Genomic DNA, 57,671 nt, shown 5'->3' on the forward strand with positions numbered 1-57,671 from the left:
AGAGAAGAAGTTAAAAGCAACAAAGAAAAACAAAGCTAAATAAATTAAATTACAAAAAAAGGGAACTGATTTAACTGTAGACCCCCGTTCCCTTTTTTAAATTTTTCCGGAGTACCATAATGTTAAAATATGGATTTTAATGCATTTAGTGTAAACTATGCAACGCTAGTGGGTACCGCTAGTATCTTACAAGCTTTGTTCGGTCATCGCTATCCATTAATGGAAGGGCATGGCGGTGTATGGTGGGGGCTTGTGTTAAGTCTTTGTGCTTCTGCTCCAGCTGTCGGGATTAGTTATGCGCAGCTCGGTGGAAGTCTTGCATTAGGAATGGTAGCGGCTGGAATCGTAACGATTCTGTTAGGCGCAATTGGTTTTTCAGATGTCTTAAAACGGATTTTCAATAAAGTAGTGTTAACGGTCTATTTGTTTTTATTATCGATACAGCTCATAATGATTTTCTTTAAAGGGATGCTCGGTATCGGTGTGGATGGCACGATAAATGAACCCGTTGCATTGTTATCCATTTGCATTGTGCTGCTTGTGCTTGTCTTAACTGTAAAAGTAAGAGGGAAAATCGGTAACTTTGCTATTCTCATCGGTATGATCGGTGGTTGGATTGCCCATAGTCTTTTATTCCCGGCAACGGCACAAGTATCTGGAACGGGGACTGCGTTATTTACCTATTTGCCATGGGGCTCATTCCGATTTGATATTGGTATTTTGCTAACTGCTTTTTTTGCTGGGCTGATTAATATGGCGAATTCGTTAGTCTCGATTACGACTGTGGAGAAAGTATTTAAGACGACGACCGATAAAAAAAGATTCAGTTGGTCCTTTATGTTAACAGGTGTGCATACGATTGTAGCCGGATTGTTCGGGTTAATCCCATACGGACCGTATACATCTTCCATCGGGTTTTTGGAAAGTACGAAAATCTATCAGCGTGCGCCGTTTATACTTGGAGGTTTGCTGTTCATCGTGCTTGGAGTTGTCCCTATACTTGGTTCGTTTTTCTCGACAATGCCGATGAGTGTAGGCGATGCGGTTTTGTTTGTCGCATACTTACAACTGTTTGGAACTGCAATTAAGAATTTGGGGAATTTACCAGTTGGTCGCATGTCGCTTTATCGTTTAACGATTCCTTTGCTCGTCGGAATTAGTGTAATGAATATCCCGGCGGAGACGTTCAGTGTGTTTCCGGTATTATTTCAACCGATTGTGAGCAATGGTTTATTAGTCGGTGTGTTGTTAGCAGTTTGTATGGAATTGTTCGCAAGGAGAAGTTCGGTTTCTGTTTCATAAAAACGGTTGAGTTCCGCATACTAGGAACTCAACCGTTTTTACTTGGATTGTATGGAAGTTGACTGTTTTACTTGTAATTCGACTTCAAATGTTTGCGTGTACGTTTCAATCGGATCGCCATTAATGAGTTTGACTAACGTATCAACGGCTGTTTTGCCAATTTCGTAAATGGGCTGGGCAACTGTTGAAATTTCAGGTGACATCATTTCCATTTGGATGCCGTCAAACCCGATGACTTTAACGTCAGTAGGGACAGAAAGGTTTGCTTCTTGCAGGGCTTTAATTGCGCCTGCCGCCATTAGGTCATTGCTTGCAAAAACACCGTCGAGATCGGGGTGTTTCTGGATAAGTTCCTGCATTGCCCGGTAGCCACCTTTGACGGTGAAATCACTATATGCAATAAGGCTCGGTGTGAATGAATCGAGTTGCTTCGCAATGACTTCGTATCCGTTCGTCCGTTCGCGGGAAGATGTAATATGAATCGGCCCGCAAATGTGCGCGATTTTCCGACAGCCTTGGTTTTGTAAATGTTCGGTTGCAAGTTTACCACCGTTAAAATTGTTGGACATGAGCGAGACGATTGAACTGCCCGATAAGTGATTGTCCATAAGGATGACTGGGATTTTGCGTTTTTGTAAGTGTTCAAGTTGTTCGGGTTTAATCGTGTAAGACGAAATGATGATGCCGTCGACTTGCTTGTGAATTAATGTTTCAATATATTTTTGTTCTTTTTCTGGATTGTTGTCTGTGTTGCATAAGATGAGTGTGTAATCATAAGCGTTTGCTGCATCCTCGGTCGCTCTTGCGACTTCGGGAAAAAATGGATTTAAAATGTCTGGTACCATAAGTGCGATTGTCGCGGTTTTCATGCCCGCTAAGCTTCTTGCAATGTTATTTGGTTTGTAATTCAGTTTGTCAATGACTTCTGCGATTGCATCTGCCGCTTGTTGACTGACGTAGCCATTTTTATTCAGATAGCGTGAAACGGTAGCAACAGAAACGCCTGCTAGCTTGCTGACATCTTTGATTGTAGGCAAAATGAACTCACTCTCCTATGTTATCGCTTACATAAACATAGCAATAAAGTGAAGACAAATCAATACAGTTTGAATTTTTAAGTGTTAAAAATAGACATTGACAGTGAATATGATTTTTGGTAAATTACATGTAACCGATTACACATATCGTGGAAAATGTCACTTGTGAATAAAGGAGAAGAGGATGAATATACTCACTGGCCTATTAGGTTGTCTTGTTATATTGTTTATTGCTTTTTTGTTATCTGAGAACAAAAAGAAGATTAATTATCGTATTGTAGGGATTGGTGTTGCACTTCAAATCCTTTTTGGCTATCTTGTACTGAAGTCGACGATTGGGCGTATGGTACTTGAGAAGATTTCTGAAGGGGTTCGAAATGTCATTCATTATGGAAATGAAGGGTTAGCGTTTGTTTTCGGAAGTTTGGCAGACCCGTCACAACCGACTGGTTTTATCTTCGGAATTCGGGTAGCGGCGATGGCGATTTTTGTCACTGCGCTTATTTCAGTGTTGTACCATTTTGGCATTATGCAGTTTTTTGTCCGTGTAATTGGTGGAGGGCTTGCAAAACTTTTAGGGACAAGCAAGCCGGAGTCTTTGACAGCAGCTTCCAATATTTTCTTGGGAATTCAAGAAGCGCCTGTCCTTATTAAACCTTATATAAAAACGTTAACAAGATCAGAACTATTTGCCGTAATGGTCGGTGGTCTAGCCTCGGTCGCGGGTGGAACCTTAATGGCCTATGCCGCGTTAGGTATACCGATAAACTTCCTGTTGTCAGCGAGTTTCATGGCAGCTCCTGCGGGATTGGTTTTTGCGAAAATCCTGATTCCTGAAACGGAAACACCTGTTTTGAATGCGTCTTCCATTTCTGTTGATCCTAGTGAAGTAGCAGATGAAGAAGAGAAGTCAGGTCTGATTGATGCCATCACACGTGGTGCGATGGAAGGGATGAAAATGGCTGGGCTAATTATCGCGATGTTGATTGCTTTCATTGCTGTATTAGCGTTAGCAAATGGTATTTTAGGCGGAATTGGTGGTTGGTTTGGCTTCCCTGACCTTTCACTCGAACAAATTTTTGGATATTTGTTTGCACCATTGGCATTCATCATGGGGGTTCCGTGGTCTGAAGCGATGACTGCAGGTAACTTGTTAGGGCAAAAGGTGATTTTGAATGAGATGGTTGCCTTTACGTCATTCCAGCCGATGATTGATATGCTATCGGATAAAACTGTTGCGATTATGACCTTCGCTTTGTGTGGTTTTGCAAACATCGGTTCACTTGGAATTCTAATCGGAAGTATGACAGCTTTTGCGGAAAACCAACGTACAACTGTCACAAAATTAGGGATGAAAGCGGTACTTGCAGGAACCCTTGCGAACTTGATGAGCGGAACAATCGCTGGTATGTTTATGTAATCACTAATTACGAATAATCAAAAAGAGGTGACAACACGCGAAATAGTGCGTGAACTCACCTCTTTTTTTATCTTATATAGATAGTTGAATTGTGGTAATATAGGGAATTATGCGCGTGCCTGTCCCCCGGACAATTTGCAATTGTTCGGGGGACAGGCACCAAAACGATTCTGAATTGTGTCGGGGACTGGCACCTTAAAGGGGGAAGGAAGATGGAAAAGAGGCTGACGTTTTGGATGGCGTTGTTGCCGGTAATTGTGTTGATTGCTGCGGGTGCTGGTTCCATTTTTGTGTGGAAAGTGGGCATGCATGTACCGTTGCTTGCAGGCATGGTGATGGCTGCTGTCGTGGCTTTGATGGCAGGTTGGAAATGGAATGCTGTACAGCAGATGATGGTGAATGGTGTAGCAAGGGCGTTGCCGGCAGTGTTTATTTTACTCGTGATCGGGATTATCATTGGTACGTGGATTGCGGGTGGTGTCATTCCGACGATGATTTATTACGGGTTGAAATTCATTCATCCGGATTTCTTTGTGCCGGCTGTAGCCATTGTAACTGGGCTCGTGTCCATAACGTTAGGTAGTTCATTCACATCAATTGCAACTGTTGGTTTGGCGTTTATGGTAATTGGTGAAGGTCTTGGGTTTCCACCAGGACTCGTTGCAGGTGCGATTATTTCTGGTGCGTTTTTTGGTGATAAACTATCACCGTTGTCGGATACGACGAACATCGCACCGGCAGTAGCGGAGACCGATTTATTTAGTCACGTGAAACATATGCTGTGGGATACGTTACCTGCATTTTTTATTGCACTTGTTTTGTATGCGGTAATCGGACACACTTCAGTTATTCAAGGGGCAGATCAGTCGTCAATTATCGCGTTAATGGATGGACTCCAATCGATCTTCATCATCCATCCGCTGTTGTTGCTCATGCCGGTGCTGACGATTGTGCTAATTATTAAGCGGACACCCGCGTTACCTGCACTGTTAGGCGTCGCTATCATAGGTGCCGTGTTAGCGATAGTTGTCCAAGGTGAAACGGTGACGTCCGTCATGCAGTTCATGACAAGTGGATACCAAGTTGAATCAGGTGTCGAGGCAGTTGATAAGCTATTAAATAAAGGCGGTATGGTGTCGATGTATGGCACAATTGTTTTATTAGTATTGGCTACCGGATTAGGTGGCATTATGGAAGAAACAGGCGCGTTTCAAGTACTAACCCGAAGAATGCTTGAACGCGTGAAATCGACTGGTTCCTTAATTATGTTGACGATTGTTTCGACATTTGCTGTCGCATTTTCTACAGGGGCGCAGTTTTTGGCGATCATTTTACCAGCCCGCACGTTTGTACATAAATATAAAGAGCTTCAAATTGATACGAAAAATTTATCCCGCTGCGTGGAAGCGGCTGGTACAGTAGGCATTAATCTTGTACCATGGGGTGTCCCGGCAGTCTTTGCGGCAAGTGTTCTGGAAGTCGATCCGATGGCATTCATTCCTTACACATTCCTCGCATTCCTCGTCCCGCTCATGAATGTGTTATATGGGTATACCGGTTGGACAATTGTGAAGAAAAGCGATAGGAGGCTCGTAAAATGAAACAAGCAGTGTTAACGATACTTGGGACAGCTCAAGATGCAGGGATCCCTCAACCGAATTGTACGTGCGCACAGTGTAAAGAGGCGTTAACGAATCCTGCTAAAAGAAGATATGCCGCTTCAGTTGCGGTCGTCATTCCTGAAGAGAAAACGTGGTACTTAATAGACGCTTCGCTGGATTTTAAAGAACAGTTCGCTGCTGTTCAAATGCAATATGGGCTGGCAGGCGTGTTAATGGACAGTATCTTTTTGACACATGCTCACATCGGCCATTATCCGGGGTTATTGTTTTTAGGCCGTGAAGCAATTGGCGCGCAAGGCGTTTCTACATATGTAGGTCCGAAGTTGAAACAGATGCTTGAAACGGAAGCACCGTGGCGGCAACTTGTGGACCTAGGGAATATTAACGTGAAGGCATTACAAGCAGGCAAAGCGGTACAAATCAGTGAAGACGTTGCCATAAGACCTGTCGAAGTGCCTCACCGCAATGAATTTTCAGAGACTTACGGATTCTGGATTGAAGGACGTAATCGAAAAATCTTATACATTCCAGACATCGATTCATGGACAGCGTGGGAAGTCAATATATACGATGCTGCAAAGAAAGCAGACGTCTGCATCTTGGACGCTACGTTCCATTCCATTGCAGAAATTGAGAACATGGGCAGGGATTATAGAGAAATCCCTCATCCCGTCATGACCGAAACAATGGACCGCTTGCAAGACTTGGTCAATGAAACCGACATCTACTTCACCCATTTCAACCATACGAATCCTGCAATCGACCCATGCCATCCCTTTACGCAACAAGTAAAGGAACGTGGCTTCCGCATAGCCGAAGAAGGCATGCAAATAGACCTATAAAACCGGTGCCAGTCCCCAAAACAATTCAGAATTGTTTAGGGGACAGGCACCTTCTTTATGCGTCGAATTATGTGTTTTCTACACTTTTTTTGAGAGTTATTGTAGAAAATAATTCTAAGTACTTATTCTGGTGTATACTAGAATAAATTTTCACGAAAGTATAGGTAGTTGGATTGATGGTGGAGAGAATCTAGCAAATGGGGGGAGCTTTGTATGTTGAAATGGATCGGAAAATTGATGTGCAAGTTATCGGGCTACCATCGAATGGACTATTATTCTAATAGATGTAAGCGTTGTGGGTATGTGAGAGAAGGAAGGAAAAATACTTCGAAATAAAGAAGTTGCCTGTAAGTTGGTACAGCATAATGATAAGAAAAGCTGTCGAGGAGTTGTGGGGAGTGAATTTCTCAACAGCTTTTTTACGTTTAGGATGGTAAATGATTCTTTACGTATGCTTGCATTTGAGACACACACGCAAGGCTTTTTTCGTACAAGAATCGCTGCTAACCACACATAGTTAAACGAGTCAAAGATTGTCTCGAGCAATTCCGATCGATGTCCCCAGATCCATTTCGTCTTCAAGGACCTCTCTACAAAAGCCAAGATAGTCTTCCATTTTCGTTAAATGCATATAAGGCAACGCGAGTCGAATGATTTCGTTATCGAAGAATGGAAAATCAGAAGACGTAGCGGTCGCATACTGTGTGAAAGAGCTGTATGGATAGTTCTCCATCTGATCGACTAACGGAAACTTCGTATCAATTGGATTTCGATGAATGTAACGACTAATCCGTAATAGACTCCTTGCATTTGTAATTTTCTCTGCATAATAACGCCCCTCGTATAAAAAGCCAGTGTAGTCATATTTACCTCGGTAGTAATCGCCATATTTTTTGTTGAGCCGTCCCATCACTTTTCCAAGATGGACAACTGGCGAACGAATAAGTAGATGGTAATGGTTGTTCATAATACAATACGCAGCAAGAGAAAACGGATGTCGTTCGTATGTATAATGAAGCGACTGCAACAACATCCGATAGTCAGACGGATGATGAAAAATCTCTTGCCGGTTGTTGCCTCGCATGACGACGTGGTAATACAAATGTGGTGACCAAACACGGCGTTGTCTAGCCATACGAAGCAACCACCTGTCCATCCATCCTTTGCTGAAACTCTCTCCTCCAACGATCCATAACGATAATCACTCCTATTGTTTTCACTTACCATAGTCAACAATAAAAGTTTCGTCAATTGTCACAAATCTGCGATAATGAGAATTTGAACAGTACCACTTTATTCGGTTGGAATTCGTCAGGATCACCTAAAAAGCCCATCAACTCAATCTTCTTCCTACTATTTTCTCCAAACAAAAACCTTTTCCCCCATCTCTACGGGCTATCTACAATCAAAAAATGACACAAAAAACCGCTCAAAATAATATTTTGCAACATTTGTGATGGGAGACAGTCCCCAACACAATTCGCAATTTTTCGGGGGACAGGCACCCGAACAATTCTCAACATTCATTTATCGAATACGATGAAGTCGTAGGGGGAGATGCGTTTGTTTTTTTTGTTTGTGTAGTCGAACATGTCGGCCAGGCCTTGGACGGGTAGTGTACTTACCTTTTTGCCCGTTTGTACGTCATACGTGTCGATGGTGTGTTCACTAGTTGCTTTGTCATAACGGAAGAAATGTAATTTATCATCTTGAAAATACGTTTGTTCACTCATTTTCAAGCTCCCTGTACTCGCTCCTTCCAACGAAAATGCCAAGCCCGTTTCACCGGTATCTACGTGGATGCTATGCACTTCACCTACACCGTCTACATAGTAGAATGTATCGCCTATGACAGCCGCAGCATTTCGTAAATTATAAGGGACTCGGATTCGATAATCTTCCGCATCTTTGTATGTAAGAAACGGAAACATCTTCACAGTTTTCGCTTGCCCGTCAATTCGATACAATTCGCTCGTTAACTTTTGCGTATCGCTAATTAACATGAAATACGCACCATCGGCTTTAACAATTGGCGAAAGTCCTAATCGGTCACCCACTTTTCCAAGTGGCACGACTTCCTCTATTTGTACGCTATCTTGAAGCGGCATCGTAAACAATGAAATGTACTCTTCTTCTCCAGCGACCATCATCAGCTCATCCTCCGTTATGCCAGACATGTGTAAATAATACGGTATCTCGATTGTTTTAAATCCATCTTTATTCCCGACTCGAATATTGGACGAATAGCCCCCCTCCTCATTAAACCCTGAATTATACACGCTGTAATACATGCCATTACGAAATCCAGTCACTTCACCGGTATGCTCTTCACCTTCTATAGCAAACGTTTTTGTCCCTTTCTGATCCACAACGTGAACATGGCTACGGTCCTCCAGAAAAAACGATTCATCATTTCCGTGGATGGTGCCTAATTCCAAGCCATCCATTTCAAACACGTCCGTTTGTCCCTCTTTGTTAATAAAAACCGCAAAACTTAACCCGTCTCGGTTCATATCTTGATCAGCAGTTGTAGAAAAGTATAGTGCCGCAACAGAATTCGTAATGACGGATGGAAGTTGTTCCGTCGTGAGTAAGTTCTCGTTTTTAGTACTAAAAACGTAAACGGAGGATACGGTTAATAGAACAAGTACAAGTATTCCTGAAATAAACCATCTCTTTTTCATCTCCAACACGCTCCTTATGAACAAAACTAAGCAAACGAGTTTACTGTTTGCTTAGTTCCATTCTTATGAATTAAGACAACCCCTAATCTGTTGCGCTCACTAATATGCCTAACGACGGATATGCAAAATTAGGGTTACAACCACTACCGTTAGATCTTCCGTTTGAATACTGTCTGCTTGGCATCACGGACATCCCGTGGATAGACGCCAAATCCTTTATCCACATCCAAGTCCAGATTCCCTTTTAATAAATACGCAGACCAGATCAATTTAGAACAGTTTTTAGCACCATAATGGCCTGTATTTCGGTTGTTCGCGAAATTCAAAGAATACTTCTCGCCGATTTCTCCGTATGCCCAATTCGCTGCATTTCTTTTTACAGTACTCGTTGCAGAAACGGATTTTACAACAGCACCTTTGTCAACTTTTCGGACATTCGCTGAAATGCTGCGCACGCCTGAAGGATAAATGGATTCAACGATTGTATTGCTCGTGTAGTAAAGCCCTACATGTCCATGGTTGACATAAGCGGTTGCGGAAGGTGTGTAGTAAAAATCCCCTTGTGCACTCGGTCCGACGATATATAACGCTGACCCGCCACCGCCTTGGATGGCCGCTTCATCTGTAGCGTCATACTCCTCTGCCAATTGCTTTGCCTCTTCTTCCGCCAACTGGTTTTGATACTCCATTTCAGCGAGCATTTTTTCATAAATTTCATCTTCATTCATGCCGGTCGTCATCGAAAGGTCTGCGACTTCTTTTTGCAGCTCTTCCATAGATACGCCTGGTTGCAACGTCAAGATTTGATCGACATGCTTTGAGACAGATGATGCTTGGACGGGGAACTGTAAATTCAGTAAGAGAATACCAGCTGCTACTGTTGCGACTACTTTTTTCACGTCACTCGCTCCTAGGGAAGACAACTGGCCAGTTTGTCTTCAAATTGTATGTTGTCCAACATAATGCAACTATACCATTTATAAACTAATAATTGAAATTTTGAGAAAATATAAAAGGGGGAAGATTACAGAGGGAAAAGGTACATCATTTATAAAAAAGTTTTGTAACAACACAATACTTTCACTTGAAATGATTGAATTAGACACTTCGCGACATACACAAAACTACTAAAAATAATACAATTTTAGAGGATGATACGATTCCATCTTTCTCTATCAATTCATTTGTTAACACTCAATAATTGGTCGCAATAGTAGGAATTCGAATGGTGTGCTTCAGAAACGGTGCAAAGGTCGAGGGAAAACAAGCAGGAACAAACACTACGCGGAGCAACAAAACACCCTCCACGATTACGAAAAAAGGAACTAAGATACTAATAAGGTGAAAATAGCACAGGACTCCCTTATTATCTTAGTTCCGTCAATAGAACGGTATTACTCGCCGAATAATTCAACTTCATGCACGAATTTTATCGCCAACTCACATCTATAAGCATCATCGTACAACTATTCATCTGTTTTTTTGTTGCATGCGTCTGCATCATGTAAACCTTTCTGGGCGTCATGTCTTCTGCCATGCAAACGCCACGTTGCATAAATGAGCATCGCCGACCAAATAAGTGTTGAACAGTCTCGTTCACTGTCCACCCCTTGGAAGTGCTTGTCGGCTACAACCGAATTCGTGTCGTTAGATGCTGCGTTTGCAATTTGGTTTGTTTGATCTTGTTCTAATTGTATCTCAGAGTGAACGACTGCATACGGGGAGACAATCTTTTCAACTGCACCTACAATCTGACTAAGTGCTTCCAATTCATCAACAATTGACGTGAAGATTGCGACATCGCCCATGCTTGTCAATAGCATAAATTCTACTAGACTTTTCGGCAATTGCTCCATACATACTAACGGCTGAAAGCTTGATTGATGATTAAGTTGATCTGATACGGAAGCGTGGACAGGGAACCGGAAACCAATCACGAGAATGCCGACTACAATCGTTGTGACAATTCTTCTCACGGTACTCGCTCCTTAGGAAAGCAACTGGCCAGTTTGCCTTCGTAATGTATGTTGTCCAACATACATTCATTGTAGCATGTATATTTTTAAAATTAAAATTTTGGTAATATACCTCATATTTTTTTAGAACACTAATGCTGTAATGGATTGCATACTACTTTTCATTGTTCAACTTCAAAAGTTACGTGCTGAATAGGTAAATAGTTCGGCGGAAATGATTAAAAAAGAAAGAATATTAATGATAAAGTAGAGGATTGGACATACGTGGACGGGCTGGAAGAATCATTTGTTTCATGGCAAAACAGGGTAGTAAGAATGAAAATTCGGAATTTAAAAATATTGTGTTGTGTTTCCGAAATGTATTTCATACAATTAGAGTAAAGAAGTGGACAGGGGGTGTCAATGTGCATCTTGGTACGCGTCTTAAGAAGTTGAGAGAAGCGAAAGGATTATCGCAAAAAGAGATTAGTCACGGCATCGTTTCAACTTCGCATTATAGCAATATTGAAAGTGGACGTTTTGATCCTTCAAACGAAGTTCTTCAATTGCTAGCGAATAAACTAGAAGTACCTACTTCTTATTTTCACAAAATCTATGAAGATCATCCTGACTTACAAGTGTTGCTAATTCAATATGAAAAGTCGCTGAATACAAATGAAAAGGAAGTCCAACAATTTTTAACGAAACATGTAAACAAATTCACCTACATTTCATCTTTTAAACAAGAAATTCTATTCAATCTGTTAAAGTACTTGGAACTTGTGCGCTTTGCACAAATCACACTTGCTCAATCCCACTATACTTCCGAAATAAAAATCATTCCTACAGACTATATCAATCAAGCAAGTAATTCCATTTTGGAAAAATACACATTTGTAACAGGAATCTATCAGTATTTTAACCGAGAGTACAAGAAGAGCATCCGTTATTTTCTGGATTCCTTGCATTTGACAAAAGACGAAGTCCTGTCTGCCAAGTTAAATTACAATATTTCCTTGGCCTTTTATCATAGTTACGATTACGGAACAGCATTGGTCTATGCTAAACAAGCTCTCACTTTGTATATGCATTTCCATGACTGGGAAAAATGCGGTCATTGTTACAATTTAATTGCTGCACTTTATATGGAACAGCATAAAATGGAGGACGCAAAACACTATATTGAGAAAGGCAGCAGCATTATTACGGATAAAAAGTCCAAACTGTATGCGGACGTTTGTCACAATCAAGCGTACTTCTTTTATCTAGAGAAAGAATATATGCAAGCCTTAAGAGAAATTAACAAGTCATTAGAAATTTTACAACAACATCAAAGTGAAAATGCCTTTAACGCCATGAAGCTGAAAGTGGAAATTGTACTGCAACTAAAGGATTTTAAAACGTTACACACCTTCTTACCTAAATTGAAAGAGACGGTATCGTCCGAAATTGAGCAAGACCAACTTACGTACTTAGAAGCAACCATCTATTATTTCATGGGAGAATATGAAGAATACGAACAAAAGATGCGCTCTTGCACGGCTGGTTTTCGTATGAACAAAGATTGGAAAAGCTTAAAAACCGCTGCACACCATTTTTCCAACTATTTCGCAGAACAGAAGAAATATAAAAATGCATACACCTACCAAGAACTTTGTATCCTTTCCTACAGTAACATGACGTTCGAATTGAAAGGAGGTGAAGAAAAATGAAGAAAAAACTAACGATGTTTATCCTATCCCTCAGCATCCTAGCATGCACACCTCTAGTGACATCCGCACATGGCTATACAGTTACAGGCATCTCTGGTCCAGAAGTCGGTCATCCAATCGTAGTCGACTAACCTCCTAGGAAGACTTTCACGCACTTACTTTGAAATTTTCTTATACCGTCTAGCTGTATATGCTCATAAAGGCTGTGACGGAAGTAAGACGATGCTAGTGAGCACTTACAAAACAGAAAAAACATCCGAGCGTAGTCAAAAATAAAAAGGATGCTATCAAAAAATGGCATCCTTTTTATGTATTCAAATCTAATTCCAGGAATTATCGCCAGATAGAAGTCAAGTTTTGCTTAGACATCCTATTTACGACGGGCGAGTTGAATGCTGCTCGTTTTTCAGAACTAGATCTTTAATGCCTAAAAACAACCTATGCATAGAGTTGACCGTTTTATAAGTCTTTCATTATACCTGTAGAGATTACCCAAATACGGTTTCTTCAAATTCTTTTGCCTGTAGTGTTCCACTTTCAATTTCTTCGACAAAATGACAAGCTGCTTCGTGACCATCTGCCATGGCAGCATATGTACCAAGAACAGGAGTTTCCTTTTTGCAAATGTCTTGTGCGAACGGGCAACGTGTGTGGAAACGACAGCCTGCTGGTGGATCAATTGGAGAAGGAACATCGCCTGTTAACACGATGTGCTTTTTCTCACGTGTTGGATCAGGTACAGGTATTGCAGATAGCAATGCCTTCGTATACGGATGTTTTGCATTTTCAAATATCGAATGCTTATCTCCGATTTCTACAATTTTTCCAAGATACATAACGATAACCCGATCTGAAATATGTCGGACTACACCCAAATCGTGCGAGATAAATAAATACGTTAACTGATATTGTTCCTGCAGTTCTTCTAATAGATTTAATACTTGTGCTTGTATGGAAACGTCTAGTGCGGAAACGGCTTCATCACAAATGATTAATTTTGGATTAACGGATAAAGCGCGCGCAATACCGATCCGTTGTCGTTGACCGCCAGAAAATTCGTGTGGGTATCGATCCGCTTGATATTCATTTAATCCGACTGTTTCTAGCAACTCGATGATTCGTTTCCGTCGTTGCTTAGCAGGTAAGATTTTTTGAATCGTCATCGCTTCATCTAATACATCTGCCACTGTTTGCCGCGGGTTAATGGACGCATAAGGATCTTGAAAGATAATTTGTAAGTCTTTCCGATGCTTTCGCATTTCCCGTTTGGAGAGAGTGGTTAATTCCTCACCGTTAAAAACAACCGATCCATCTGTCGGTTCTTCAAGGCGCAGAATTGAACGACCTGTCGTTGACTTTCCGCATCCGGATTCACCTACAATGCTGACCGTTTCGCCTTCGTAAATCGTAAAGCTAATATCGTCAACCGCTTTTACGTGATTAATCGTGCGACCCATTAACCCACCTTTAATGGGAAAGTATTGTTTGAGTCCTTCCACTTTCAGCATTTCTTTTTTCGCCATAAATCGTCACCTCCGATTCGCCATCCCACTGATCCGTGTAAATCCAACAACGGATATCATTCCCCTTTTCATCTGGTAGAAGGTCTGGCATTTTCGTTCTGCATAAATCCGTTGCTGCCGGACATCTCGGAGCAAATCTGCATCCAACGGGCATCTCTTTTGGATTCGGCACATTCCCTAAAATAGGTTCCAGTTTTTCAAGTTCTTTATCGTGCCTTGGAAGAGAATTCATCAGCCCGATTGTGTACGGGTGTTTAGGATATTGGAATAAAGATAGAATGTCTGCGTATTCCACTACTTGTCCTGCATACATGACGGCAACATAATCACAAGTTTCTGCGACGACACCGAGATCATGTGTAATCATAATGACAGACATGCCAAACTTTTTTTGTAGTCCGCGAATAAGACCAAGAATTTGTGCTTGTATCGTTACGTCTAGAGCGGTTGTCGGTTCGTCTGCAATTAATATTTCTGGATTACAAGCAAGTGCAATCGCAATCATGACACGTTGCCGCATACCACCCGATAATTCATGTGGATATTGCTTTACACGCTTATCAGGAGACGGAATACCAACGAGCTTCAACAATTCGATAGATCGGCTCATTGCTTCCTTTTTGCCTAATTGTTGGTGCTTCACAAGCGATTCGCTAATTTGTTGTCCGACTGTAAAAACAGGGTTCAATGAAGTCATGGGTTCTTGGAAAATCATTGAGATTGCATTGCCCCGTATCGATCGCATTTCTTTATCACTATAGGAGAGAAGGTTTTCTCCTTTGAAATTCACTTCTCCGCCAACGATTTTTCCATTCGCTGCGAGTAATTTTAAAATTGAAAGCGCTGTTATACTTTTGCCTGAGCCAGATTCACCTACGATTCCAAGTGTTTTTCCCTTAGGTAAACCGAAGCTGACACCGTCAACCGCCTTCACTTCACCGTCATCGGTATAAAAGGAAGTACGCAGGTTCTCCACTTTCAATAAATCCGTTTCCATTGTGCCACACCTCTTTTCAGCCATTTATCAGTTTACATCCATCCGTTTATTCAATAAGCGGTAGGAAATATCTACGAGCAAATTGACGAAAACGAACAAGAAGGAGATGATCAAAACCGTTCCTTGTACGATCGGAAAGTCACGTGTTCGGATTGCGTCGATTGTCAACCGTCCCATACCGTTAATCGCAAAAATGGTTTCTGTCAGAACCGCACCACCTAGGAATCCTCCGAACTCAAGACCAACGACAGTCACGACAGGAATTAATGCATTTTTTAACGCGTGACGATAGACAACTACCCGTTCACCCAGTCCTTTAGCTCGGGCTGTACGTATATAATCTTGTCCGATGACTTCAAGCATGGAAGAACGTGTCATACGAGCAATAATTGCTGCTCCACCTGTTCCTAATGTAACAACAGGTAAAATGACTTGTTTCCAGCTATCGCCCCAACCCGATGCTCTCATTTTTAAGAATTCTGGTAACCAATCTGGGCCGATTGCAAACCACTGGATGAGCATAAGCCCTAACCAAAAGTTTGGCATTGAAAGTCCAAAAAGAGCAACGATCATAATCGTCACATCTGACCATGAATAATGTTTGACGGCAGATATGATACCGGCGATAAGCCCTAAGAAGACTGCTAAAAGCGTTGAATAAAAGGACAGTTCAACCGTTATCCAAAACCTCGCTTTAATCTCATCCATAACTGGACGTCCACTTCGTATCGAGTTCCCTAAGTCTCCTTGGACAATATTTTTCACATATTTAAAATATTGCACTGGCGCAGGGTCATTTAAGCCTAACTTTTCTCGAATCTGTTCAACAGTTTGAGGGGAAGCGGCTTCACCAGCAATAATTTGTGCAGGATCCCCTGGAATTAAATACATTAATGAAAACACAAGAATTGATACGCCTATAAGGACAGGAATTGTCTGGAGCAGGCGTCTAACGATAAACTTTGTCATAATTTTGCCTCCTCCATCATTTCTTCATTTTCGGGTCTAACGCATCCCGTAAACCATCTCCGAAGACATTAAATGCCAATACGAACAGAACAATCATAATTCCTGGAAACAATACAAGATGTGGTGCTTGGTGCATGTAGGCCCGGCCTTCACTGAGCATAGCACCCCATTCAGGTGTAGGGGGTTGTGCACCTAGTCCAAGGAATGACAGTCCACTAGCCGTCAAGACGGCAGTTGCAATACGTAATGTTGCTTGGACAATAATCGGTGATAAAACGTTCGGTAAGATGTGTTTAAAAATGATACGTGCGTCGGATGCGCCAAGCGCTTTTACAGCATCTATGTACTCCAACTTTCTAACTGATAGCGTAGAACCTCGTACAATCCTAGCAAAAGCAGGTACTGAAAAAATACCGACTGCAATAATAACGTTTTGAATACTTCCACCTAGCACAGAAACAATGGCAAGTGCAAGAAGGATTCCAGGAAACGCGAGGATGACATCCATTACACGCATAATGAATGTATCCATCTTCCCGCCGTAATATCCTGATATAATCCCAAGAAATACGCCGATAACTCCACCAAGTGCTACGGAGAAAAATCCGACTTTCATCGTGATAGACATTCCATGAATAATTCTTGTGAAAATGTCACGACCGTAATTGTCTGTACCGAACCAATGCTCAGCGGAGGGGGGAGCTAATTTATTTGTAATTTGGGTAGCGTTCGGATCCAACCAAGTAAAATAAGGGCCAACTATCCCTGTAAGGATAAATACAATAATGAGCAAACCGCCAACGACTGCCGCTTTATTTTTTATAAGCCGTTTAAGTAGCCCTTTGTACGCTTCCACCTTCGGATTTGTTGCCCTTTTCCCAACGTCCGCAATCGGATTTTGTACGACCATAGTAAACACCTTCCTCTAAGTAGTTAGTAGTTTTGTAAAAAAGACAATATTTCCGTAGTTTAGTGGATTTACAGTAGCATAACATGAATGAGACAATTTAGGAACTTTATTTTTTATCAATTTAGATTTAAAGTGTTATTCCGTGTTTTTTGTTAAATCACTTCCTATATTATTGTGTTGAGAAACGAGGTAATTTTTGTTTGCTAATTCTAATTTGTCAGTAATGAATTATTCAGAAATGTATTGTTTCTTTTAAACTTGTATGCTATATTTCATTTGACTATTGCGGCTTTACAATCACGGCATGCAACTAGTGAAAAAAATGACGTCGGGGGGATAAACAATGAAAAGAAATGGTAATTTGAAATGGCTGTTCATGCTTGTACTTGCCTTTTCGATGCTACTTGCTGCTTGTGCTGGTGGCGGGGGAGATTCTTCAGGAAGTGACACAAATAGTGATCTCGACAGTGACAAAGGTGAGGGCGTTGAAGGTGGCGACTTAGTGCTAGCTGTATTATCGGATGCGTCATCTTTAGATCCTGCTGGCTCAAACGATGTTCCGTCTTCGGTTGTTCAAGCAAATATTTATGAAACATTGGTAAAGCGAGACGATGAAAACAAAGTCATTCCCGGTCTTGCAGAAAGCTGGGAACCAATCGACGATACGACTTATGAATTTAAATTACGGGAAGGTGTAAAATTCCATGATGGTGAGCCATTTAACGCTGAAGCTGTTAAAGCCAACTTGGATCGTATCCGTGATGCGAAAGTAGGTTCACCACGGTTCTTCCTATATGAAATGATTACAGATGTTGTTGTGCAAGATGAATATACTGTGCAAATCAAGACGGAATATCCGTTTGCACCTTTGTTAGCGCACCTTTCTCATAACGGTGGTGGAATGGTCAGTCCGAAGTCCATTGCAGCTGATTATGATGCGATGAACAGTGGGAAAGATGCTGGCTCAGTCATTTCAACAGCACCAGTGGGGACAGGTTATTTCAAGTTTGATAGTTGGCAACCTGGCGATAACATTAAGCTCGTTAAAAACGATGACTACTGGGGAGACAAAGTACATGTAGACTCCGTAACGTTCAAAGTCATTCCTGAGAGTCCTGTACGAAACGCTGACTTGGAAACAGGACATGTTCATATTGCAGATCCTATTCAGCCAAATGAAGTAGTTGGCATTAATAACAGTGACTTTGCAAAGGTAAACCAAAAAGCTTCTTCCAGTCTTGCTTACCTCGGATTTAATACGGAAAAAGAACCGTTTAATGATCCGAAAGTACGTCAAGCAATATCAATGCTTGTCAATAAAGAAGACATTAGTGAAGGGGTATATGACGGTTTTGGTGTATTAGCTAAAGGACCTTTAGCTCCTGGAATCTTTGGTTATAACGAAGATGCAAAGCCGGTTGACTACAATGTGGAAGAAGCGAAAAAACTTCTTGAGGAAGCGGGCTACGCGGATGGATTCAAATCATCCATCTGGACGAATGATAATCCACAGCGTCAACAAATCGCAGTTCTTATTCAAGAAGAGTTGAAAAAGGTAAATATCGAAGTGGATATAAATGTTATGGAATTTGGCGCATACCTTGAAAAGACGGCAAATGGTGAACATGATATGTTCATTCTCGGATGGTCGAACCCTACTGGAGATGCGGATTATGGAATGTATGCATTGTTCCACTCCGCTCAAAAGGGTAGCCCAGGTAACCGTTCTTTCTATGAAAACAAAGAAGTTGATAAACTTCTAGATGAAGGTCGCCGTGAATCCAATCCGGAAAAACGAATTGAAATTTACAATAAAGTACAAGAACACTTAATTGAAGATGCTCCAATGGTATACTTAATTCACACGGAATACTTGACGGGTGTCAGCAACAAAATTAAAGGATTCTCTATCGATACATCTGGTATTTATCAGTTACAAGATGTACAGTTTGTAGAATAAAAAGTAAACCGCAAAAACCAAGGTTCATCATACTTGGTTTCTTGCGGTTTTTCTTTGTCTTCCTTTTCGTTTATCCTTCAAGCAGTCCCTCTCGTTCGTTTCACACCAATCACCATTAGAGTGACCGCGCTCGTTACGTTCAATAGGACAGCGATGATTAACAATATCCATTGAATTGTCTTAGGTACCGGGAGTGTGATGGAAAGGACAAGTGCAATTGAACCGATGACGAGCATAGAGATGATCATTGGCATTTTCATTACGTTAACACGCTACTTTCTCACTGTTAGTTCAAGCAACTTACTTTTGTTTTGAATAGTTTTTGGGTGGCACAAGGTTAAAAATATCATGGTCTTCAAACGCATCCACTAAGCGGTCGAGCCATTCAAAGTAATCACGCATATATTCGAGTTTCTCAATATCGATGGCGAGCGTTTCTTTTAATTGTTCATCAAGACCTTCTTCTGCTTGTAATTTTTCCAATTCGCTTAACGATTTTCGGACTGCGACTAAATGGAGGGAGATCGAGCGTCTCCATTTTATTGAAAAAAGATCAATAAAGCTTTGATACCAATCGTCTTTTACTTGATATAAGTCTTTTCGCACTCCACGTTTCCACGCACGTTCCACTAACTTCAAGTCTGCCAACGCTCTAACAGAAGTGCTCATACTCGTTTTACTCATTCCTAATTCTTCCGTCATATCATCCAGCGTCAGAGGTTCGTTATGAAAATACATCATACCGAACTGTCTACCGGCAGAAGGTGTGAGGCCATATAAATGTATATTTTGTGCGATCGTTTCAATAATCCGCTCGCGTGCTTTTTCAACTGTCTCTTTACCTTCCATAATACAACTCCTTCTCAATCCTTCACGAGAAATTCCTGTCACTTTCCTAAGCGTATTATAACTACTTCCAAATTGCAATGGAAAGCATAAGTTTGTACAGTTTTTACTGTACGAACAATTAATTTAGAAAAAACGGTTGAAAATGCATAAAGGTTATGCATATACTTATACATATTGATTCACAGAGATTAGGGAGTGTGCGCATGAATGACCAGTTGAAGAAAATTGAAGTAAGGCATACAACGAAAATCTTCGGGAAACATAGTAAGCGCGCTGCGCAGTTGTTGAACGAAGGCAAGACGAAAAAAGAAATTCTCCAGATGACGGGGGCTACGGTTGGTGTCAACAACGCAAATTTTGATGTGCTTGATGGTGAGATTTTCGTCATTATGGGGCTATCAGGAAGCGGTAAGTCCACGTTAGTTCGGCTGTTAAACCGGTTAATTGACCCGACAATGGGCGAGATACGAATCGATGGGCAAAATATTGTCGGTATGAACAAAGAGCAATTGCGTGAGGTGAGAAGAAAAAAGATTGGAATGGTTTTTCAAAACTTCGCGCTCTTTCCGCATAAGACCATTCAGGAAAACACGGAATACGGACTCGAAATCCAAGGTATAGCAAAAGCAGACCGCGCAACGAAAGCGCGTGAATCTCTCCAGCTTGTAGGACTTGCAGGGTATGAAGATCAATTCCCGAGCCAACTAAGTGGTGGTATGCAACAACGTGTCGGCTTGGCGCGAGCACTTGCCAACGATCCGGATGTGTTACTGATGGATGAAGCATTCAGTGCATTGGATCCTCTCATTCGAAAAGATATGCAAGATGAGCTTCTTCAGTTGCATCATGATATGGGGAAAACGATTATCTTCATTACCCATGATTTGGATGAAGCATTGCGAATAGGCGATCGAATCGCATTGATGAAAGACGGGGATATTGTTCAAATTGGAACACCGGAAGAAATTCTCATGAATCCTTCCAATCAGTACGTGGAACGGTTTGTTGAGGATGTCGATCTGTCCAAAGTATTGACAGCTGGACACATTATGAAGAAAGCGGATTCAGTACAACTAGATCGTGGGCCAAGAGTGGCATTACGTCTAATGGAACGGCTCAGCATTTCTTCTATCTATGTAGTCGATAAAGGCAATCGGTTGCTTGGTGCTGTAACGGCACAAGATGCTGTACAAGCATCGGACACAGGAAAATCATTAGATGACGTTTTGGTCAAAGATGTGCCTGTCACTTCACGCGACACAATTTTAACGGAATTGTTCGATACGGTATCAACCGCATCTATTCCGGTTGCTGTTGTAAATGAAACGAACCAGTTGGAAGGCATTATTATTCGTGGTGCACTGATCGGCGCTTTGGCAGGCGACGGCCAGTTTATTAATAGTGAATTGGATACGCAAGAGACAGAAGTAAAAGAAATCGAGGTGACTGTACATGAATGAATTAATTCCTCGATTGCCATTTGCTGATTGGATTGATACGGGAATTGATTGGCTTGTATCGAATTTTGGAACAGTGTTTGACGGTATTTCCGAATTCCTTAAGGGGATTGTAGATGGTGCTGTAGATGTAATGGCATTCGTTCCTTCTATTGTAATGGCTGTTCTATTTGCTTTACTTGCTTGGTTCATATCAACCCGGCGGATTGCTATTTTTACGTTAGTTGGTTTGCTATTTATTGACTACCTAGGCTATTGGTATTCCATGTTGCAAATGCTATCACTTGTCATTACATCCGTCATCATTTCACTCGTCATCGGGATTCCGCTTGGCATATTGGGCTCTCAGAAAGCGACGGTGAAAAAAATCATCAATCCAGTATTGGACTTGATGCAAACAATGCCGGCATTCGTCTACCTATTGCCAGCCATCTTTTTCTTTAATATCGGTGTCGTACCAGGTGTTGTTGCATCGGTTATTTTCTCGATGCCTCCGACAATCCGTTTAACGATGCTTGGTATTGAACAAGTGCCGAAAGATTTGATTGAAGCGACGGAAGCATTCGGGTCTACTTCATGGCAGCGATTGTTGAAAGTTCAAATTCCATTGGCGAAGCCGACGATTATGGCAGGAGTCAACCAAAGCATTATGTTATCCCTGTCGATGGTCGTGATTGCGTCCATGGTCGGTGCACCAGGTCTCGGTGAAGAAGTGTATCGAGCAGTTACACAGTTGAAGACAGGTGTCGGTTTCGAAACCGGTTTGTCAATTGTTATTGTAGCGATTATTCTTGATCGAATTACGCAACATGCAGGAAAGAAAAAACAAGGGGGAATATCATCATGAAATTGAAAAAGAAATTATTTGGGCTAGGAACTGCAGCGCTACTCGCAGTTGGTTTAGCGGCATGTGGAAATGATGAAGGAGATTCTACATCAAGTGGCGATGCAGATACAAAATCCGTCGGTGAAGCTGTCGACTACAAAATTACCGGAATTGACCCGGGTGCAGGCATTATGGAAGCGACAGACAAAGCAATTACAGAATATGAATTAGATAAGTGGGATGTAACAACTGGCTCAAGTGCAGCGATGACAGCAGCTTTGAAAAAAGCGTATGACAAAGAAGAGCCCATCATCGTGACAGGCTGGACACCCCACTGGAAATTTGCAAAATTTGACCTTAAATACTTGGAAGATCCTAAAGGTGTGTACGGTGGAGAAGAGCAAATCCAAACAATTGGTAGACTAGGTCTTGCAGAGGATCTACCTGAAGCTTATGAAGTGCTGTCCAATTTCCATTGGACGGAAGCGGACATGGGAGAAGTGATGGTCGCTATCCAAGAAGGTGAAAAAGAAGAAGTCGCTGCGCAAAACTGGGTAGATGCTAATGCTGATAAAGTGGCAGAGTGGACAGATGGTGTTGCTCAAGTTGACGGCGAAAAAATCAAGCTTGCTTATGTAGCATGGGATAGTGAAATTGCGAGCCATAACGTTGCAAAAATTGTCCTTGAAAGCGTAGGATACGATGTTACGTTAACGCAAGTTGAAGCTGGTCCGCTTTGGACTGCTGTTGCAGATGGTAGTGCAGATGCTTCACTAGCTGCTTGGTTACCAGTAACACACAAAACGTATGCTGACAAATTCGATGGACAGTTTGAAGTGTTAGGCACGAACATGGAAGGCGTTAAAATCGGTCTCGTTGTCCCACAATATATGGACATCGATTCCATTGAAGACTTGAAGTAATGGATAAATAGAAAAGAAGTCGGCCGTCATGATGACGAGTCGGCTTCTTTTCCTATGGTGAAAAGTTGGCGAATGGTGTTTGAAAAACGGATACGAAGTTGGGAGATCAGCATTGACAAAACAAAGGTTTCAACATGCTTGGGGGAAAGGGTCATAACGGCGTGCTCAGACTTACATGTTTAAGGCAGGGCAGGAGGTGAAATAGAAGGAGGAAGTGGAATTGATAAAGGGAGTTGAGTCATTTGAGAAACTATGCACGAGTTGTCCCGACTGTGATTCTAGCATTAGGGCTTGCTGCATGTGGGGATGAAAAACCAAAAGTGGATGAAAATGCTGAGACCGGCTTGACTGAAACGGAACCGATGGAAGGTGAATATAGCACTTCCGTTGAGTTGATCGGGAATGAAGGAGAGTCTGTTGGTGCAGTAGAATTAATTCAAAAAGAAGATGGTGTGATGGTAAAGCTACAGGCAGAAGGATTGCCTCCAGGTCCCCATGGCATTCATTTTCACGAAAAAGGTACGTGTGAAACGCCAGATTTTGAATCTGCAGGCGGACATTTTAACCCAACAGATGCTAGCCATGGATTAGAGCATGACGAGGGTCCACACGCAGGCGATTTGCCAAATATCGAAGTAAATGAGGATGGCACAATTGACACGGAATTTCTTGCGAAGAATGTTACGTTAACATTAGGTGATGATAATTCATTGCTCCAAGAAGGCGGAACAGCGCTTGTCATCCATGCAGGCGAGGATGACGGGAAAAGTCAGCCGTCAGGTGATTCTGGAGAGAGAATTGTTTGTGGTGAAATCAAGTAAACGAAAAACGTTTTTTGCTCGTGTGGTACAGAGCGAAAGGCGTTTTTTTAATGCGTGTAGGAATAATGGAGCGTAGTGATGAATGGAAGAATACTCGTGCTGGTTTCTATCATCAAGGACAATTTGAGGATATAGGTATTAATTCATAAGGATTATTTTAAAAAAATTAATGACGAATGTGGGTAGAAGGTCTATGCTAAGAATGGATTAGTTAGCAGTAAGAATAGGTCGAGAATTCTACATCTTGTCGAGTCTAGTGAAAAATTGAGAGTGAAGGAGAATATTTTATGAAATTACTAATGAAGAGTGCTCTTGTATGCGGTGTGGCTGCTACAATTCTGTTCGGTGCAAAAGTCGAAGCAGCGGAAAAGTCGAAAGTGGAAGCCGAAATAATTAATGAGGATGAACAGAAGTTTGGAGATGAAAACGCAGTTGAACCAGGGATGGCACCCGATCATTTGTTGTATTTCTTAGATCGGTTTACGGAAAAAGTGCAGTTAGCGTTCACCCGTGACGACGAAAAAGAAGCGAATTTATTGATGGATTTTGCAAAAGAACGATTGGCAGAGTCTGACAAGATGGCGGATGCAGAGAAAGATCAGTACATAACGGACTTGATAGATGCTTATGTGGCATATTTAGAGGCAGCAGAAGAACATGTCGCGCTTGTTGTCATGGATGATGCGAAAGATCAAGTGAGTAAAGAGCAATTGACGGATACTTTGGAAAAAGTGATTACGATGGAGACGTCATCTAAAGTAGATGACGTAATCGATGAAGCAAAGAAACAAGAACTTGTTGAGAAAAAACAAGATGCGTACCTCTTAGCAAATAGTTTACGTAATCTCGATCAGGAACAAGTAAAAATGTTGCGTGAACAAGGATTCGGTTTCGGTGAAATCGTCAAAGTGGTGGTCTTTGCGAAAGAAGGGAATAAGACAGAAGCCGAAATTGTGGCGATGTTAAAAGAAGAGAACAAAGGATTTGGTGAAATTGCAAATGAGCTACAGATCAACCACGCCGATCTCTTAAAGAACATTATGCGGAAGAAAGAAAAGTTCGTTGAGAAAGCGATTGAAGAGGCAGAAGAGAGTGGAAATGTTGAAGCGGTAAATGAACTTGCTAAATCGTTGGAGCGTATTCAGAAAGAGCAAATTGCGCTGTCGATGGCAAAAGAGTTTGGCGATGTTGAACAACGAGTAAATAAAAAACTGCAACGAATTAAAGAAAAAGTAGCTGCCGGCCAAATGAGCCAAGAAGTAGCTGACCGTAAAATAAAGCAAATTCAACAACAAGCAGAAAAGAAAATGGATAAGTTCCACAAAGAAGCAAAAGAGGACGCAGATGAAATTGCGGAAGCGTTAGAAGAGAGCAAGGAAGAAGCGCTGGAAGAACAGCAAGAGCAAGCTAAAAAGGCTGAAAAAGCAGAAAAGAAAGCGCAAGAGAAACTAGAAAAAGAACAAACTAAACAGCAAGAAAAAGAAAAGAAATTGCAGCAAAAGGAAGAAGAACAAGCTGAAAAAGTAGCTGAGAAAGCAAAAGAAGAGCAAGAAAAGGCCGCAGAGAAGGCGAAGAAAGAGCAGGAAAAGGCTGCGGAGAAAGCAAAAGAAGAGCAGGAAAAAGCAGCAGAGAAAGCGAAAAAAGAACAGGAGAAGGCTGCGGAGAAAGCAAAAGAAGAGCAGGAAAAAGCAGCAGAGAAAGCGAAAAAAGAACAGGAGAAGGCTGCGGAGAAGGCGAAGAAAGAACAGGAAAAGGCCGCTGAGAAAGAGCAGCGAAATGACGAGGAAGACGAAGGTGAGGATGACTAACAGTTCGCTGTAAAGGCGAAATGCATTCTTACGAACACTCAGCTGCGCTGCCGCAGAGTGATTTCAGAAGATCGTAATAGATTACTTGATCGTATAAAAAGATAAACCGCTTGACGCCATCTTATCATGGCTTCAAGCGGTTTATTTTTTTGATGAGAGGTAGAGGCTTGTCCAACGTTACTGGCCTAATTGCATGTAAATAAATTGTTGGGAAAGGGTCAATGATAAATCTGATCAAAATAGCAATTACAAGGAAACATATAAGGAAAGGTTTTCTGTAGATGCATCTTTAGTTCGTATAAAACGGCGCGCTGGTGTTCAATAAATTGTATCGGGCGGGAATAATGAGCAGAATACCTTCTCCCAAAATTAATGAAGGGATGGCCTTCAATATCGGATTCAATAGCAGGGGGATTGTCGTTAAAGAGACGAACATAATTGAAGTTAAAGTTGTAGTATTGTGATGCGACGGGTTAGCGTTGTGATACGAAGAGTTTATGTTGCGATGCGAAGCATTTACGTTGTGATGCGGACCGAGCATTGCGATGCGAGGGGTTAGCGTTGTGATACGAGGAGTTTACGTTGTGATACGAAGAGTTTATGTTGCGATACGAAGCATTAACGTTGTGATACGGACCGAGCGTTGTGATGCGAAGGGTTAGCGTTGTGATACGAGGGGTTTACGTTGCGATGCGAAGCATTTACGTTGTGATGCGGACCGAGCATTGCGATACGAAGGGTTAACGTTGTGATACGAGGAGTTTACGTTGCGATACGAAGCATTAACGTTGTGATGCGGACCGAGCATTGCGATACGAAGGGTTAACGTTGTGATACGAGGAGTTTACGTTGCGATACGAAGCATTAACGTTGTGATGCGGACCGAGCATTGCGATGCGAGGGGTTAGCGTTGTGATACGAAGAGTTTACATTGCGATACGAAGCATTAACGTTGTGATACGCCGGGTTATGTTGCAATCATCCCCCGAAACCTTTCTATTACAAGTCATCTTTATCTATCAATTCAATATGCAAAAATAATATTGACAAGTAAAATTCATTATTATATTCTGAATAAAGTGTACTGTATACAGTCGACAACAAGTGAGGTGTTTGGCAATTGTCGAATTTCATCGTGAAAAAAACGACGTTGAAGGAACAGGTGTATGAATATCTGAAAAATGCGATTACAACAGGAGAGATAGGGCCAGGGGATCGCTTAATTGAGGAAAAAGTTTCTGAGACGTTGCAAGTGAGCCGCAGTCCCATCCGCGAAGCGGTTCGGATGTTGGAGAAGGATGGATTGCTGAATGTTCATGGTTCAGGCGGCGTGACGGTTGTGAATCCGACAGTTGAGGATTATCGGAACTTATATGAAACGCGAGTAGAAATGGAGTCTTTGGCAGCGTATTATGCAGCGCAGAGGCGGACAGATAAAGAGTTAGCAGAAATGCAGGAATTTATTGTAGAAATGCAAAAAAATGTGACGGATAACCACAATGTCAAAGGAATGCTTCAAGTCAATTTTAGCTTTCATGAAGCAATTGTAAGAGCCAGCCAAAACCCGTTTTTGATTTCAATGACCTTACAATTGCGTGGGGTGAATAGTTTCTATCGAAAGGCAATCCTGGAAGGCAATCCGTCTCATATGCGAGAAGCATTGCAAGATCATCTAGATATATTTCAGGCGATTGATCGACAGCAACAGGACGAGGCACGTGAATCGATGCGACGTCATATTGAGCGTGACTTTCAATCATTCATGAAAGTGGCATCAAAGTAGGAGGGAAAGCATTGGGAAATAAGAAAAAACCGTTAGCGGGTGTGAAAATATTAGAACTGGGGAACTTGGTGGCAGCGCCTTTTGCAGGAAAACTTTTCTCGGAATTTGGCGCTGAAGTAATTAAAGTTGAAGAACCGAAAAATGGAGACCCGCTGCGTAATTGGCGTGTTATGCACGAAGATACTTCAGTTTGGTGGTATGTGCAAAGTCGCAACAAGAAGTCAATTACAATTAATTTGCGGGAGCAGGAAGGACAGGAAATTGTTAAGAAATTAATCGGTGAAGTCGATGTCGTTCTTGAGAATTTTAAGCCAGGTACGTTGGAGAGATGGGGGCTTGGTTATGAAGAAATGAAAAAGGTGAATGCCTCTATCATTTTGACGAGAATTTCTGGATATGGCCAAACAGGGCCGTATAAAGAAAAACCAGGTTTCGGAAGTGTTGCTGAGGCGATAGGAGGACTTCGTTATTTGACCGGTTATCCGGATCGTCCACCTGTCCGGGTCGGCATTGCAATTGGAGATATGATCGCTGGACTTTACGCTGTCATCGGAACGTTACTAGCAATACGCGCGCGTGATATCGATGCGAGTAAAGAAGGACAAGTTGTCGATGTGGCTCTCTATGAAGCTGTTTTTAGTTTGCTAGAGGGGATCTTGCCTGAATATGATTTGACGGGACAAGTGAGGGAGCGGACGGGTAGTACTTTGCCTGGTATTGCACCTTCAAATACGTACAAATGTGCAGATGGAAAACATATTGTTATCGGCGGTAATGGCGATCGCATTTTCCAACGATTGATGCGTGCGATTGGAAGGGAAGATTTAGCGAAGAATCCTCTTTATGCGACCAATCAAGGCAGGGCAGATCATGTAGCGTTCATTGACGAGGCGATTGAGCATTGGACGATGCAACATTCTTTGAAAGAAGCACAACAAATACTAGATGAAGCTTCAGTTCCAGTAGGCCCTATTTATGGCATTCATGATATTGTCGCAGATGAACATTACCAAGCACGTGACATGTTAAAAGAGGTCTTGTTGCCAGATGGTGAAAAATTGCTTGTACCAGGAATCGTTCCGAAACTATTAGGAACGCCTGGCTCAATTGAATGGAACGGGCCAGAACTTGGTGCCCATAACAAAGAGGTATATGCGGATTTACTTGGTTTGACGGAGGAAGAATTTAAGGAGTTGAAAGAGAAGGGGGTAGTTTGAATGCCGGATGTGACGATCATTGACGTCAGTCCTCGTGATGGCTTACAAAACGATCCAAAACCTGTGTCTACAGAAGAAAAGCAACAATTGGTACGGATGTTAGTGGATGCGGGTGTTGAAAAAGTGGAAGTGACCTCATTTGTTCACCCGAAAAAGGTGCCACAGATGGCGGATGCAAAGGAATTAGTACATTCGTTAGCTCACATGGAAGACTTGGAACCTATTGTGCTTATTCCAAATTTAAAAGGATATGAACGCACGAAGGAACTGAGAGTCAGTGAAATAAACTGGGTAAGTGCAGCTACCGAAACATTCAACGCGAAAAATATTGGCATGTCGATTGATGAAAATATGGAGCAATTTCTAAAGGTGTTGGGAGAGGCAAAACAAGATGGGATAAAAACCTGCTTTTCCGTAGCAGTTAGCTTCGGCTGTCCATATGAAGGAGAAGTCGATGAGGAGCAAGTGTTACGTATCGTTCGACGGGTCAAGGAGGCAGGGGTTGACCGAATCGGAATTGCTGACACGATTGGCATTGCAACTCCCGACCAGGTTGAAAGGTTGATGAGCAAAGTGTTGGAGATTGCCGGAACAACACCTGTGACGATTCATTTGCATGATACGAGAGGACTTGGCTTGGCGAATGCTTATATGGCGTACCGTGCAGGTGTCCGGATTTTTGAAACATCTGCCAGTGGAATAGGAGGTTGTCCATTTGCTCCAGGGGCAGCTGGTAACTTGGCTACAGAGGACTTAGTATATCTGTTTGAAAGGATGAACATTTCGACAGGAATCGATTTTGAGAAACTGTTGGATGCTGCGGATTACGCTGCAATTTTATCATCTAAAAATCCACTCGGAAGAATCCGTCATGTGGAAAGAAAAAAGGAAAAGGGGAATTAGGATGAAAAAATGGATGCTCGGTTTATTGTTAACAGTCGTAAGTATCTTTGCATTGTCCGCTTGCGGCGATGAAGGGGATAAGAAAGCAGATGCCAATACGTCTGGAAGTGAAGACGGTTACGAAAGCACGACAATTCGTTTGGCATACAATTTACCACAAGATCACCACATTGCAGTTGGAATTGAAAACTTTGCAAAAGAAGTTGTCGAAAGATCTGATGGAAAAGTAAATGTACAAGTTTACCCAGCTGGACAGTTATTGAGCGATAAGGACATGAACCAATCAATTTTATCCGGTGGAGTCGAAATGGGTGTGAATTCATCTACATTATGGTCGTCAACTGTGCCTGCAATGGGTGTGTTCGATGTTCCATACATGTTTAATGATTATTCGGCTGTTGGTGAAGCGGTAAACGGTGAATTCGGTGACAAACTGCGTGGCGCAATGGAAGAAAAAGGTGCTAAGGTGCTCATGTTTGCCGATTATGGTTATGTTCAATTTGCAAACAACAAGCGTAAGTTGACGAAACCCGAAGACTTCAAAGGGTTAAAGATTCGTAGTATTGGTGATTTACCATCTGAATTAATTCAAGCATATGGTGCTTCCCCTGTATTTATGGGTGGCGGGGAAGTATATATGGCTTTACAACGAAACACAGTTGACGGTGCAACGTCCGGTACAACGGCGATGCTTCAACGTAAATATGATGAAGTTACAAAATATTTAACTGTTAATAACTATGCGTATCTTGAGTTCCTTTTAGCTGTAAATAAAGATTACTGGGATAAACTTCCTGAAAAGACACAAGATTTATTGACGGAAGTTGCTGCTGAAACGGAAACATGGATCCGTGAACAGGCAGAAAAAGAAGATACGGAATCTGCAAAAGCATTAGAAGAAAAAGGTATGGATGTATACTATGTTCCTGAAGAAGAACTCGACGTTTGGAAAGAGGCTGCTGCTCCTGTCCGTGATGTGTTCATTGAAAATGCTGGCGATTTAGGCAAAGAGTTGTTGGATTTGATTGATAAGAAATAATTAGAGACAGGGGGGACCGCACATGAAAAAGGTCTATCAGTTTATGGATCTACTCATACGATGGGGTGCTTATGTGGCAGGGATACTCATTTTACTAACGACTGTCATGACGTTTTACGAAGTGGTTTCTAGGTCGTTTTTTGATGCACCTACTACATGGGCAACCGAGTTATCCATCTATGCAATCATCGGTAGCTGCTTTCTAGGCAGTGCCTATGCGGTTCGGACCTATTCGCATATTACGGTTGATATTTTAATTAATAATGTGAATGACAAGATGAAAACGATATTTGCCTATTTAACGAATACGCTAGGCTTAGTATTCAGTGTCATATTTACAATTTATGGCTATTTGCATGTTGTAAAGACTTTTAATTTGCAAGTGACATCTGCATCATTGTTGAGGATTCCGATGTATATTCCAGAATCTCTCTTAGTGATCGGTGGGGTGCTGCTTTGTATCGCCTTTGTTTTACAAATTATCGATGGTGGAGTCCATAAAGGAGGGGAGCACCTATGAATTTATTTTTCACCGGTGGGTTAGGGGTTCTTCTCTTAATTGGCTTGCCAGTCGCTTTTACGTTAAGTTTACTCGCGATTGCGGGAATGTATTTCTTTAATGGTGGAACGTTTGCTTTCATGCAAATTCCGATTATTTCCTACAAGTCGTTAGATGATTTCTCTCTGACGGCATTACCGATGTACGTATTGATGAGTCAAGTGCTCGTCATCAGTGGAGTTGGGCGTGATTTGTATGAAATGGCGAGCCGTTGGTTCCGTCATTTGCCAGGAGGTCTGGCTATCGCGACACTGTTTTGCTGTACGATATTCTCTGCGATTTCCGGGTCAAGTGTCGCCACAGCAGTAACCGTCGGAGCGATTGCACTACCTGAAATGGTGAAGAGAGGCTATGATAAGCGTCATGTATTAGGGCTGCTAGCCGCAGGAGGAACGTTAGGAATTCTTATTCCACCCAGTATTCCAATGATTATATACGGATCAGTCACAGGTGAATCGGTCGGAAAACTTTTCGTTGCTGGTATTGTACCTGGAATAATACTGACGTTAGCATTCATGATTTTCTCTTCTTATCAAACGCGCCATATTAAAGATTTGCCGGCAACTTGGGGAGAACGGTTTGAAGCGTCGAAAAAAGCGATTTGGGGATTATTGTTACCCATCATTATTATTGGAGGCATTTATTCCGGTCAATTTACACCGACGGAAGCCGCTGCAGTAGGGGTTGTCCTTAGCTTTCTCATCGCAATTTTTGTGTACCGAAATTTGACGATAACGACGATGAAACAGATTTTAATCGGAACCGTAAAAACAAACGCGATGATTTTATTCATCATTGTAGGTGCTATGCTGCTCGGTTATATTCTGACCATCCTACAAATCCCACAAAGCATTGTAAACTTTGCAACAGCTCAAGATATTTCGCCGTGGGTTATCTTTATTTTAATAAATGTTGTCCTGTTAATTCTAGGAATGTTCTTAGAAACCGTTTCGATACTCGTGATCACACTTCCAATTCTTTATCCGATTATCATGGCATTAGGGTTTGACCCAATTTGGTTCGCCATCATCATGGTGATCAACATGGAATTGGCACTCATCTCGCCACCTGTCGGATTGAATTTGTTTGTGTTGAAAGGGTTGAACAAGGAAAATACAATCAGTGAAATCGTTAAAGGTGTTGTTCCATACGCCGTCATCATGGTTGTTTTCATCGTCATTCTCTCGTTCTTCCCAGAAATCGCAACAGGTTTGATTCACAATAATATCAAGTAAACTGAGCCCACAAGGTAGAGATACTTTGTGGTTTTTTTGGTTGTAATTATTGTGATGCGAAGGGAAAGTTGCGATACCGTGCAAGAATGCCTCTTCTAATAAAAAAGTTTTCGCTAGAGGATAGCAGCATTTGACAAGAAAAGCTGTCGATGTGAAGTGATTTATTCCATTTCGTGCAAATTGATTGAGGAATGTAGCATAAAAAGACGAAATAATTTGATTACATAATAGGTTATTTGCTTGTATAGTTGGACTACAACGATTTGATGGAGTGGGGGATTGGATGAAAAAGGTGTTAGCAATCATTCTGGGGTTGATGGCTGTTGGGTTAAGTTTGTCAATTGTGTGGGCGGTTACACCGATTGTTGAATTGCTTGCTATGTTTGAAAGTGAATATGAATTTACCCGGCATTTTAGCACGACTGTAGCAGATAATGTGGGAGGGGAGCTGGTAAATGGAAAATAAATAGTAGGTCCTGAAATAGCTGAACTTGTTCAAACCGTACGTGATTTGAAGGTGGAAAAAGATGGTGCACTAATTCCGCTCTCAATGAGTGTAGCTTCGAATCGAAACGGCGAGATAAAGTCCTTTGAAGCATTATTCCACGATGCGGATATGGCGCTGTATGAAGCGAAACAGAATGGGAAAAATCAAATCTATGTGATGAATTGAGAGAGGTAGAGGGTTCTCCTTTATTCACTAGTGAAATTGAACGAGACATAATATTAAAATGCATGTAGGCAAATCCGCCGCCATGCATTTTTTCTACTTTCACTAAGTTTCTTTTTTCTGTTCGTGAGTAGAGTGCGTAGGAACGGTCTATTTAAAGTTTTTTTCCGTGCCTTTTCGATTGATACAAGAGTGGAAAAATGCAAGTATTCGTCATTTTCTTGTACAATGAATAGAAGAAAGGGGAGTGGATGATATGAACGTGTATCAATGGGATACGCCGGAAAAATTGCGGAACTTATTGTGTGAATTGGTCAGTTGGGATAGTCGGACACTGACGGAAGGGGAACGGTTCTTTTCTTCAAAGCTGGCGGCGAAGCTCGAGGAACTCCCCTATTTTAGAAATCATCCGGAGCATTTGAATTTATATGACGCGGGATTAGGAAATGTAGTGACGGCGTTGTACAAGCATCCGCAAGCGACGAAAACAATTGTGCTCATTAGCCACTTTGACACGGTATATACAGAAGAATATGGCATGCTTGAGCCCCTTGCATTTCATCCTGAGGAATTAACGAAAAAATTGCATGAGTATAAAGATGAATTAACGGAGGAAGTACGGAACGACTTGGAATCTGGCAACTATTTGTTTGGCAGAGGCACAATGGACATGAAAATGGGATTGGCCTTACATATGCAACTTATTGAAAAGGCGAGTGTTGAACAATGGCCGATTAACTTGCTGCTCACTACTGTTCCAGATGAAGAAGTCAACTCTGCTGGTATGCGTACGGCTGTGACTGAACTTGTGCATTTACGTGAAGAATTTGGCCTTGACTATACATTATTTTTAAATAGTGAACCATCATTTTCGCAAGGACCTACAGACAATAAAGAATATATATACTCAGGGACGATTGGAAAAATTATGCCTGCAGCGTTGTTTTACGGGAAAGAGACACATGTCGGCGAACCGTTAAAAGGGATGACTGCTAATTTCATCGCATCATTTGTAACACAAGAGATGGAATGGAATCCACTTTTCTGTGAGAAGGACAGAGGGGAATCCACACCACTTCCAGTCTCTTTGCAACAAAAGGATTTGAAGATGCACTATTCCACCCAAACGCCTTACAGGGCGGCTGCATTATACAATGTCTTCCTCTTCAAACGGACAGCCGAAGAAGTGATGGAGTTGTTTGTTCAAGTCGCTCAACAAGCTATAGATCGATGCAATGAAACGTACAAGGCGATATGTGACCGTGAACAAATTGACGGTGTAGAGGACGTGCGGGTGTTATTATATGACGAGCTATTGACGTACGCTATCCAAAAGCTCGGGAAAAATGAAGTGTGGCGACTGAAACAAGAAGTTCTCTTGAATGACAGTTGGGATGACCGTGAAAAATCTTTGCGGATTGTTGATAATTTGCTCATCCAATGCCAAGAACTTGCGCCGGCCACTGTCTTGTTGTTTGCACCGCCTTATTATCCAGCTGTCAATTCGTCTGATGATCCGTTAGTTGTCGAATCGATTGGGCTCATGCAAAAGACAGCCAAACAGTTTGACGTCACGCTTGACCAAATCCATTACTTTAACGGCATTTGCGACTTAAGTTATGTGAAGTATAGCGACTATACAAATAGTTGGACAGCGTTTGAACGGAACACGCCAGTATACGGGGACACGTATTGGATTCCGTTTGAAGACATGCAAGCACTCGATGCACCGGTCTTGAACGTAGGACCCTTCGGAAAGGATGCTCATCAAAAGACGGAAAGGCTTCATGTCGACAGTGCATTCAAAGAAATGCCGGTGTTATTGGAAACGTTAGTGAAAAGCATAATGGATAGGCAAGTGAAATAATTCAAAAGACCAGTGCATCGTCAATGGAAGCACTGGTCTTTCTTCTATTATAATAGTACCTCGACACCGACTTGTTGCTCGACTGCTTTGCGGTAAACCCCTTGGGCTACTGCCAAATCAAAATAGGCTGCTCCGACTGACTTGAAAAAAGTAATTTCATCAGCATGCTCCCGACCTGGCACTTTGCCAATCACTACATTCATCAGTTCACCATGCAAGTCTTCGTAAGCCCAATCATCTTGTTCATTTGCAAAAATGATTTCACCGGCTTCTTCTTTCACGCCTGCTTCATCATCTGTCACGATTTTCGCACATCGGGTAATGAACGTATGATCCATTTCACGCATATGTGGCAAATACGAACCAACGCCATTCACATGCGTACCTGGACGCACATCATTTCCGTCAAAGACAGGTGTTGTAGAGCGAGTACTGCAACAAATGATATCCGCTTGACGAACTGCAGTTGCAACATCCTCTACAATTTCTATTTGAATCGTAGGATCGATACCAAATTCCAACAACCGTTCTTTAAATGCTTCTGCTTTTGACGTTGTTGGATTCACAAGCATCATTTTTTTAATGGAACGAACGGCCAGTACACCAATCACTTGCTCGAAAGCCATTGCACCCGTTCCAATAACTGTAAGTGTTGTCGCATCGTTGCGTGCTAGGCGATCCGTAGCAAGCCCACTTAATGCGCCCGTTCGTAAGCGTGTTAAATAGGAGGCATTCATCATCGCCAGGTGTTCGCCATTTTGTGCGTCTGTTACGAGAATAACACCTTGAGTCGTCGGTTTACCGACAGTTGGATTTTCTGGAAAAATCGATACCGTCTTAATCGTTGACATTTCATTCACCAAATCAGAACTCGGCATGTATAAAACCGATGCACCGTGTTTGGGGAATTCGATAACTGTACGATGTGGATTTTCAATTTGCTTTTCTGCTTTTGCCTGTAGAATTTGTTCAACATCGGCTAGCGCATCTTGCATTTTATAGATCGACTGAATTTCTTGCTCATTAATGAGTAACACATACATCGCTCCTTCAAAATTATTGATCGAGCGCTTGGTTTTTTCGGTCTTTTACAGCCCAAATGGCAATAAGTGATACGACCGCGGTGAACATAATGTAAAGCGCAACCGGAATATAAGAGTTATTGAATTCAGCTAGCAAAGCCGTGGCAACGAGTGGTGCTGTACCGCCAGCAACAGCCGCTCCAATTTGATAACCGAGAGAAATGCCTGTATAACGCACTTCTGCTGAGAAAATCTCGGAAAACATCGTACCGAGTACAGCTGTAATGGGTGCCCAGATGACCCCAAGACCAATGACTGTAGCAATGACTAATAAAGCGACAGATCCTTGTTGAATCATCCAGAAGTACGGGAATGCAAACAATAACATCGCAATTGTTCCAAATACATATAACGGTTTACGGCCGACTTTGTCAGACAGTTTCCCCATAATTGGTATAAGAATTGTTGTGACAATCGTTGCCACCATGACTGCATTTAAAGTGGCAGTTCTTGAATAATCTAAATAGCTAGTGGCATACGACACGACGAATGTACTGAAAATATAAAACGGAGCCGTCTCAACAACTTTTGCACCAATTGCAATAAGCACTTCACGCCAATGTGTTTTTAACGTTGTGACGATAGGCAGTTTAGCGATTTCCCCACGTTGTTGAACTTCCTTGAAGGAAGGAGTTTCATCAATACCTTTACGAATCCATAGTCCAAATACGACGAGTAAAGCACTTAAAATGAAAGGCACGCGCCAGCCCCACGTCATGAATGAACCTTCAGGAAGCAACGTCATAATGGATAATGCGAGCGTTCCGAGCATCATACCAATCGTTATTCCCATTTGTGGAACGGATCCGAAGAAGCCTCGTTTTTCTGGTGGCGCATATTCAACGGCTAATAGAAGCGCACCGCCCCATTCTCCTCCTATACCTAAGCCTTGTATGAGTCGCAATGTAATTAAAAGAATTGGAGCCCAAATTCCGATTGCTTGATATGTAGGTAAAAGTCCCATACCGAAAGTGGCAATCCCCATTAAACTTAGCGTTAAGATCAGCGTTTTTTTACGCCCAATACGGTCCCCAATATGACTGAAAATAATGCCTCCAAACGGTCTGATGAAGAAAGCGAGTGCAAATGATGCATACGCTAACAATAAACCAACAGTCGGATCTTCATTCACAAAAAACATTTGATTGAATACAAGCGCTGCAACTGTACCATAGAGGAAGTAGTCAAACCATTCGATTGAACTTCCGACAAGACTTGCAATAAGTACTCTGTTTAACTGTTTCTTTTCCAATTCCCATTCCCCCTTAAGTGCTGTAATTTGTAATGAACTGCATATTGACTCCCTTAATTGAAAACGCTTACTATACAAAGTAGAAAAGCGATTCCTGTTTATAAATAAACCTGAAGTTCCTCTCACGGATGTAAACGTTATCAATAGGGAAAATTGAAGTGGTACTTCAATTGTATTATACTAATTATCATAGAGATACGATAAAATTCTGTCAACAATAATTTTTAGGAGATTATAAAAATGCAATTGAATTCACTTGGTGGAAAAATAAAACAGATACGAATGAATAAAAAGATGACACTAAAAACCCTTGCGGAAAAAACAGGTTTTTCAATCAGTTTTTTATCACAGCTAGAGCGAGGTAAATCGTCGACAACGTTGGAATCACTGAAAAAGATTTCAGTTGCTTTTGGCGTAAACCCAAGCGTCTTTTTTGAGGACGAAAAGAAGGAAGACCCTACATCGTTTCAATTGGATAAACGAATGGATGCCCACAGTATTTTCTACGAAGATTTAGGAACGATGGTGACGGAGCGCGACTTTGCCCCATTACTCGTCACGTTACAACCTGGCCAGACAGAAGGAAATCTTATTACACATAATGGACAAGAATTCCTATACGTCATAAAAGGCACTGTCACCGTACAGTTGGAAGATACATTATATGAACTCGGGCCTACAGAGTCCATCATGATCGACTCAACGAAACCTCATTATTGGTACAACTACTCGGAAGAAGAAGTGAAATTGCTATGCGTGTCTTCGGAAGTGAAGGGGGAGTAGGGGAGAAAAGAAGAAAAGGGACAAACAGGCTACATAAATTGAATGGTTTTATTCAGTATCAATTAAATACTAGTTATCTCAATCGAATAGACAACTAGAAAGGTGATGGAAAATGCCGTTAAAATTACACCCATCACTTTTTTTGTACTGGGTGTAGTTCAGTTGTGTATTTTTTTTAGAAAACGAGTCAAGTTCAAGGACCAAAAGTACACTGTTGTCGGCAATGCAATGAAACAGAAAAACAGAATCAGCCAATAACCCCTTCAGGTATCTTTAACTATCTTGCTGTTGTTAGAGATATTGTCGAATTATTTCTCGGGAAATGAAAGTCGAGAGCTTATTCGACAGAAAAGGACAAAAAAATAAGTGGTAGCTGTAATTGTAAGACTGTTTACAACGTAGAATCACCTGTAAATAAACCGTTAGTTGGTTAAAACCCATTTGGCGCGACAAATATCCAATCTATACATGATTGGTCCACGCTAGTTAGAATTTCATTTTCCATTACACCGCATATTTAAGTAGAACGCGGCATACTTTCAGCAAACGCCGCATAATTCCTTCAAACGCCGCATATTTGGCGAGAACGCCGCATAACTCCTTCAAACGCCGCATATTTGGCGAGAACGCCGCATATTTCCGCCAAACGCCGCATACTTCACCAAAACACCGCATATTCCACCAAAATACCTCGAATCGAAGCTAAGTAAAAAAAAAGCCTCCAAGTCGCGCAAAAATAGATCTTATCAAATCAAATGGATAACGAGAAAACAAGGAATACTTTAAACGAAGTATGCTGTGTTTGAGGAGAATATGCGTCAAATGCTTACCTTATGCGGCAATAGGTGGTAGGAATGCCGTGATATCGAAAAATATGAGGTGTTTGCGAGTATTATGAGGAGTTAGCTACATGTGAGAAATCAAAAAAACTCACCGAAAGAGCGCTCTCTCTCGGTGAGTTCATTATTTTTCACAAGCAAAGCCGTCTTTGTCACGGTCCATTTTCGGTTGGTATGCTGCGTGGCCTTCAGGAACACCATTTGGATACTTCACACGGAGCTCCGTGCAGTTTTTGAACCACTCTTGGCCGCCTGCCGTATTCGAAGGTGGTGGAGTAGCATTCGTTTTCGGCGGTGTGACAGGTTGTGTATTTGCTCCACCTGATCCTGTTGCAGGCTTTGTAGGGATAACGTCGCTATCAAATCCAGAATCAGTTGCATAGTTTTCAACCGACCAAATGCCTACCCCTTTTTGCTTGGCAACCGTTTGCACTTCTTCAAAAGGTGTTAAATGACGAGTGTTCGGTGGATACACATAAGCGACACGTGCCAACCCTTCAGCTAACAAAGTCTCTTGTACGCTTTTACCATCGACATATACATAGGCAAGTAATCGATCATATTTGTCAAAACGTTCACCGACATCAAACTCCAAGGTCAAAGCGCCACTATTCACCAATTCGCGATTACGTTCCTTTGCTTCCTCACCGAAAGGTTGCTTCCCTAAACGGGGATGATTCGTTTCAGGTGTGTCAATTAGTAGATAGCGAACATTCCGCTCTTCGCCATTGTAAAGAACTTTTATCGTATCGCCATCAATCGTCTTCACCAATTTGACTGGAACTTGCGCAGTGGTACCACCTGTTTCAGTCTTTTTCGCAGGTTTCTGTTGATTGACAGTTCCGTTTTTGTCTTGTCCATCAACAGTTGTTGGGTTATCGTTACTCGTTGATTTGTCCGTTTCTATAGAAACAGGAGGTACACCATTCGGCAGTTTGTCATCTTTTTCAGATTGCTCGTCGACGATAGCTGATTCTTTGTGAGCGTCTTCTTTTTCAATCGGTGAAGAGGTAGGTTCCTTCGATTCATCGTCGCTAAATGAACTGACACAGCCTGTTAAAGCGAGCAAAAGCCCGATTGTCAACAGGGCAGGTGCTACTTTTGAAGTCTTCTTTTGTCTCTTTAACTTTTTCATACTTGTACCCCCCCAATAGGCAAGGACTAAACCGATAATAAATACCGGGAATTTAATCATTAACAACAAAAACATTAATGCAATAATAACAATCAATACACCATTCACATGCTTTCTTCCCTTCAAATTCAAGGAGGAACAGAGTCGCTGAACTCTATTATTACCTATTCTATGTACTTAAATATTTGAGCCTCAATTACTATAGCAAAAAAATGCTCAACATGCGAGATATTCCATTAAAAGGGTGTTTTTTATCCAATAAAAAACCACTCACTATACGAGTAGTGGTGGTCGAATACACTTACGTCAAATCTTCTTCATCTTGAATTAACCAGTTTTCAACTTCATTTTTATCTTTATTCACACCTCTTAAATCAATGATAATTGGCTTGTTTGGCGTTTGTTGCATCGCAGTGTAATGAGTGGATGTAGCAGAGCTTTTCTCCGCTTTTTTGGAAATGGATGAAACTGTAGCTGACGGTTGCAATGAAATGACGTCATCGTTTGTAGCATTCAGGATTGAAGTAGCAGTATTTCGGAGTTCGGTTTCGTGACGGGTAAACGATTGAAGGTGTTGGTTATCTTGCACGATCGCTTGTCGTTGCTGATGTAAATGAGAGGGGGAAGGGGTTGGCGTGCCTAAAGATTCTCCGCCAGCTCTCCCAATGTGACCTTGTTCCTTTCTTCTTATTGGATCATTGTCATCTCCATCCCTACTCGTCATCCTTTCAGAGATGCTCGTCGTGTAAGCGCGATCTTCAAAAATGACACTATCGCGATACTCATTTTTAGGTAAACCATCCTTGCTTACTCCAACCGAATCATTATCCATCCTATTGAGGCTTTCAGCTTCTCCTACAGATCGGTTCAAAAGGTTTTTCTCATTTGAATAGCGTTCCGCATGAATTTCATAGACGGTTTTTTTTGGTTCACCCTCCACATAGAGTAGCCACTTCCCTTGTCTGATTTCAGCTTCGTATTTCCTCAAATCTGCTTCGTCAAAACCGACTTCCACGAGCATGCTCCGTACATGGTTCTCTCCGGAAATAAAACCAATAAACCGATCCAACCAATTCGAGGGGGTAGAATGGATCTCGTCATACGTCCGTTGCCTGAACACCTCTACATCCTCTTCACGTTGCGCAATAATATACATATCTTCAGGCCGAATCCCTTTTTTTCGTAAGTCTTCAAGAGCTGCAATAAGGGTTTCTTCTGTGCCAAATAACCCAACAAAGGTCTTTTCTTGCAAGGCTATCACTCCTATCTGTTTAACAAATCTTACTAAAAACAATACCCAAAAATTCACAAACAGAAACTACTCTACAACATTTCTAATTAATCCGAACCGCATTTTATTGTATGATAGAACGTATGGCTTTCAAATTCAAAACGACAACAAAGGAAGGAGGATGTCATCATGGACAACATGGAAATTATCAGTTGCAGGCTGGAAATGACAAACCGAGCAAAAAAAGAAATTGGCAACTGGGCGATTGATGAACACGCGCTATTTGGCATACAAGATCACTTTACAGTGCACATTGAAAAACAACCGGCCAAACAGGACAACATGACATTCTCCTTCTATTTTGACCCACAAACGAACACGCAGCTATCTAACTTCTTAAATGAACGCGTTGCTGTACTCGAATGTGTCTATAAGAATGAGGGGTTTCTCGCAACAAGCTTTCGAGTGAAAGGACGGAAAGAACCTGTTCGGACGAATCGCCGAATTGGTGTCCGTTTAACATTCGATCTAAATCGGCGCACGGGCAGTCCCGTGCCGATTGGACTCTATACCCGCTTACGTGAACTGCCGATTGCACAAGAGCGTTCAGAATATGTCGAAAAACGAATTGCAAGTTGGGAAGGGTACTTGAAAATCGAAGAGAAAAATGCGGACGTTGCCGATGTGACTGCCCAATTTTCCAATCCAATTGTCAATGAATCCTTCACTGAGCTAACGGTTACGTGTAGTGGACTCGACGCTAAAGATTGGCAAGCAATAACAGGTTTCAGTGCAAAATTACAAGGGGCGACAAGCGATTTAGGAACGGTTATTGACGTCCAGCGAGGCAAGCGAATTGTCAAAATCGAGTTGAATAAAAAACAACAAGCGGTTGCGAGGCGTGGTGGTTTATTGCCAAAAGGCGTTCGGGAATTGACGTTCAGCAATTTTGCAGAACTGAGTCAAATCCGACGTTTACGCAAAGGTTTTAAAGACTTGCAAGATGGCTTCGCTGCAAATGCGAACTTGGAAAAGGTACTATTTGAAGAACGTCCCGTTGTACAAATTACGAATAAACGGCTCACTCTCGATTTTCACCATTCATTAAACGAATTCCAACAGGAGGCAGTCACAGGTGCTCTATCAGCGAACGACTTGTTTGTTATTCAAGGGCCGCCTGGTACTGGAAAAACGACGGTTATTTCAGAGCTGTGCCACCAACTGATGAAGGCCGGGAAACGGACACTCGTTGCCTCCCAATCCAACTTGGCGGTCGATAATGCGCTCGGTCGCTTGCTGTCAGATCCAGGCATCCGGATTTTGCGTTATGGACGAACGGAAAGTATTGAAGAGGAAGGCAAACGGTTCATCGAAGAGAACGTTGCGCTTCATTGGCGGGATGAGACGCTGGCTGCTGTAGATGCGCAACGGATTGAACATTCGGAACGGGAACAACGATTGAAACAGCAACTGACTGAGTTGAAAGACCAAATCCACCAATTAGAAGTGGAACTTGAAACGGTTGCAGAGCAAATTGTACAAAAGCAGACGGCAAAAGAGGAATATAAGAAGCAAAAAGTGACATTAGCTGATAGGGAGCAGCGTATAGCGGCAGTTCAGGCTACATTGGCGGAGCTCCAATTGCAGCAGCAACAGCTAAAAGCGTTGGATGAACAGCTTTTAACACAAAAGAAACAATGCGAGGAACTGCATCAGCAAACAGCACTCGATGAAGCAGCAATCGAAGAAATGGCAAAGAAAGCATCTGAAATGAGTTTGCACCAAAAACGGTTGCGGTATTTTCAGACGATAGAAGCAATTACCTTTGCAGAGATGGAGATTCGTAAACAAGAAGCGCAATTGAGCAGGTTCGCTGAACAATTGAAGCCGTATCCATCTTTTGTAGATAAACTCGTGACTGTACGGAAATTGCAGGAGCTTGACGAAGTGTTTACTGTACATGGGCTCAAGCCTTCACTGTCTGCAACGCTGGAAATGAATGCACTACGGCGTTTACGTGTAGAAATCGCGAACGGTACGTATCCATATGAATTGTTGGAATGGAAAGAAGTAGCTGAGCGACTGGCAGCAGGGGTCACGTATGCAAAGGATTTGCTGCAAAAACATCAGTTTCCGCTCGAGACGGTTATGAGTAAAGAGAACCACAACTATACAACACCTGAAGAAATGCATGAAATGCTCGACAAGATGAGTCGATTTTTCGTGTTACCGGCTACGAAAAAGACGTTGTTGATGGTGGGGAGCCCGCAAAAGACCGTTTTGCTGCAAAGACTAGCTGACAACCTTTCGTATCTTCTTGGAAAGCAAAGTGAAGTACGAAAGAATATGTCGATAATAAAAACCGCATCGGATAAAGAATCTGCTGCAAGATTTTCTGCATTAATTCGAGAAATCAAGGAAGAGATGCAACTAGCTGCGAATGAATTGAAAAATCAAATGACTGCGTCAGAACAGGCGATTACAGAACATCAAAAGCAACTCCGGCATTTACAGGAAGAAAGCGTGGAGCTCGTGCATGTTGTGGATGAGCAGACGACACGCAATGAAGTTGAACACCAACTCATCGAGTTAGAAAAGGAAATGCTTGCATTTGAAACGCGCAAGGCAACGTTTGAACAAGCAGAACGAGCACTTGGTGAATGTATGGAACGACAGAATGAAATACAACAACAGTTGGAGCAGAATCAGGCAGCACTAACCGAGCGATCGGATGAACAAACACAGTTGAAAGAGGAAATCCGCTCACTGGAACAACAGCTACACGTGTTGGAAGGGATGTTACGAACAGAACCTGAACAACGGAAAAAAGCAATCCGAGAAGAGATTGATGTGCAAGCAGAAGAAGTGGTGAAGCTACAACAGGAAATCGAGCAAATGCCGCTCACAAAAGCGTTGCAAGATGAATGGCGTGAAATGCTTGCAACAGCAAGTGATTATGACCTGGATGAAATCCGTAAATTGTATGTGAAACACGCGAATGTCATCGGCACCACTTGTGTCGCTTCTGCACGTAAAGACTTCATGGACGATTATCCGACATTTGACGTTGTCATCATCGATGAAGTATCTAAAGCGACGCCGCCTGAATTGTTGTTGCCTATGTTGAAAGGCAAGAAAATCATCCTTGTCGGCGATCATCATCAGTTGCCGCCTCTCGTCGGACGCGAAACAATGGAAGAAGTCATCGAGGAAATACAAGATGAGAAAGAGAAGAACGTGTTACGTGGCATGCTGAAGGAATCGTTGTTTGAACGGTTGTTCCGCAGTTTGCCGAAGCAGAATAAGACGATGCTCGGTATCCAATACCGTATGCATGAAGACATAATGGAGACGATTACCCCGTTTTACGCAGAAGGGCAATACAGATTACAATGTGGTTTGGCTGATTCAAATACGGCTCGCGATCATCGATTGACATCCCGGTTCATTCAAAAAAACGATCATTTGCTGTGGTTCGATATGCCGAATGAGCCCCCCTATTTTGAAGCGCAAGTAAAAGGCGGCACGAGTTTGTATAATGAATCAGAGTTGGAAATGATACGTGAATTGCTGGTGGACATCGAGTCTGCAACAGATGAGGCGAAACGTGACGGCCGCATGCAAGCGGATGAAAAGAAAAGTGTCGGTGTCATCAGTTTTTACGGAGAACAAGTAAAGCGGATTGACCGTTTGATTGAACAGGAAATCATGCCAAAACACTTGCATTGCCGAACGGGCTCAGTCGATAAATTCCAAGGGATGGAAATGGATATTATCATTTTAAGTTTTGTCCGGAATCATCAGCAACCGAGTGGAACGATTGGCTTTGCAGAAGATTATCGACGCTTGAATGTTGCTTTGTCGCGTGCACGGGAACTGCTCATTATTGTCGGCAGTTCGGACATGTTCATGAAACGACCGAAAAAAGCAGAAACGAGAGAGATGTATACGCGACTCGTTGAAAACGTAAAAACGAAAGGCGGCTTCAAGGAGCTTTCGGTAGAGAGGAATGGCTAAATGAAAGAGCTTGAAAACAAGCTACGTAATGAGTTGTTGCGTGATACGAATGTGAAATTGCTAGCGACTGCGACATGGTCATTGCCCGTTCAGTCATTTGACGTCTCATTTGAAACAGTGGAGCGAACAAAAATGGATATTTTAATGAAAATGTTGCTCACCGCTTTTCGCACAGGTTCGTTTGCATCGGCAGAGGAAGTAAGCAAGCTGTTAGTCGTCGAGCCTTTATTCATACAAGACATGATGGACAAATTTGAGCAAACGGCGATGATTCAAAAAGCAGGAGGCACCTATACATTGACGGAAAAGGGGAGGCAACAGCTGGAGAGTGGCGTATATGTCAGCGTGCCAGAAAATGAGGATGCAACTGTCTATTATAGTGCTTCGCATGTTCAATTCTTCGTAGGCAATGTAGTGGATCATGCGAAAGAAACGTATCGGTATGCGAATAAATCACGTGCGACAACCGCTTTTGAAGATGAAGAATGGCGAAATGCATTGGAGTCAGTGAGGGTTACGGAATCCGAAAAGGAACATGTTCAAAAAGTCATTCAATCCATTAAGACTGTCACGGAATTGGAACAGAAATTTGTACCATGCATTGAATTTCAGTTGCATAATTTGGGCAATGAACGTTTATATGCACGCGTATGGAATACAATGACGGAGCAGTGGGACGAACAGTTGGAAGCACAGATACTGGAACATGAGCTTGCTCAATGGCGCGAACGTTATTTGGCTGAATGAGGTTTTACGCCTTTGTTTATGGATAAACCGCATGGCATCAAGTTTGTAGTACTTGATGCCATGCGGTCTTTTAATGCAAACGGTTAAGCTGGATTGATCCCATCGTCAAAGCGGATGCTGAATGTCTGCTACACCAAGTAAAACGTCGGCTCTTTATCCTATTGCTCACCAGCTTCGATTTCATCCAACGGAATCGGGGCATACTGGTCATATGGATGGTCCTCGTCCGCGGAGTATTCTTTAGACAGCCTTCCATTTATATACAAGAGCAATGCACCTTCTTGGACCGCATCAAAATAATGTTTCGCTTCCGTGTCGGTAAAGCCCGAGTCACGCAACATTTGTCGGACATTTTTTTCCCCTACATGGAAGCCAATAAATCGATTAAACAGGTTGTATGGAGAATCTTCACCGTCTTTGTCTGCATGCAAAATTAGTTGCTCCACAGCCTTTTCATCTTTCATGACAATTGACATGTCTTCCTCTGCCACGCCATCTATTTTTAGATCAACAATCTTCGCAACTAATCGTTGTTGGTTTGGAAAACTGCCGATAAACGTTTTTTGCAATGATTCCACCTCCTCAAACGTACTTGTCCAAAGAAGATACCCTTGTTTTAGTGATGAGAAACCAACTGTTATTTGCGTAGTATATGGAAATGAATCAAAATCATGAACAGAAGACACGGTCATATGGTGGAACGGCTTTATTTTTATCGTAGATCTAGACGTATTTAAACGAAGTTATTACCTTGCAAATAATCGCTTTAAATGAAAGTCTGTAGATGGTCAAGTGCATTCTAGCGCGACTGTGGCCATTTTTACACGATTGGATTCCCGCGAGCTGCTGTGTGGCGTGTAATTGAATGATTTGCGCATAATGCCTTTGATAAAAAAGGTTTTTGGACTCAGGTTTTCATAGTCTAAAGGTCACGAAATAGCGATAACTTTTCGTATACGATTGATAACTCTTGCTATACGATTGATAACTCTTGCTATACGATTGATAACTTCCCGTATACAATCGAATAGAATGTGAACTCGAATGATAAAAAATTTCTTTCGTGCGAATACACGTTTGAATGTGAACAAGTTTTTGGAGCGATGCTGTTGTCATTAAAAAATCACCAAAAAACCGCACTGAATCCATGCAAATCGGTTCAGTGCGGTTAACTTCTGGCTAAAGTGAACGCTTAGAAAAAATTATAGTTTAAATCAATCCCATCAACCATGGAGCAGCATAAAGAATCATGAACATAACACCATAGTTGACGCCGTGCCGATGTAAGAAACCTGCTACCAAGGCAACTAACATGACGCCGAAAATGTTCGCCCATCCTGCATCCATGAATGCGAGCATGACGACGAGTCCTGCGAACAATCCAATCATTGCTTCATGGGGCACCCATTTGAAAACAAATGCACATATTTGATTGGAGTACTTAATCGTAGCGTAAAATGTCAAGACGATTGCGATCGTAGCACCGATGACCGTTGCGATAACAATTTCACTCATTGACATGATATGGTGAATATTGTTTTCAGGTGTGAAAACAGGCGGCGCATTGAATAGTGCGTTTGCGGGTCCAATCGCCATTGGGGACAACGGCAAGCCGATCGCGATTAACGGAATTAACGTTCCTGAAATGTAGGATGCGTTAGTCAGTCCGTCCATTGTAGAGATAGCACGTGATGCACGTTGGACGGGGTCTTTAATATGTCTTGTCAAAAATTCGCCCAAGAAAATGGTCATGCCGACAGGAGTTAGGAAAAATGTTAGTGTACCAAGTGAACTACCAAGGGCGGACGTTGCCACTTCTTGTTTGGTCAGGATTTTAAAAGGATTTGGAAACCCTTTTTCCTTGCCGTGATTTTTAAAGCTGATTTCTTTTAGGCCAATGATCTGTTCTCGTTCCCGGTATTCTTTGCTCATCAATTCAAACAGTTTGAATACGATCGGTCCAATTGTGATGCCGAGGAAGAACGAGACGAATACAGTTTTATCCTCTGGCACGATGCCGATGTCCCAGTAGAGATGACGAAGTCCTTGAATGAGTAAGGCAAATGGGACAATCATTAACAAAGATAGCAATTTGTTAGCAGAGAGTAATGCCAGGAAAAGTGCACCTAAGAAAAAGATCAGTCCTGCATGCTTGCTGATGGATGAAGCATAAGGCATGATCAAACTCGCGATGAGTAAGCTTAATGGAATGGATACGATTGTCCCAATGACCGATCCGGAAGCCATTTTACGGATACTGACGTCAGGCAAGCCGTGTTGTTTGAGCACCATTGCATGCTCAACCATCGGTGCAGCCATGACGCCACCCGGAATTCCGGCTACGGCGACGGGAATGGAATCCGTCAATTTTTTGGCAACGATTGCAGAGATGAAAAATGAAAGTATGACATACGGTGAGACGTTCAGTAATACAAGTGCCAGTGTCACAGGCGCAAGGACTGCTGTTTCATCAGTACCCGGCGCGATTCCGATTATTGTATAAAGAACAGCACCGCCGACACTTGCCAGTACCATCAATAAGATGATTGTCAAATCCATTAGTCGTTATCCTCCGTTTCTGTTGTAATTTTTCGCTTCGGTTTAATGAGGATACTCGAAATGATAAAGGCGATAATTCCGCCAGTCAGTCCGAAAACAAGTGGCATTGGTGGCTCGTTCGGTGCAATAATATACCCGCCGAGTGTCAACGCAATCGACAAGACAATCGATATGAGTAGATCCTTCAAATTGACGTTATCTCCCCAAATATCGTAGAAAACGCCTTCTTTTTTCTCCATAATGAACCTCCTAGTTGTTGGAAATGAATATCGTTAATACTTTCGCTTCCATATCGTTTCCTGGTAAAAATACGTGTGGAGTCTTCCCTTTGAAATAGGCACTATCTCCAGATTGAAGTATAGTCGTTTTTCCACCGTATGAAAAGTTGATTTTTCCGGACAGGATGAAAATGAACTCATCCTCTTCATGCGTATAAGGCTGAATCATATCTGCCCCAGGGATGACAGTGACGACGACAGGCTCTATTTTACTGTTTGTAGATAGATTTGCCAACGATTGATACAGATAATTTGCTTCTTCTCCAGCTTCAATTGTTTTGCGCTCCTCTTGTTTCATAATAACAAGTTCCGCATCCGATTCTTCTTGCAATAGCCATGACAAGGTGACACCTAGCACGGAAGCAATTTTGGAGAGAGTAGCAATTGCTGAACCTGTTTGTCCGTTCTCGATTTTTGAGATTAAGCTTTTTGTGAAACCAGTTGCTTCTGCTAATTGTTGCTGTGTCATGTTCTTTTTGCGTCGCAGTTCTTTAATTTTCCTACCTGTTTGATTAGGGTTCATCGTTTTCACTCACTTATCAATTTCTTGTTTAGCAGACTTTTTGCAGTGTCCATTCTAACATCTTTTTTCTCAATCATTACTTGCTCCAACCAGTCGATTTCTTCAGGATTCCTGCCAACTTGAGAAGCGATATTTCTGGCATGGAGTGTCATGTGTCCTCGTTGAATGCCTTCAGTTGCTAAAGCACGGATGGCGCCCATGTTTTGAGCGAGACCGACAGCAACAATAATTTGTGCGAGCTCGGACGCTGTTTTAACATCCATTAATTGAAGTGAAAGTTGTGCCATAGGGTGTGTCTTTGTTGCTCCGCCCACAATACCGACTGCCATTGGCATTGTTAACTCACCATATAATGTTTTGTCATCAGTATACCATTTTGTCAAAGCTGAATATTGACCTTCCTTCGTGGCATAAGCGTGTGCACCAGCTTCTATGGCACGCCAGTCATTGCCAGTAGCAATTAAAACAGGATCGATACCGTTCATGATTCCTTTATTGTGTGTTGCTGCCCGGTATGGATCTGCCAATGCTATTTCATTCGCTAACACCATTCTTTTTGCGACATCTTGACCTTTAAATTCATTTGTTTCTAAAGAAAGGAAAGGTATATTTACTTTGGCGCTTGCCAGACGATAAACGGCCAAGTTGCTTAAGATTCTTAATAATACATCCCCACCAGTCAACTTCTCTATTGTCGGTGTCAATCTTTCTGCCATGGTGTTTACTGCATTTGCCCCCATCGCATCTAAAACATCTACGAGTAAGTGAATGATTAGTACTTTTTCAGAAGTTCCCAATTCAAGAACGCGAAGCTCAATATCTTTTACGCCTCCACCTAATTCGACTAAAGTCTGGTCGTACGTATTCGCTTTTTCAATGAGTTCAAGTTTTGCATCGTTAAGTGCTTGTTTTGCTTCATCCATATCTTTAATGTTCGTGACATGAATTTGTCCAATCATGATGGAACCAGAATACGTAGTAGAGAAACCACCTGTACTTCTTGCAATCCTTGCCATATTAGAAGCGGCAGCGACAACGGAAGGCTCTTCAACTGCCATGGGAATTAACACATCTTTTCCGTTGATCGTGAAGTTTGTCGCAATCCCAAATGGCAATGGAAATGTCCCGATAACATTTTCTGTCATTTTATCTGCAATGGCTAAAGGTAAACCATCAGTAGCATTTTTTAATACGTTTAGCTGTTCCTCTTTTAGTAAAAGTGAAGAAGCCAATACTTCTTGTCGATCTGAAACGGACATTTGAAAATACTTTGGTATTCTAGAGTTTTTCGTTTTCATAAGCTCACTCCTAGGATAGTAGTTACTCGATTCAACAAAGTTGAAATAAATTCAACTAACGCACAAAAAAAATAAAGCGCTTTCATTAGGTTACCATTATTAGTTTTACAAATCAATATTATTTGAATGTATAAAATTATGTATGTTGACTATATATCAGAATAAAATGTTTAATAAAACAAATTAATAAAGTTATATGTTAATATATAGGAGAGAGATTTATTCAATGTTCAACATGCTAGGATGTGTCAATAGTCAATGAACATACCGCCGTAAATGTTAGACAACGGGCAAATTTGAAACAATTATTCTTGTTTATTATTATTTTTATAAACATTCTAGTGTGAGAACAAACTTAGGAGGTGTGTCTCATGATTTTCTACGACTGGCTTATTGCGTTGTACAGGAACGTAGACTTTCAAACAATAGCTATAGTAGCTTTGGGAATACTACTGCCATCAATTTACTTTCAGGAGAAGCGGAAAATGGAGGAGGGGACTTCTAATACTACAAAAAAGTAATTTCTAAGAATGTTGATTTAAAAAAACGCTCTAATAGAGCGTTTTTTTGTTGTGTTACATGCTTCTCTATTCACCTTCTAATCCTGACACTTTCGAGTCTTCAATCTGCACAGGCTCATACGCTCGATACCCATCATCTCCTACAACAAGTGCTGACATCGGAGGGTCATCTAGCGGTGGCCCTTCAATGTAAATAAGCATTGCTCCGTTCATGACTTGCTTGAAATACAAATCAGCTTCTGCTTTTGAAAAGCCGACTTCGCCCAGCATGCTACGTACATTGTCTTCTCCTGTTAGAAACCCGAAAAAACGTTTCACCATAGAGGAGGGGGAATCTTGGATGTGTTGGGATGTGACGCTTTTCAATTCTTCAACGACAACTTGATCTTTAGCGACAATGTATATATCTTCTGCATGAACGCCTCGCTGTTGCAGCTCTTTTATTTTTGAAAATAACTGATCTCTGAAATGATAAACGCCGATAAAGGTTTTCTTCACAAATGCACCTCCTCGTGTTTTTACAATTACATTACCCTGAAACTGGATGAAGAAAACAAATTTCAGGTAAAAGAGAACATCTAACTGGGTGTTTAACATAGTATAGAAGGAAGAAAAAATAGAGGAGTTCATGCATTTGAAAAAGCCTAACGTTCATTTGCACGAAAAGGTAGATGCTAGCGTGACAAATCAAAAACAGTTTGTTTGGAATCCCCATGTTTCTTTTATGCAAGAACAGCAACAGACGAACATACACCTTCAAGATGCCGTTGCAAGAGTTGAGGCACTATCGCAAAAGTTGTTGAAAACGGTCCAGAACCAAAAACATGTACAACGCTTTCGACATGACGAAATGGAAGAACGAATGGGCAGCATTTACAACACTTTACTAGAAGCGACTACCCAGCAAGATGCCATTCATCATGAAATTAGCAAGCAAGCCGAAACGGTATTTCGTTTGAGAAGGAGCTTGCAAAATCACCGATTGTCGATGAATGATTTTGCAGTTCATCAATATGATGACTTATACGATATTCTCGACATGTTGGATAAAATCAATGCGCACAATAAAAAAATGGGCGACCTTCAACATGAAGTGTTAGAAAAGCTTACGTTACAAGACGTTCAAAACGTATCTGACGAACTGGATACGTAGGAATTCACAAGCTTTAACTTCTTGAAAAAAGCACCCCTTAAACGTAAACATTCAAGGGGTGCTCCTCTCTGATTAGTGTGGGAATTCGTTGTTCGGACGCTTGGTAACACGCTCATCAGTCAGTTGTTGTTCTTCAGACAACTGATTAGATGGTGGTTGCTCATTGGTAGTATAATCGGTCTTTTTACTCTCTGCCAGTTGCTCCGTCGTATACGCATCGACCGGGCTTTCAGGGTGGAAATCTTCGAGTGGAACGCGGATCGTTTCGTCATCTTTTTGGATTTTCACTTCTTGATCGACAGTGGTTAGTTGTTCAGATTCGCTAGAAGCTTCCTGATTATGAACAACTGCTGCATCTGACGGATGAACGACTTCTTCGTGTAGCGCTTGCTGCCTGTTCACAATCTCTTCATTGATGGCACGCTGTTCTTCAAGCTCCTTTTGTGCTGGATCTTTCGGTAAAAGAGCATCTGGATTCACTAGAGGTGCTTGTGGGACACCAGGTGTGATGGACATTGTTGCTGGATTAAATGTTGACATCGCTTCACCACCTACGCGTCCTAATGGTGCTTGAGGATCAACCATTCTGTTCGTTTCATGCGTAGAAGAAGGCGACTCATAATCTTCAGGGGTCACTCGGTTTGCTCCTAGGTTAGGATCCGTACCTTCGTTCATCATACCGAATTGATTAATCGTTTGTGCGTGATACTCGTGCAGTTCGCCTTGATCCACATACAGCAGTTTTCCGCCCTTTTCTATCTCACGATAATAATTGTCCATATCTTCTTCAGGCACACCGACTTCTTGCAACATGCTGCGGACATGGTTTTCTCCAGTTAAGAAATCTAAAAAGCGGTCAAACCATGAATCAGGGGTCGTTTGTACATCTCCATATTTCATTCCTTGGAACATCGTAACATCCGAATCATATTGTGCATTTAAGTAGATATTTTCACCATCTATGCCTTGCGCTTTCAAGTCATCTATTTTTTTCATCAGTTCCGAGTCGTTGTGGTACATGCCGATAAATACCTTTTTATCCATAGAAATTTTCCTCCTTTAGGTGGTGTATGTATTGCATGAATACCCGTTATACAGAGGATGGAAACTACATGTAAGCTTTATGTTTTGGTGAAAAACGATTCTTGTCAAATAGCAATGAATGCTGTTTTCATTGCGCTCTTCCTATGACCAACAATTGGAGGGATGCTGTGTATATCGATGGCGTGTTTGCGGGTGGTGGATTAAAAGGTTTTGCTTTAGTCGGTGCGTACCAAGCGTTGGAAGTGAGAGGTTATCGTTTTCGACGTGTTGCTGGAACGAGTGCGGGTGCGATCGTGGCGAGCTTCATAGCAGCGGGGTATACTGCAAAGGAAATCGAGGATATGATGCAAGAAGAAGATTTGCAAAATTTACTCGATCCACGTAAAACGCTAATTCCGTTTCCATTCATGAAATGGTTGTTCCTCTATTGGCGAATGGGACTTTATCAAGGGCAAGCATTGGAAGATTGGTTTTTTGAGAAACTATCATTAAAAGGGCTGTACAATTTTTCGGACTTACCGGCGGGTTCATTAAAATTAGTTGCCTCTGATTTGACAAACGGTAAGATGATTGTACTGCCAGATGATCTCGTCCATTACGGAATAGAACCGGGCATGTTTCCGATTGCACGTGCTTTGCGGATGAGCTGTACAATTCCTTTTTTCTTTGAACCGGTGCGATTAAAAACACCGACAGGCGAGACGATTGTCGTGGATGGGGGTGTGTTAAGCAATTTCCCAATGTGGATTTTTGATGAAGCGGACGGTTTTCGTAAAAGGCCGTTAATTGGCATGAAATTGAGTCACCCAAAAGATAAAATGCCTGGAAGGAAAATTGATAATGCATTGAATTTGTTTGAAGGATTATTTTCCACAATGAAAAATGCACATGACGAGCGTTATATTTCTAGAAAACATGAAAAAGATATTATTTTTATACCGGTAGAGCAATATAGTGCGACACAGTTTGATCTTGAAGATGAAAAAAAAGAAGAAATGATGGAGATTGGTCGCTTGAAAACAATACAATTTTTGCAAACATGGCCGCATGCGGAAGAAAATCGTACGGTGTTGAAGAAGAAATTCTAGTCAATTACAAAAACCGTGTAAAGCAAGGACTAACTTGCTCTACACGGTTTTTGGGAGACATCAATTCAATTAGAAACGCTTAAAACTATCGAATTTTGATTTCCAATAGCGATTGTCCAAGCTAACAACTTGAGACTTCTTTCCACCTGCGTGGACAAATTTGTTATTTCCAATATAAATGCCGACGTGAGAGATGCCTGGACGGTATGTGTTTTTGAAAAATACGAGATCACCCGGTTTAGGATTGCTTACTTTTTTCGTTTGTGCATATTGGCCAAGTGTATCTCTTGCAACGGATTTACCGGATTTCTTAAATGCATATTGAACAAAACCGCTGCAGTCGAATCCTCTCGTCGTTGTACCGCCAAAACGATACGGAATGCCTGTCAGTCCTTTTGCTGTTTCTACAACTTTTGAAGAAGAGGCAGCGCTACTTGTTGTGACTGCTTTTTTTGTCAATAAAGAACTAAGTGCCCATCCCGTTTTACCGTTCACTTTCACTTGGAACCAAAGTTGTTTTCCAACTTTTTTCTCTCCAATGACAGAAACCTTCGTGCCTTTTTTCGCTAACGTGACAATTTTATGACCTGTTCCTGCTCCGCTACGGACATTGACATTATATGCAGTTGAGTATGTACTATTTTGTACGGATGCTACTTCTGTTGTATTTGCACTTGCTTGTGAATGTTCAGTTGTAATACCAAATGCCAATGAACCTGCTACGAGTAATGATAAAGCGACTTTCTTCATGCATTTCCCCTATCCACCACTGATCTATATGGCTTTAATTATTTTCTATTTACCGATCAATTATTTTACATTTATCAGTCTACAGGTTAAACATTACAGTTCAGAGGCGGTAAAATTACAGAAATGTTACAAAGGATTACACGAAGTTTACGATGTGTTTTTGGAATAAAACAGAACCATCTATATAAAACGCACTTGCAGTAGAATGTTATTGCAACAGGTTGAAGATCGTTTCTACAGTACTTTATTCAATAAATCATATTGTGTCTGAATTATAGATCGCTTTTGAATAATAGTATTTTTACTAGAGTCGTCTCCAAATGGAAAACGCTACATAGTATGAGAAGGGTGATGAAATGGAGGGATGTAAAATGCTACAAAGCATATATGTGTTGACAGCTATAGCTGAACATGAACGACTGACGATGCGTGCAGGAAAAACGGGTGGAGATGTCCGTGTAAAGGCGATGCAAGAGGAGGAAAAACGACTGAAAGGACGATAAGTCTTTGAGGTCGTTTTTTATTTGTTTGGTCATGCATGACTGAGAGTTTCCTTTGTGTAGTTTCCTCTTACGGAGAGGATTGCGTTGTTATGAGGAGTTATGCGGCGATTGAGAGGATTATGCCGCGTTTTGCAGAAGTATGCGGTGTTCCGGAGAAGTATGCCGCGATTGAGAGGATTATGCTGCGAACCGGCGAAGTATGCGGCGATTAAGTGGTTTATGCCGCGTACCGATTACAGAGCCACGTTTTACGAAAGTTCTTTGAGAATTCGCGGAGAGGACTATACACAGTAGCTGTTAAACGCGCTAAATGGGTTTTGACAAATTTGGGTCTGGTGTGAAAAGGATGCCAATTTAAATGGATGAAAAAAAATATCGAAAATAATCTATATTTTTAAAAGGTATTTTCATAGAGGCGTCGAACTTTTTATACTAGCAAGCTGTTTGAATAGTCTACATTGAGAGGATGGGTGAGTGAATGAGATTGTGGAAGGTTCTTACTGTCAGTGTATTTGTATGTGCGATGGTACTTCAAGGATGGGGGGCGTCTTTGGCGTCTGCAGGTGAGTCTGCTGAGGAACCGATCATCCGGATAGGGGTCGTGCCGGCTGTTGAGTCTCTAAGTATTGGGGGACAAGGGAATTTTGACATTATTGATAAGCAGACAGGTGAGGTTTTATTCACAGGCGCAAATGCGCAAAGCGTTGTGGCGTTGAGTGGTACGTCGACGGTACAAAGTTTTTTTCGTTTACAAGTAGCGTTCACGACAAGTGATGTGTATGTTGCAGATTGGGTTCGGCGTGCAACCGAGGAGGGTTATGCCACTTATGTAGAAAACTATAACAATGGCTATCGTTTGTACCTCGGTGAATTTGCACCGGATGCTTCGTTTGCTGAACGGGTCGCTTTTAAAAATGAAGTTGTCGCGAAAGGGTTAGCAGCCAATGATGCATTTTGGAAAGTCGTTACGACAGCTGAAGGAGAAAACCGACTGACGATTTCAATGGACGGTGTTGTGAAAGAGACGACGAATGCTGTACGAGTGATTGCTGCATCCGAGATGGTGACAATCAATGGAAAGGCGTATCGAGGTGTGGCAGAAGTAGGCTTCAATAGCAGTGGTACGTTAGCAGGTATTAATGAATTAAGCATTGAACAGTATTTGTATGGAGTTGTGCCAAGAGAACTTCCACCAGTTCCATATGGAGAAGTGGAGGCGCAAAAAGCACAAGCGATTGCGGCTCGTACGTATGCACTCTCTAACCTAGGAAAGCGAAGTGCGGATGGGTATGATTTATTGCCGACGACATCTGACCAAGTATATGGAGGATTTACGGCAGAACATCCAATATCCAATGAGGCGGTTGACGGGACAAAAGGGATTGTAGCGACATATGACGGAAAGTTGATCACTGCTGTATTCCATTCGACGAGTGGAGGTTTTACAGCGAGCAATGAAGATGTATGGAACTCAGAAGCAACGCCGTATTTGCGGGCGACACATGTAGCGCAGAAAGGGAATTCATTGAAGTATGTACCTGCGTTGGAAATTTACAAGAAAACCGGGAACTCCGAGTCGCTACGAAAAGTGAAGAATGGAGATTTTGAAGCGGACTGGTCACGGTATTACCGCTGGCATTTCGAGTGGACTGCCGAAGAGATTAGTGACGTTATCGGAAGTTATTTCAATACGGATGTTGGTAGAGTCCTTGAAATTAATGTGACGGAACGTTCGCGATCAGGACGAGCTGCGGTGATTGAGTTCGTTACGGAAAATGGGACGTTCTACGAATATAAAGACCGTATTCGGTGGGCATTGCAATATATTAACGCAAACGGAAGCCCAGCAGTATTGCTGAGTACGCTATTCATCATTGAGCCAATGAAAGATCAAGAGACAGGCGAAACAATCGGATACAAAGTAGATGGCGGCGGCTGGGGACATGGAGTTGGGATGTCACAAGTCGGTGCTGTCGGC

General features: G+C 41.9%; 53 protein-coding genes (1 of these 53 running past the window's edge). 29 read left to right on the forward strand and 24 right to left on the reverse strand.

The window, feature by feature from the left end; genetic code table 11:
• The first annotated feature begins 129 nt into the window (after positions 1-129).
• Entirely contained in the window at positions 130-1,302 is a 1,173-nt protein-coding gene (locus tag QT711_RS04525; protein WP_317942335.1) for a uracil/xanthine transporter, read from the forward strand.
• Between the two features lie 38 nt (positions 1,303-1,340).
• On the opposite strand, the gene QT711_RS04530 is transcribed toward QT711_RS04525, so the two are convergent.
• Positions 1,341-2,339: a LacI family DNA-binding transcriptional regulator gene (locus QT711_RS04530; RefSeq protein WP_317942336.1), complete on the reverse strand. Its 999-nt coding sequence runs from the start codon at positions 2,337-2,339 to the stop codon at positions 1,341-1,343.
• A gap of 184 nt (positions 2,340-2,523) precedes the next feature.
• On the opposite strand from QT711_RS04530, the gene QT711_RS04535 reads away from it, so the two are divergent.
• From QT711_RS04535 to QT711_RS04545, 3 genes are all read left to right on the forward strand, one after another.
• Positions 2,524-3,759, forward strand: coding sequence for a NupC/NupG family nucleoside CNT transporter (locus QT711_RS04535; RefSeq protein WP_317942337.1), 1,236 nt, complete (start codon positions 2,524-2,526; stop codon positions 3,757-3,759).
• A gap of 212 nt (positions 3,760-3,971) precedes the next feature.
• On the forward strand, positions 3,972-5,360 hold the full coding sequence (nhaC, locus tag QT711_RS04540) for a Na+/H+ antiporter NhaC (protein WP_317942338.1): 1,389 nt from the start codon (positions 3,972-3,974) through the stop codon (positions 5,358-5,360).
• A complete protein-coding gene (locus QT711_RS04545; RefSeq protein WP_317942339.1) occupies positions 5,357-6,223 on the forward strand; it encodes an MBL fold metallo-hydrolase in 867 nt (288 codons plus the stop codon). The genes nhaC and QT711_RS04545 overlap by 4 nt, the downstream gene beginning before the upstream one ends.
• A 526-nt stretch (positions 6,224-6,749) precedes the next feature.
• On the opposite strand, the gene QT711_RS04550 is transcribed toward QT711_RS04545, so the two are convergent.
• The 5 genes from QT711_RS04550 to QT711_RS04570 all read right to left on the reverse strand — a co-directional run bounded on the left by QT711_RS04550 (position 6,750) and on the right by QT711_RS04570 (position 10,883).
• Complete coding sequence (locus QT711_RS04550) at positions 6,750-7,358, reverse strand: transposase (protein WP_317942340.1); 609 nt, start codon at positions 7,356-7,358, stop codon at positions 6,750-6,752.
• A 112-nt stretch (positions 7,359-7,470) separates the two neighbouring features.
• Positions 7,471-7,593, reverse strand: coding sequence for a hypothetical protein (locus QT711_RS04555; protein WP_317942341.1), 123 nt, complete (start codon positions 7,591-7,593; stop codon positions 7,471-7,473).
• 153 nt (positions 7,594-7,746) lie between these two features.
• Complete coding sequence (locus QT711_RS04560; RefSeq protein WP_317942342.1) at positions 7,747-8,907, reverse strand: hypothetical protein; 1,161 nt, start codon at positions 8,905-8,907, stop codon at positions 7,747-7,749.
• Positions 8,908-9,056: 149 nt separating this feature from the next.
• A complete protein-coding gene (locus QT711_RS04565) occupies positions 9,057-9,806 on the reverse strand; it encodes a hypothetical protein (protein ID WP_317942343.1) in 750 nt (249 codons plus the stop codon).
• A gap of 567 nt (positions 9,807-10,373) precedes the next feature.
• Entirely contained in the window at positions 10,374-10,883 is a 510-nt protein-coding gene (locus QT711_RS04570; protein WP_317942344.1) for a hypothetical protein, read from the reverse strand.
• Between the two features lie 404 nt (positions 10,884-11,287).
• Between QT711_RS04570 and QT711_RS04575 the strand changes: the two genes are divergently transcribed.
• Positions 11,288-12,574, forward strand: coding sequence for a helix-turn-helix transcriptional regulator (locus QT711_RS04575; protein WP_317942345.1), 1,287 nt, complete (start codon positions 11,288-11,290; stop codon positions 12,572-12,574).
• A complete protein-coding gene (locus QT711_RS04580; protein WP_317942346.1) occupies positions 12,571-12,705 on the forward strand; it encodes a hypothetical protein in 135 nt (44 codons plus the stop codon). Before QT711_RS04575 ends, QT711_RS04580 begins: the two co-directional genes overlap by 4 nt.
• A gap of 357 nt (positions 12,706-13,062) precedes the next feature.
• On the opposite strand, the gene QT711_RS04585 is transcribed toward QT711_RS04580, so the two are convergent.
• From QT711_RS04585 to nikC, 4 genes are read right to left on the reverse strand one after another with little or no spacing between them, the layout of a single operon-like run.
• Positions 13,063-14,097, reverse strand: coding sequence for an ABC transporter ATP-binding protein (locus QT711_RS04585; protein ID WP_317942347.1), 1,035 nt, complete (start codon positions 14,095-14,097; stop codon positions 13,063-13,065).
• Positions 14,042-15,094: an ABC transporter ATP-binding protein gene (locus tag QT711_RS04590; protein WP_317942348.1), complete on the reverse strand. Its 1,053-nt coding sequence runs from the start codon at positions 15,092-15,094 to the stop codon at positions 14,042-14,044. Before QT711_RS04590 ends, QT711_RS04585 begins: the two co-directional genes overlap by 56 nt.
• Before the next feature lie 27 nt (positions 15,095-15,121).
• Positions 15,122-16,063, reverse strand: coding sequence for an ABC transporter permease (locus tag QT711_RS04595; protein ID WP_317942349.1), 942 nt, complete (start codon positions 16,061-16,063; stop codon positions 15,122-15,124).
• Positions 16,064-16,079: 16 nt separating this feature from the next.
• On the reverse strand, positions 16,080-16,973 hold the full coding sequence (gene nikC, locus QT711_RS04600; RefSeq protein ID WP_317942350.1) for a nickel transporter permease: 894 nt from the start codon (positions 16,971-16,973) through the stop codon (positions 16,080-16,082).
• A 343-nt stretch (positions 16,974-17,316) separates the two neighbouring features.
• On the opposite strand from nikC, the gene QT711_RS04605 reads away from it, so the two are divergent.
• The gene (locus QT711_RS04605) at positions 17,317-18,933 is read left to right on the forward strand and encodes a glutathione ABC transporter substrate-binding protein (protein WP_317942351.1); all 1,617 of its coding nucleotides are present in this window, start codon (positions 17,317-17,319) and stop codon (positions 18,931-18,933) included.
• Between the two features lie 77 nt (positions 18,934-19,010).
• On the opposite strand, the gene QT711_RS04610 is transcribed toward QT711_RS04605, so the two are convergent.
• On the reverse strand, positions 19,011-19,193 hold the full coding sequence (locus tag QT711_RS04610) for a hypothetical protein (RefSeq protein ID WP_317942352.1): 183 nt from the start codon (positions 19,191-19,193) through the stop codon (positions 19,011-19,013).
• Between the two features lie 40 nt (positions 19,194-19,233).
• Positions 19,234-19,782 carry a GbsR/MarR family transcriptional regulator gene (locus tag QT711_RS04615; RefSeq protein ID WP_317942353.1) on the reverse strand — a complete coding sequence of 183 codons (549 nt, stop codon included), beginning with the start codon at positions 19,780-19,782 and terminating at the stop codon, positions 19,234-19,236.
• Positions 19,783-19,985: 203 nt separating this feature from the next.
• Here QT711_RS04615 and QT711_RS04620 point away from each other — a divergent pair, with 203 nt between their 5' ends.
• From QT711_RS04620 to QT711_RS04685, 14 genes are all read left to right on the forward strand, one after another.
• On the forward strand, positions 19,986-21,242 hold the full coding sequence (locus QT711_RS04620; protein WP_317942354.1) for a quaternary amine ABC transporter ATP-binding protein: 1,257 nt from the start codon (positions 19,986-19,988) through the stop codon (positions 21,240-21,242).
• Positions 21,235-22,086, forward strand: a complete 852-nt coding sequence (locus QT711_RS04625) for an ABC transporter permease (RefSeq protein ID WP_317942355.1) — start codon at positions 21,235-21,237, stop codon at positions 22,084-22,086. Before QT711_RS04620 ends, QT711_RS04625 begins: the two co-directional genes overlap by 8 nt.
• Before the next feature lie 2 nt (positions 22,087-22,088).
• Complete coding sequence (locus tag QT711_RS04630) at positions 22,089-22,988, forward strand: glycine betaine ABC transporter substrate-binding protein (protein ID WP_317942602.1); 900 nt, start codon at positions 22,089-22,091, stop codon at positions 22,986-22,988.
• Between the two features lie 242 nt (positions 22,989-23,230).
• A complete protein-coding gene (locus QT711_RS04635; protein WP_317942356.1) occupies positions 23,231-23,809 on the forward strand; it encodes a superoxide dismutase family protein in 579 nt (192 codons plus the stop codon).
• A gap of 287 nt (positions 23,810-24,096) precedes the next feature.
• Positions 24,097-25,617, forward strand: a complete 1,521-nt coding sequence (locus QT711_RS04640; protein WP_317942357.1) for a hypothetical protein — start codon at positions 24,097-24,099, stop codon at positions 25,615-25,617.
• Between the two features lie 1,120 nt (positions 25,618-26,737).
• Complete coding sequence (locus QT711_RS04645; RefSeq protein WP_317942358.1) at positions 26,738-27,400, forward strand: GntR family transcriptional regulator; 663 nt, start codon at positions 26,738-26,740, stop codon at positions 27,398-27,400.
• A gap of 11 nt (positions 27,401-27,411) precedes the next feature.
• Positions 27,412-28,617: a CaiB/BaiF CoA transferase family protein gene (locus QT711_RS04650; RefSeq protein WP_317942359.1), complete on the forward strand. Its 1,206-nt coding sequence runs from the start codon at positions 27,412-27,414 to the stop codon at positions 28,615-28,617.
• Positions 28,618-29,520, forward strand: coding sequence for a hydroxymethylglutaryl-CoA lyase (locus tag QT711_RS04655; RefSeq protein ID WP_317942360.1), 903 nt, complete (start codon positions 28,618-28,620; stop codon positions 29,518-29,520).
• Between the two features lies 1 nt (position 29,521).
• Positions 29,522-30,559 (forward strand): TRAP transporter substrate-binding protein, encoded by a 1,038-nt coding sequence (locus QT711_RS04660; RefSeq protein ID WP_317942361.1) that lies wholly within the window; start codon positions 29,522-29,524, stop codon positions 30,557-30,559.
• A gap of 22 nt (positions 30,560-30,581) precedes the next feature.
• Positions 30,582-31,079 (forward strand): TRAP transporter small permease, encoded by a 498-nt coding sequence (locus tag QT711_RS04665; protein WP_317942362.1) that lies wholly within the window; start codon positions 30,582-30,584, stop codon positions 31,077-31,079.
• Positions 31,076-32,353 (forward strand): TRAP transporter large permease, encoded by a 1,278-nt coding sequence (locus QT711_RS04670; RefSeq protein ID WP_317942363.1) that lies wholly within the window; start codon positions 31,076-31,078, stop codon positions 32,351-32,353. Before QT711_RS04665 ends, QT711_RS04670 begins: the two co-directional genes overlap by 4 nt.
• 283 nt (positions 32,354-32,636) lie before the next feature.
• Positions 32,637-32,819, forward strand: coding sequence for a hypothetical protein (locus QT711_RS04675; RefSeq protein WP_317942364.1), 183 nt, complete (start codon positions 32,637-32,639; stop codon positions 32,817-32,819).
• Positions 32,820-32,834: 15 nt separating this feature from the next.
• Positions 32,835-33,026 (forward strand): diguanylate cyclase domain-containing protein, encoded by a 192-nt coding sequence (locus QT711_RS04680; protein WP_317942603.1) that lies wholly within the window; start codon positions 32,835-32,837, stop codon positions 33,024-33,026.
• 253 nt (positions 33,027-33,279) lie between these two features.
• Complete coding sequence (locus tag QT711_RS04685) at positions 33,280-34,890, forward strand: M20/M25/M40 family metallo-hydrolase (RefSeq protein ID WP_317942365.1); 1,611 nt, start codon at positions 33,280-33,282, stop codon at positions 34,888-34,890.
• Between the two features lie 47 nt (positions 34,891-34,937).
• Here QT711_RS04685 and QT711_RS04690 read toward each other — a convergent pair whose 3' ends face one another.
• Entirely contained in the window at positions 34,938-35,927 is a 990-nt protein-coding gene (locus QT711_RS04690; RefSeq protein ID WP_317942366.1) for an ornithine cyclodeaminase family protein, read from the reverse strand.
• A 19-nt stretch (positions 35,928-35,946) separates the two neighbouring features.
• On the reverse strand, positions 35,947-37,224 hold the full coding sequence (locus tag QT711_RS04695) for an MFS transporter (RefSeq protein ID WP_317942367.1): 1,278 nt from the start codon (positions 37,222-37,224) through the stop codon (positions 35,947-35,949).
• 240 nt (positions 37,225-37,464) lie between these two features.
• Between QT711_RS04695 and QT711_RS04700 the strand changes: the two genes are divergently transcribed.
• Complete coding sequence (locus QT711_RS04700; protein WP_317942368.1) at positions 37,465-38,007, forward strand: helix-turn-helix domain-containing protein; 543 nt, start codon at positions 37,465-37,467, stop codon at positions 38,005-38,007.
• Positions 38,008-38,970: 963 nt separating this feature from the next.
• Here the strand turns inward: QT711_RS04700 and QT711_RS04705 are convergent.
• Complete coding sequence (locus QT711_RS04705; RefSeq protein ID WP_450097596.1) at positions 38,971-40,107, reverse strand: thermonuclease family protein; 1,137 nt, start codon at positions 40,105-40,107, stop codon at positions 38,971-38,973.
• A gap of 175 nt (positions 40,108-40,282) precedes the next feature.
• On the reverse strand, positions 40,283-41,233 hold the full coding sequence (locus QT711_RS04710) for a general stress protein (protein ID WP_317942369.1): 951 nt from the start codon (positions 41,231-41,233) through the stop codon (positions 40,283-40,285).
• A 168-nt stretch (positions 41,234-41,401) separates the two neighbouring features.
• On the opposite strand from QT711_RS04710, the gene QT711_RS04715 reads away from it, so the two are divergent.
• Positions 41,402-45,229: an AAA domain-containing protein gene (locus tag QT711_RS04715; RefSeq protein WP_317942370.1), complete on the forward strand. Its 3,828-nt coding sequence runs from the start codon at positions 41,402-41,404 to the stop codon at positions 45,227-45,229.
• Entirely contained in the window at positions 45,230-45,976 is a 747-nt protein-coding gene (locus QT711_RS04720; RefSeq protein ID WP_317942371.1) for a hypothetical protein, read from the forward strand. It abuts the gene before it with no gap.
• A 158-nt stretch (positions 45,977-46,134) separates the two neighbouring features.
• Here QT711_RS04720 and QT711_RS04725 read toward each other — a convergent pair whose 3' ends face one another.
• The 6 genes from QT711_RS04725 to QT711_RS04750 all read right to left on the reverse strand — a co-directional run bounded on the left by QT711_RS04725 (position 46,135) and on the right by QT711_RS04750 (position 51,653).
• Positions 46,135-46,545: a general stress protein gene (locus tag QT711_RS04725; RefSeq protein ID WP_317942372.1), complete on the reverse strand. Its 411-nt coding sequence runs from the start codon at positions 46,543-46,545 to the stop codon at positions 46,135-46,137.
• Between the two features lie 640 nt (positions 46,546-47,185).
• Positions 47,186-48,535 carry a tripartite tricarboxylate transporter permease gene (locus tag QT711_RS04730; RefSeq protein ID WP_317942373.1) on the reverse strand — a complete coding sequence of 450 codons (1,350 nt, stop codon included), beginning with the start codon at positions 48,533-48,535 and terminating at the stop codon, positions 47,186-47,188.
• On the reverse strand, positions 48,535-48,774 hold the full coding sequence (locus QT711_RS04735) for a hypothetical protein (RefSeq protein WP_317942374.1): 240 nt from the start codon (positions 48,772-48,774) through the stop codon (positions 48,535-48,537). Before QT711_RS04735 ends, QT711_RS04730 begins: the two co-directional genes overlap by 1 nt.
• Before the next feature lie 10 nt (positions 48,775-48,784).
• The gene (locus QT711_RS04740) at positions 48,785-49,336 is read right to left on the reverse strand and encodes a helix-turn-helix domain-containing protein (protein ID WP_317942375.1); all 552 of its coding nucleotides are present in this window, start codon (positions 49,334-49,336) and stop codon (positions 48,785-48,787) included.
• Positions 49,337-49,341: 5 nt separating this feature from the next.
• Positions 49,342-50,685, reverse strand: coding sequence for a hydroxymethylglutaryl-CoA reductase, degradative (locus tag QT711_RS04745; protein ID WP_317942605.1), 1,344 nt, complete (start codon positions 50,683-50,685; stop codon positions 49,342-49,344).
• A 536-nt stretch (positions 50,686-51,221) separates the two neighbouring features.
• Positions 51,222-51,653: a general stress protein gene (locus QT711_RS04750; RefSeq protein WP_317942376.1), complete on the reverse strand. Its 432-nt coding sequence runs from the start codon at positions 51,651-51,653 to the stop codon at positions 51,222-51,224.
• Positions 51,654-51,789: 136 nt separating this feature from the next.
• Between QT711_RS04750 and QT711_RS04755 the strand changes: the two genes are divergently transcribed.
• Positions 51,790-52,308, forward strand: coding sequence for a hypothetical protein (locus QT711_RS04755; protein WP_317942377.1), 519 nt, complete (start codon positions 51,790-51,792; stop codon positions 52,306-52,308).
• Between the two features lie 72 nt (positions 52,309-52,380).
• Here QT711_RS04755 and QT711_RS04760 read toward each other — a convergent pair whose 3' ends face one another.
• The gene (locus QT711_RS04760; RefSeq protein WP_317942378.1) at positions 52,381-53,352 is read right to left on the reverse strand and encodes a general stress protein; all 972 of its coding nucleotides are present in this window, start codon (positions 53,350-53,352) and stop codon (positions 52,381-52,383) included.
• A 167-nt stretch (positions 53,353-53,519) separates the two neighbouring features.
• Between QT711_RS04760 and QT711_RS04765 the strand changes: the two genes are divergently transcribed.
• Complete coding sequence (locus tag QT711_RS04765) at positions 53,520-54,440, forward strand: patatin-like phospholipase family protein (protein ID WP_317942606.1); 921 nt, start codon at positions 53,520-53,522, stop codon at positions 54,438-54,440.
• Between the two features lie 69 nt (positions 54,441-54,509).
• Here the strand turns inward: QT711_RS04765 and QT711_RS04770 are convergent, their stop codons facing one another.
• Positions 54,510-55,190, reverse strand: a complete 681-nt coding sequence (locus tag QT711_RS04770) for a C40 family peptidase (protein ID WP_317942379.1) — start codon at positions 55,188-55,190, stop codon at positions 54,510-54,512.
• Positions 55,191-55,561: 371 nt separating this feature from the next.
• Here QT711_RS04770 and QT711_RS04775 point away from each other — a divergent pair, with 371 nt between their 5' ends.
• The 3 genes from QT711_RS04775 to QT711_RS04785 all read left to right on the forward strand — a co-directional run.
• A complete protein-coding gene (locus QT711_RS04775) occupies positions 55,562-55,693 on the forward strand; it encodes a hypothetical protein (RefSeq protein ID WP_317942380.1) in 132 nt (43 codons plus the stop codon).
• Between the two features lie 89 nt (positions 55,694-55,782).
• Positions 55,783-55,905: a hypothetical protein gene (locus tag QT711_RS04780; protein WP_317942381.1), complete on the forward strand. Its 123-nt coding sequence runs from the start codon at positions 55,783-55,785 to the stop codon at positions 55,903-55,905.
• Positions 55,906-56,171: 266 nt separating this feature from the next.
• Positions 56,172-57,671, forward strand: the 5' portion of a protein-coding gene (locus tag QT711_RS04785) for a SpoIID/LytB domain-containing protein (protein ID WP_317942382.1). Its footprint extends 78 nt past the window's final position; 1,500 of the gene's 1,578 nt are visible here — the first part of the coding sequence; it begins with the start codon at positions 56,172-56,174; the stop codon falls past the right edge of the window.

Origin of the sequence: Sporosarcina saromensis (assembly GCF_033253735.1) — a bacterium.
Lineage (GTDB): Bacteria > Bacillota > Bacilli > Bacillales_A > Planococcaceae > Sporosarcina > Sporosarcina saromensis.

What these genes read in the sequence shown, in the direction of transcription:
- QT711_RS04525 (WP_317942335.1), top strand. Translation starts at nt 130, where the DNA reads ATGGATTTTAATGCATTTAGTGTAAACTATGCAACGCTAGTGGGTACC.
- QT711_RS04535 (WP_317942337.1), top strand. Translation starts at nt 2,524, where the DNA reads ATGAATATACTCACTGGCCTATTAGGTTGTCTTGTTATATTGTTTATT.
- nhaC (WP_317942338.1), top strand. Translation starts at nt 3,972, where the DNA reads ATGGAAAAGAGGCTGACGTTTTGGATGGCGTTGTTGCCGGTAATTGTG.
- QT711_RS04545 (WP_317942339.1), top strand. Translation starts at nt 5,357, where the DNA reads ATGAAACAAGCAGTGTTAACGATACTTGGGACAGCTCAAGATGCAGGG.
- QT711_RS04550 (WP_317942340.1), bottom strand. Translation starts at nt 7,358, where the DNA reads ATGGCTAGACAACGCCGTGTTTGGTCACCACATTTGTATTACCACGTC.
- QT711_RS04560 (WP_317942342.1), bottom strand. Translation starts at nt 8,907, where the DNA reads ATGAAAAAGAGATGGTTTATTTCAGGAATACTTGTACTTGTTCTATTA.
- QT711_RS04580 (WP_317942346.1), top strand. Translation starts at nt 12,571, where the DNA reads ATGAAGAAAAAACTAACGATGTTTATCCTATCCCTCAGCATCCTAGCA.
- QT711_RS04585 (WP_317942347.1), bottom strand. Translation starts at nt 14,097, where the DNA reads ATGGCGAAAAAAGAAATGCTGAAAGTGGAAGGACTCAAACAATACTTT.
- QT711_RS04590 (WP_317942348.1), bottom strand. Translation starts at nt 15,094, where the DNA reads ATGGAAACGGATTTATTGAAAGTGGAGAACCTGCGTACTTCCTTTTAT.
- QT711_RS04595 (WP_317942349.1), bottom strand. Translation starts at nt 16,063, where the DNA reads ATGACAAAGTTTATCGTTAGACGCCTGCTCCAGACAATTCCTGTCCTT.
- nikC (WP_317942350.1), bottom strand. Translation starts at nt 16,973, where the DNA reads ATGGTCGTACAAAATCCGATTGCGGACGTTGGGAAAAGGGCAACAAAT.
- QT711_RS04605 (WP_317942351.1), top strand. Translation starts at nt 17,317, where the DNA reads ATGAAAAGAAATGGTAATTTGAAATGGCTGTTCATGCTTGTACTTGCC.
- QT711_RS04610 (WP_317942352.1), bottom strand. Translation starts at nt 19,193, where the DNA reads ATGAAAATGCCAATGATCATCTCTATGCTCGTCATCGGTTCAATTGCA.
- QT711_RS04615 (WP_317942353.1), bottom strand. Translation starts at nt 19,782, where the DNA reads ATGGAAGGTAAAGAGACAGTTGAAAAAGCACGCGAGCGGATTATTGAA.
- QT711_RS04620 (WP_317942354.1), top strand. Translation starts at nt 19,986, where the DNA reads ATGAATGACCAGTTGAAGAAAATTGAAGTAAGGCATACAACGAAAATC.
- QT711_RS04625 (WP_317942355.1), top strand. Translation starts at nt 21,235, where the DNA reads ATGAATGAATTAATTCCTCGATTGCCATTTGCTGATTGGATTGATACG.
- QT711_RS04640 (WP_317942357.1), top strand. Translation starts at nt 24,097, where the DNA reads ATGAAATTACTAATGAAGAGTGCTCTTGTATGCGGTGTGGCTGCTACA.
- QT711_RS04655 (WP_317942360.1), top strand. Translation starts at nt 28,618, where the DNA reads ATGCCGGATGTGACGATCATTGACGTCAGTCCTCGTGATGGCTTACAA.
- QT711_RS04660 (WP_317942361.1), top strand. Translation starts at nt 29,522, where the DNA reads ATGAAAAAATGGATGCTCGGTTTATTGTTAACAGTCGTAAGTATCTTT.
- QT711_RS04665 (WP_317942362.1), top strand. Translation starts at nt 30,582, where the DNA reads ATGAAAAAGGTCTATCAGTTTATGGATCTACTCATACGATGGGGTGCT.
- QT711_RS04670 (WP_317942363.1), top strand. Translation starts at nt 31,076, where the DNA reads ATGAATTTATTTTTCACCGGTGGGTTAGGGGTTCTTCTCTTAATTGGC.
- QT711_RS04675 (WP_317942364.1), top strand. Translation starts at nt 32,637, where the DNA reads ATGAAAAAGGTGTTAGCAATCATTCTGGGGTTGATGGCTGTTGGGTTA.
- QT711_RS04685 (WP_317942365.1), top strand. Translation starts at nt 33,280, where the DNA reads ATGAACGTGTATCAATGGGATACGCCGGAAAAATTGCGGAACTTATTG.
- QT711_RS04700 (WP_317942368.1), top strand. Translation starts at nt 37,465, where the DNA reads ATGCAATTGAATTCACTTGGTGGAAAAATAAAACAGATACGAATGAAT.
- QT711_RS04715 (WP_317942370.1), top strand. Translation starts at nt 41,402, where the DNA reads ATGGACAACATGGAAATTATCAGTTGCAGGCTGGAAATGACAAACCGA.
- QT711_RS04720 (WP_317942371.1), top strand. Translation starts at nt 45,230, where the DNA reads ATGAAAGAGCTTGAAAACAAGCTACGTAATGAGTTGTTGCGTGATACG.
- QT711_RS04730 (WP_317942373.1), bottom strand. Translation starts at nt 48,535, where the DNA reads ATGGATTTGACAATCATCTTATTGATGGTACTGGCAAGTGTCGGCGGT.
- QT711_RS04735 (WP_317942374.1), bottom strand. Translation starts at nt 48,774, where the DNA reads ATGGAGAAAAAAGAAGGCGTTTTCTACGATATTTGGGGAGATAACGTC.
- QT711_RS04740 (WP_317942375.1), bottom strand. Translation starts at nt 49,336, where the DNA reads ATGAACCCTAATCAAACAGGTAGGAAAATTAAAGAACTGCGACGCAAA.
- QT711_RS04760 (WP_317942378.1), bottom strand. Translation starts at nt 53,352, where the DNA reads ATGGATAAAAAGGTATTTATCGGCATGTACCACAACGACTCGGAACTG.
- QT711_RS04770 (WP_317942379.1), bottom strand. Translation starts at nt 55,190, where the DNA reads ATGAAGAAAGTCGCTTTATCATTACTCGTAGCAGGTTCATTGGCATTT.
- QT711_RS04775 (WP_317942380.1), top strand. Translation starts at nt 55,562, where the DNA reads ATGCTACAAAGCATATATGTGTTGACAGCTATAGCTGAACATGAACGA.
- QT711_RS04780 (WP_317942381.1), top strand. Translation starts at nt 55,783, where the DNA reads ATGAGGAGTTATGCGGCGATTGAGAGGATTATGCCGCGTTTTGCAGAA.